We start from the raw sequence: 57,671 nt of genomic DNA on the forward strand, positions 1-57,671 counted from the left end.
TTTCTTTTGTCATTGGCATGACATTTCAGGTATCTGATGTGGTAGTAAGTTCCCGGGTTATCAGGAGGTTTGTTTTGATGCACAGTTTAATTTCTTTCGTTTTTAATACTATTATCGTTGCACTAACTATCAACACCATTGCGGGACTTAAACAATAGTTGCTATAAATTTATAATTAAAGTTAAAATTATGGACGGATTAAAATTAGACAAATGGCAGAAATCTTTTGAAGCAGAAGTCAAAAGTTTAAAGACTGAATATGATGCCTTTCTTTTACCCAAAAAATTTGAAGATACGTATCAATTAAAAACGGATGAAACAAACCAAACACTTTCTCTGTGGATAGATACGGAAAATCTACCAAAGGAAATTGAGAATAGGCTATCTGAATTGCTCATAAAAACCGAGCCTGAAGATTCGGTATAAAAAAATGGAAATGATAAAGAAATATTTTTATTGCTTGCAGGCCTTACTTACAATATGTGCAATTACAAATGGTTACTCATTTTTTTACAAGTCATTTTTCAGGTCACCATTTTCTATAGTAATAAATACGATAACACCTTTGGCAGTGCTAATCTATTTACTTTTAGTTATTAAGGACAAAAAGAAGTTAAAAAAGAAAGTTCATGACCAATATCAAAAGTTCTTCAGCAAAAATTAAAAAGTTTTTTAGGGCTTTGGGGCCAGGGCTTATCACAGGTGCAAGTGATGATGATCCTTCGGGCATAGCAACTTATTCCCAAGCTGGTGCAAAATTTGGTTTGGCAACATTATGGACGGCATTGATAACATTTCCTTTAATGGCTGCCATTCAAGAAATGTGTGCAAGGATTGGTATCGTAACTTCTGTAGGATTAACAACTACTTTAAAAAACCATTATTCAAAAACATTATTGTATTTAATGATGTTTTTTAGCGTCCCTGCTATTATCCTAAATATAGGTGCAGATATAGCAGGAATGGGTGCCGTTGCAAGCCTTATGTTCCCATCCATATCACCAATGATTTTTAGTGTTGCATTTACCATATTGCTTGTTATATTAATAATTTATTTGCCATATAATAAAATTGTTTCAGTATTAAAATATTTATGCCTGTCGCTGTTCCTTTATATAGCTGTTCCTTTTTTTACGCACCCAAACTGGGGCAATGTATTTCGTAGCACACTTATACCAACAATTAAATTCGACAAAGATTTTATTGAAATAGTAGTAGCCATTTTAGGTACTACTATTTCACCTTATTTGTTTTTTTGGCAGGTTACAATGGAAGCAGAAGATGTGAAATCTTCTAGGCAATTGATTTTAGCCCGTACTAAAATTGTAAAGAATGAAGAAGATGCTGCTACTACAGAAAAGAAGGAAAGTAATTTTATTTCTCTATTGATAAGAAAAATGCGTTTGGATGTCAACCTTGGTATGTTGTTATCCAATTTGGTAATGTTCTTTATCATTTTGGCAACTGGTACTGCATTGTTTGGGCATGGCATCAACCAAATTGATACAGTGGAACAGGCAGCAAAGGCTTTAGAACCAGTAGCTGGTAAAGCTTCTTATTTAATTTTTACTATTGGTGTAATTGGTACTGGTTTTCTGGCAATACCTGTTTTAAGCGGTTCATTATCTTACATTGTTTCTGAAACCTTTGGTTGGAAAGGCGACCTCAATAGTAAATTTTATCAAGCAAAGCCTTTTTATATCGTCATTACTGTTTCGCTACTGCTGGGGCTATTAATTAATTATTTAGGGCTAAGTCCAATAAAAGCATTGTTATATACTGCAATTTTATATGGCTTAACCTCACCTATCCTAATAGCAATTGTACTGCATATATCAAACAATAAAAAGATAATGAAAGAGAATACCAATAGCAAACTTTCAAACTTCTTAGGGTTTCTGACTTTGATAGTAATGACGGTAGCAGCCATTGCATTGATTTATTTACAATTTTAAAACTAGCTATCAAAACATTAACATCAAATAAAATTCATCACATGTACTTTTACAATATAAAAATTAATAAAAATGAACAGACTCAATTGTTGGAAATGTGTAGTTATATTGGCATCTATCATGGGAATGGCACATGCTTTTATAGCCTAAATAAAATTATTACTACACTATACAAAAGTTGCGGATAAATATTTCCGCAACTTTTTTGTTTTAGTCAACTAATCAAAAAACAAGTTTGATGTACAGCATCTTTATAGGTAGCCTTTTATTGAGTTTACTACATGCAGTGATACCCAGTCATTGGTTGCCCGTATTGGCTATTGGCAAGAAAGATAACTGGACTTTGCAAGAAGTAACAAGCGTAACATTTATATCGGGATTGGCACATGCTTTAAGTACCATTGCAATTGGCATAGTGTTGAGTATGTTGGGTATGCAACTGGCAAGCAAGGTTCAATATTTCACTCATTTTGTTACCCCCATTATCTTGCTATTGTTGGGGATATTTTTTATCTATCAGCATCATCGGCATAAACACTTTCATTTACATAAAACACCTAAGCCTACATTAGCAAAAACCAAAATCATATTTGCCTTAACTGTAGCCATGTTCTTATCACCATGTATGGAAATAGAAGCCTATTTTCTATTGGCAGGAACAAAAGGTATATGGGTAGTTGTTGGTATTTCGTTGATGTACCTAAGCATTACTGTTTCGGGTATGGTGCTATGGGTAAGGCTTGCCTACAAAGGGGTACTGAAATTAAACTGGCATACGCTTGAACATAAGTCAGGCATTATAACAGGATGGACTTTGGTAACCACAGGAATCCTATCATTTTTTATCTCATAAAACAATTTATATGTCACAAGAATGTTGCAATACTGACGAAAAGGATGTACAGAAAAAGAAACCTGTACATAAGTCTGAAAATAATAAAGAACACGTCCACAGTGAAGGTGATAGTCATGACCATGAAGACGGTGACGAACATGATGACCACGACCACGGTAGCGGTGAAGTAGAAGGTTGGAAAGCTCATTGGCAATTACTTTCTTCTTTAGCAATCCTACTGGTGATGCTGGTGCTTGAGTTTGGCTTTAAGTTCAAACCAGTATTTCCTATCGACCTTATCATTTATGCCATTGCTTATTTATTGGCTGGCTACAACGTGTTGAAACTCGCTTTTATAAAAGCCAAAAGGTTCGACTTCTTTAATGAATTCTTTTTAATGAGTGTGGCAACTGTTGGTGCATTCAGTATTGGCTCATATAGCGAAGGTGTGGCAGTGATGGTATTTTATTCCATTGGGGAATGGTTTCAGGATTCGGCAGTGAACAAGGCAAAACGTAGCATCAAAGCCTTATTGGATATTCGTCCAGATGAAGTAACGGTTTTGCGTAATGGTACGGCACAGGTTGTCCATCCAAATGAGATACAGGTAGATGAAATCATACAGGTGAAAGCTGGTGAAAAAGTAGCGTTGGATGGTGAACTGGATTCAGAAGCTGCAACATTTAACACGGCTGCACTCACGGGAGAAAGTAAACCTGACACAAAGCGTAAAGGGGAACAGGTGCTGGCTGGTATGATTAACCTTGATAAGGTTTCTGAAATAAAAGTAACATCTCTTTTTAAGGATAGCAAACTGAGCAAGATTCTGGAAATGGTGCAGGATGCCACAGCAAGGAAATCACAGACACAATTATTCATCAGCAAGTTTGCAAAAATCTATACACCTATCGTTTTTGCATTGGCATTGGGTGTTTGTTTAATCCCTTACTTTTTTGTTCATCCTTATGTTTTCAATGTGTGGTTTTATCGGGCATTGGTATTCTTGGTAATCAGTTGCCCATGTGCTTTGGTAGTATCAATTCCATTGGGATATTTTGGAGGAATAGGCTTGGCTTCTCGCAATGGGATATTATTCAAGGGTTCCAATTTCTTGGATGTTATCACGAAGGTTAATGTAGTTGTGATGGATAAAACTGGAACACTGACCAAAGGTGTTTTCAAGGTGCAGGATGTGGTAACAAAGGACATTGAAAGAGATGAACTGGTGAAACTAACAGCAACTCTGGAAAGCAATTCGACACACCCAATTGCAAAGGCAGTTGTTGCCTATGCAGGTGATATTATCAAAAATGCAAAGGCAGAAAATGTAGAGGAAATATCAGGACATGGCCTGAAAGGAACAGTTGATGGAAAGAGTGTTTTGGCAGGTAACGTAAAACTATTAAAGAAATTCAATATTGACTATCCAAAAGAAATAGAAACCCTTGTTGATACACTTGTAGTCATTGCGGTCAATGATAAATATTCAGGGCATATCACAATTGCAGACGAGATAAAAGAAGATGCAAAACAGGCTATTGATGAAATGCACAGTTTGAAAATTCAAACGGTCATGTTATCGGGCGACAAACAATCTGTTGTATCAAAAGTGGCACAGGCATTGGGCATTGAAAACGCCTATGGTGATTTGCTGCCAGAAGGCAAAGTGGAGAAGGTACAAGCATTGAAAAATGAAGGCAAGCATATTGCATTCGTGGGTGATGGTGTGAACGATGCACCTGTGGTGGCATTGGCTGATGCTGGCATTGCAATGGGTGGTTTGGGTAGTGATGCTACCATTGAAACTGCCGATGTCGTTATTCAAAATGACCAGCCATCAAAAATTGTAATGGCCATCAAAATTGGAAAGATTACAAGGCGAATTGTTTGGCAGAACATTACCATAGCAATGGTGATAAAGGTTGTTGTTTTAGTATTAGGTGCTGGCGGTATTGCGACTTTATGGGAAGCCGTTATCGCAGATGTAGGCGTAGCCTTATTGGCAATATTAAATGCGGTAAGGATTCAAAGGATGAAACTCTAATTTTGCAAAAATGAAACTCTATATAAAAAGCATGGTGTGCAGCCGATGCAAAATGGTGGTAAAATCAGTCCTTGAAAACCAAGGATTGGTTGCTACTTCTATTGAATTGGGCGAAGCTGTATTTCAACATCCTCTTACAAAAAGTGAGCTACTACAACTTGATATTGCTTTAAAACAAGTAGGCTTTGAAATAATTGACGACCACAAAAGCCAAATCATCGAAAGGATTAAAAACACGATTGTAACATTGGTTCACCACTCACCTGAAAACATTAAGACCAACCTTTCAGAATTTATTACCTCACAAATACACCATGATTACAGTTATTTAAGCAATCTGTTTTCAGAAGTAGAAGGAACAACAATTGAAAAATATTTTATTGCCCAAAGAATTGAAAGGGCAAAAGAATTGTTGGTTTACAACCAACTAACGTTGTCAGAAATTGCCGACCAATTAGGTTATAGCAGTGTTGCCTACTTATCCAACCAATTCAAAAAAGTAACAGGCTTTACACCGACTTATTTCAAGTCTATTAAAGAACATAAACGCAGGAATATTGAAGAGCTATAAATCTTACAAATCCTATCCATAATTCCATAACAACGCCTATATATGCCCAAAGTAATTTTGTGTCAAATTAAAAATAATGACACATACATATAGCATTACAGGCATGACATGCACAAGCTGCCAATCCAAAGTACAGGGCTTACTATCAAAAATTGAAGGCGTAACAAACGTATCCATCAACCTGCAAAAAGCAACAGCAGATATAGAAATGACAAAGCACATTTCCATAAACACTTTTAAAGCAGCTTTGCAGGATTATCCTAAATACCAAATTGAAGAAGCGGAAAACAAACCTGTTATTGTAGCCTTTGCAGAAGAAGAAACCAAAACTTGGTTGGCTACTTACAAACCCATTCTATTAATCTTCGCCTACATTACTACAATATCTTTCATAGCTTCTTTCCAGCACAGTACAATCAATTGGATGGACACCATGAGGATATTTATGGCAGGGTTCTTTCTCACATTCTCTTTCTTTAAAATGCTGGACTTAAAGGGCTTTGCAGAAAGCTATGCCATGTACGATGTGGTTGCAAAAAAGCTAAATAGTTGGGGCTTTATTTATGCTTTTATAGAATTGGCTTTGGGTATTGCCTATGCAATCAATTTTCAACTTTTTGCTACTAGCATTGTTACTATAGTTGTAATGACAGTTAGTATAATTGGGGTACTACAAAGCGTATTCAACAAGCGTAAAATAAAATGTGCCTGTTTGGGTGCTGTGTTCAATTTGCCCATGAGTACAGTTACCATAATTGAAGATGGCATGATGATTGGCATGAGTGTAGTAATGATAATATCAATTATATAATGACCCAAATACAATCAATAAAACAATTTCTCTGGAAAATATTCAAGGCTATTTTGTAAGGAAAAAGGATTGCTGCAAATAATGTAATTTGCTTTTTTTGAAAAAATATGATTAGTAACCTTTCCCCAATAATAATTCAGTATAAACAAGATACTCAATCAGTTTACAATACTTGGTTTATTAATAATGAAGACCGTCTAAAGGCTTTCCGTTCAATCCGCAGGGGCGTTATGCAGATTATTGATGATATAAAGAACAAGAAATTTCCAAATGACTTTAAAGGTTCTTCATTAGAGTTTGTGCTAAACTGTATCACAGAACAAAAGCAAGTATTCGAAGGTGCATCTCACCCGTTTTATTGGAAACCCAAACTTAGGATACCAGATATATACGAGAATGAGAACAACAAACAAGCTTTTGGACAATTCTTAGAAAATTGTCTTAATGCAAAATCAGAGGAACAGGTACTTAAAGAAATTATTAAGCTGGATGGATATAAAATTAAAGGGCTTGGTCCTGCAGTTGCCAGCATCCTTTATTTTCTTCACCCAACAATTATCCCCCCGTTTAATACAGCTATTATCAATGGTTTTAATTTTTTGTTCAAGGATAAAAAGAAGCTTGGCAGTTGGGCTGAATATTTGAAACTGCGGGAAGTATTGGTTGATACAAACAGCCAGCACCGTTCCATTTTATCATCCGACCTTGGGGCAATTGCTGGGCTATTATTTGAAATTGGCTCACAAAAATTAGTTTTAGGAAGCGATGAATATTTATCTGAAACCGAAAGAAAAAAACTAGAACGGCTAATAGAAAAGAGGCAGGAAAGTGTGCAGCAAGAAAAAGAAGAGGAAAATCTGCATACCGAAATGCAGTACCACCTATTAAAAATTGGTAAGGCTCTTGGGTATGATGTTATCGCTGCTTCCAATGACCGTTCAAGGTCGCATGGCGGGAATAGTTTTTCATTTTTAGGCCTGCAACAATTTCCTGAGATTGATTTGGATAAAGAAACACTAAATACTATCAAACTGATTGATGTTCTTTGGTTTCAGAAAAATACAAATAATGTTATTGCTGCTTTTGAAGTGGAAAAAAGCACAAGTATTTATTCTGGCATTTTACGCTTGGCTGATTTAAGTTATTCTATTGCAAATGGGGATGAGGTGTTTTACCTAATAGTGCCAGATAAAAGAGAGAAAGATGTTTGCCTTCAACTGTCCCGTCCTGCTATAAAACAGAACAATGTTGTTATCAAGTATATTCTTTTTTCAGAACTGCGTACACATTGCGATGCCTTATGCAAGTTTGGTGAGAATCACTCTATTTTAGGAAAAATAGCTAAATCTGTGTAATATTATTTATTTTTTATCATATAATTTTTTTATGAAGCAGATTACATCGACTTTTATAACAATTATTTCTTCCCTAGGTACTTTTGCTCAGCCTATTGATTCTTTGCCTGTCCGAATAAATACGCTAGAAGCCAAAAGTATAGTATATGGTATTAGGTTAGATTGGAGTGTAGTATGCTTTCTAGAATTTGCAAAATTTCAAATACAGAGGTCAAGTGATGGCATAAACTATACAACAATCAACGCCTTTGAGGCCGATAAGCTCAGATGCAAGCAACCTTTTGACTTCACTGATGCAAATATCGGGGGAACTCTTTTTTACAAAATCAATGTAGGCGATCGTGATGGCAGGTATTCTAGCTCTAAGGTCGTTACTGTAACATTAACGGAAAAAAAATTTGCAATCAACAGTATTGCACCCTCACTTGTAAATAGTGAAGTATTACTAAGTCTTTACTCACCTAATATAGATAAGGTAAGCCTTTTTATAATTAACTTTAATGGTGTTATTTTACGGCGACAATCGATTGATATTGTTAAAGGGGTTTCAGATATTAGAATTAATGTCGGAAATATGCCAAAAGGAAATTATATCCTCAAAGTTCAAAATGGGTTCTTAGAGGAAAGAATTACTCGTTTTACAAGACTATAACCAAGAAATTATAACAATTTCAAGGATTTTGCAACATTTTATGCTGAGAACAACTATAACTTTACTGAACGAAATATCATTTACTAAGTAATTATCTTACTTTTATAACTTTAATGAAAAAAATAACATCCATACAATTAAAAGCAATGTTCCTCTTTACCGTATTCGCATTGAATACGGTAGTAGGTTTTGCTTGTGCTATGGGTGTAGACATGGGCTTCAACAAGTCTCATCATCATGAGGACGAACAAGCTGCTGTAACACCATCTGTGCACACAGATGCTGATGGAAAAAAGCATGAACACCATCATAAATCAACGATACATCATCACGAGAATAATGAAGCCAATGGCAAAGGTGGTTGCTGTAACGATGCAGTTGTTAAGTTTCAAAATGTAGATAAAGCACTATCACAAAATGTAAAGGCTTCGCTTGATGCACCTGTTTTTGTGCCCATCATCAGTACATGCTTTGGTATTGATTTATTGAAAATGGCCAATTCATATCCTGAAAAATACCACACTAGATTTTTCTATCCCCCCCCACCTGATATACGCATAGCAATACAGAGTTTCCAAATTTAGTTACAGTAACTGTGTTTGATGGCATTTCGCCCATCGAACTAAACTTGTTTGCCACAAAGGCAATATGTTTTGTTTCAGTTATTGTAATTATTTTTTATGTTCAAACGTATTTTTATACCATTTGTTTCCCTCTTTTTGGTAATCAATAGTAATGGTCAAAAACCAATTTCCGAGGCGGACGCAGTAAATATGGCTTTAAAAAACAGCAGAAATATTTCAGCTGCTGCACTATCTGTTTTGCAACAAAAGCAATTGTTGAAAAGCACCATCAACCTACCAAATCCTGAGGTATTTATTGAAAGTCCTACGGGTAATTTTTATACTGGTAGTATTACACAATCCATCGAATTTCCAACGGTTTATGGCAAACAATACCAATTGCAAAAGCAAAAAATTGTATTGGCAGAAAAGGAAAAAGGTGTATCAGAAAATGACGTAAAGCTGCAGGTAAAGCAACTGTATTTGTTATTGCAATATGCAGTGGCGCTGCAACAACAATTGTTTGTACAAGATACCGTGTATCAACGTATTAGTACTGCAGGCGGCCGACAATTTGATGCTGGGCAAATTGATTACCTACAAAAAACAGTTGCAGAAAGCCAATATGGTGAAGTACATAACCAATATGTTCAAGCTCAAATTAGCATTACCAATTTACAAAGCCAGTTGCAATACCTTACTGGTTCGCAGGAAGTTTTTACGGTTTTTCCTTTGGATAATAATCAATTGACAAATAAGGTTGTACCAACAGATAGTACACTTTTTGATACCAATCCATCGTTGCAAATTGCCAATCAAAATACCATTATTTCGCAAAATAACATTGACTTACAAAAAGCAAAAGCATTGCCAGGCTTGGCTTTGGGCTATTTTAATCAAGGCGAAAGAAGCACCCCAATTGGCAATCGTTTTCGTTTTGGGTTTACTGTGCCGCTATGGTTTGGGCAATATAAAAGCAATATCGCTGCAGCAAAAACAGAGCTTGACATTAACAAACAAAAGGTAAACGGTTTACAGCAACAACTGTCTGTTCAATTGTTACAGGCACAAAATGAGTTGGCCGTTTATACACAATCGTTACAGTATTATCAAACCACAGGGCTAAAGAAAGCGAATGAAATTATCACTACTGCCAAACGATTATTTGACAATGGGCAGAACGATTATATCGGTTATTTACGGAACATTAATGATGCCTATTCAATCCAATTAAAATACTTAGAAGCCATAAAGAATTATAATCTAAGTGTACTATCTATAAAATATTTAACCGGAACATTATGATACAAAGACTTTTTGTTTTACTGCTACTTATTCCATCTTTCATTTTTGCCCATAATGGTGAAGACCATGGTGATGCCAAAAAAGAAGGCAGTAAACCTGCAACCTATTTTAGTAGCGAGGCCGCATCGGAAATATATGAGTTGCTAGTAAAATACCAACCCCTACAACCGGGTAAACCATCGGTACTAAAATTATTTATAAGCGACTTTACTACCAATAGCCCGTTAGATAGTGCTAACCTGCAAATCACCGTTTCAGACAACCCAAATATCAAGTTAAGTGTTCGTAAAATTGATAAAGATGTGTATGAAGTGAGTGGGATTTTTACAGAAAAAAAGTCGTACAATCTTACTGTAAATATCAACTCAAAGCTTGGTCCAGATTTACTGTTGATTAGCAATATAGAGGTGGGCAAAGAACTGGAAAAGCCTACTATCGTTGATGTTCATCCTATTTCACATTGGTACACTAGCAATTGGTTTTTTGGTATTATAGGGTTATTGTTGGGTTTGTTTTTAATGTTTTTTGTAATGAAGAAAACCAACCGGAAAGTTGCTGCAAGCATTATTATTTTACTATGTTTATTGCCCACTGCAACTTATAATACCGCATCAGCACACAACGGTGAGGAAGAAGGTGGTGGCAATAAATCAGGCGGCTCTTTATCTAATAATTTCATTGTAGAAAAAGAATCTCAATTTCTATTTGGGATACTTACTACAAAAATTCAAACGGGTAATCTTAGTCAATCAACGCAAGTGTTAGGTACGTTAATTCCATCGCCACAGGGCAGGGCTGTTGTACAATCGCCACAAACTGGTAAAATAGTTTCTTTAAAAGTGGCAGTTGGCCAAAGCGTAGCAGCTGGGCAGGTTTTGGCAGTAATAGAACAACAGGTAGATGCAGGTACACAGATAAATATTCTCTCACAAAAAAATACGCTAGATGCAGAATTTAATGCAGCAAAAGCACAATACGACAGGCTAAAAGCAATAGAAGATATTGCCGCAAAAAAAGACGTGACAGAGGCAAAAGCCAGATACGAAACAGCCTTAAAGAACAAGCAGTTGTTCAGTAGCAATACAGGCAGTAATATTGGCAATACAAAAACGATACTGCTTACATCGCCTATTACAGGGGTAGTTGGCACCTTTAATTATGCCATTGGTGCAGTTGTAAATACTGGCGAAACATTGTTTGATATTACCAACTTGGACAAGGTTTTGGTTGAAGCTCAAGTATTTGCCAATGATGCGTTGCAACTAAAAAATACAGAGAAGATTACCGTTAACTCAAATATCCAAAACGATACAACAACCTATCGATTAAAATTAGTTTCCACAGCCCAATCGGTTAATGGTAGCAATCAATCGCAAAAGGTAATTTTTGAAATCATCAACCCCAAAGCACAATTTAAAATTGGTGAGAATATTACCATCAATATTTTTTCTAAAAATGTGTCTACCCAAGTAATTGTACCAACAGATGCCATAGCAGAAATTAATGGCAAGCCAGCCGTTTTTGTAAAAGATAAGGCCGAACGGTACAGTATTAGTTACATCAATAAAGGTTCTTCTAATAGTAAATTCACTACCATTTTAAAAGGTGCTGAAGAAGGCGAAAGGGTTGTAACCATTGGGGCATATCAAATGAAAACAATTTATTTAAACCAATAATTTTTTATTCACTACAAAAACAAAAAACAATGAAACAGTTTAAAATGATCATCACAATGGCAATTGCAGTTTTCTGCTTTACTACCACAAATGCACAATCAAAAACAACTACTCAAATGGCCGATACAGCAGCCATGGTTTATAAATGCCCCATGAAATGTGAAGGCGATAAAACCTACGACAAACCCGGCAAATGCCCAAAGTGTGGTATGAATTTGAAAGCCAAATTAAAGCCTGTAACTACTGAAACGTACCAATGCCCTATGAAATGCGAAGGCGACAAAACCTACGACAAAGCTGGCAAATGCCCTAAATGCAACATGAACCTTGCTAAGTTAGAAGCTAAGAAGGAAGCAACACCGCATGAACACAATCACAATTAATCAATTAAATAAAATAGAATTACAATGAGCACAAACTTCAAAATTTCTCTAACAGTATTGGCATTTGGTGCTATTACTTTTTTTACTGCTTGCAACAGCAGCGAAACCAAAACGACAAGTACAGATACCACTAAAAAAGAAACAGCACACGAAGGTGGCGACCATATTTATGCCTGCCCAATGCACCCAGAAGTAACCGGTAAAGAAGGTGACAAATGCCCTAAATGCGGTATGGCACTTGAACATAACGACAATGCAGGTGGCCCAAGTAATGTAAGTATGCTTTTTACCGCTACACCAACATCAGCAAAAGCTAATGAAGAAGTTACTTTATCAATGGTACCAAAACTAAAAGACAAGCCAACCGAACAAGTACCATTAGATGTTGAGCATACCAAAAAAATACACCTGATTGTGGTAAGTGAAGACCTTAGCTGGTTCGATCATATTCATCCAGAACTCAATGCAGATGGGGCTTACATTGTAAAAGAGAAATTCCCTTTTGCAGGAAAATACAGCCTATTTGCAGATTATAAACCAAGTGGTGCAAACCATACTGTGGACAATTTGAATGTAACAATCAGCGGTACTGTACCGGCTGCTAAAAAATATGATACAGATAAATTGACAGGTTCAGGTGGTGATGGTTTTTCTGTTTCACTTTCGCCAGAGGGTGGTAAATTTTTAACCAATATGCCTATGCATATTAATGGTGTAATGATGCTCAATGGTAAAGAAGTGGATGTAAATACATTAGAGGATTATTTAGGTGCAAAAGCACACATGGTGGTAGTAAGCCTTGCTGATAAAAAATATTTGCACGTTCACCCAAGTGTTGAAGGTGGCAAATTTGACTTACATACCACTTTTGATAAACCTGGTATTTACCGTGGATGGATTCAGTACCAGAGCAAAGGCAAAGTACATACCAGTGATTTTGTGATGAATGTTGCTGAAGGAACATCTGCTAATATGAAAGATATGAAGCATGATACTATGGCGAATATGAAAGATATGAAACACTAATTTTTTAACTACTAAATTTTGGCAGAATGAAACTATTAAAAATTAAAACAGGCATAGCTATACTGGTAATACTTTTTTTAAGTATAGGCCATGGCTATGCACAACACCATGTAGGTGAAGTTGGTAAAGGCCCACATGGTGGTACCGTACAAGAAGCCGACCCAAACCATGCTGAGATATTGGTGAAAGAAGGCAAAGTGTACATCTATATTTTAAATGGCGATGCTAAAGCAATGAACAATACAGGGGTAACTGGCAAGGCACTATTTCAATTTGAGGATGGGACTACCATTAGTGAAACATTGGTTACAAATGGTACAGATGGTTTCGTTGTAGGCAATGCCAAAGCAACTGGTTATAAAAATTGTATAGTTACTGCTACGGTAAATGGCAAATCAATTTCATCAAAGTTCAAAAACTATATAACAGCAAAACCTTCTGTAGTTACGCATCATCATTAATTCAATCATCAATAAGCACACAGGTAAATTATTATCTGTGTGCTTATTACTCTAAAATGGTAGCATGAAAAATATATTTATTGCTTTACAATTATTAACGTTCATGGTGTCTTCATTCGCTCAAAGCAAGGAAGCTGGTACGGACAGGGAGGCAATAAAGCAATACGTTAATAACAAGGACACCATGCCTGCCTTCCCACAAAACAAGAACATTGAGGCTGTTAAGAATGTATTGAAACAGTATAATAGTGCCGTTGAAAAATTGGACGTTACTGGTACTGAAAAATGGTTTAGTGCCGATTCCAAAATGTATGAATCTGGTGGCAGCGAAGGAAGCTATGCACACTATTTGGAACACCACCTTGCACCCGAATTAAAGGAGTTCAAATCTTTTACTTACAGCAATTACAAGGTAGAAGTGCAAGTGGAAGGCAGTTATGCTTTTACAACTGAAACCTACAACTACAGTATTGTTCTTTTAAAAGACAATTCAGAAGTAAAACGGAAGGGCATCGCAACATCGGTATTGAAAAAAATAAAAGGCGAATGGAAAATTATGATTAGCCACAACTCTTCAAGAAAATAAAACGTTTTACCATGGAACATCAACACGAGGCAAATAAGGAAGACCATGAAGGGCATGACATGAGCAACATGCAACATGGTTCAAATCCTTCAATGGGTATGGCAGGGCATAACCACCATGCTATGATGATTACCGATTTTAAAAAGCGGTTTTATATAGTGCTTATTCTTACCATCCCCATCATGCTACTATCAGAAATGATACAGCATTTTATGGGCTTTAATTGGCAGTTTGTAGGTTCGCAATACATACTGTTTGCTTTATCAAGCATCGTATTCATATACGGCGGACTGCCTTTTTTCAAAGGGTTAGTAGATGAGGTAAAAGCAAAAAATATCGGGATGATGTTTTTAATTGCCTTCGCCATTACAGTTGCCTATATATATAGTGTAGCCATAGTTTTTGGCTTGCAGGGCATGGACTTCTTTTGGGAACTGGCAACACTAATTCTTATCATGTTATTAGGGCATTGGATAGAAATGAAATCCGTTGCAGGTGCTTCTAAAGAACTGGAACTATTGGTGCAGTTAATGCCTGCCGATGCTCACATGGTAATGCCCAATATGGTGCATGATGTAAAGACAGACACACTAAAAGAAAATGACATCATTCTTGTAAAGCCTGGGGAAAAAGTTGCAGCCGATGGCATCATCTTGGAAGGTGAAAGTTACCTCAATGAAAGTATGTTGACTGGTGAAAGCAAGCCAATACAAAAACTAAAAGGCGACAAAGTAATTGCTGGTGCAATCAATGGTAACGGCTCAATAAAAGTGACCGTTTCCCATGCTGCAAAAGATTCCTATTTATCGCAGGTTATCAAGTTGGTAGATGATGCACAAAAATCAAAATCACAAACACAGTTGCTGGCAGATACGGCAGCAAAATGGCTAACCATTATTGCATTGGTTGCTGGTATCACCACATTTTTTGTTTGGTATCTATCAGGGCAAACATTAGCCTTTGCAATGGAAAGAATGGTTACAGTAATTGTTATTTGTTGCCCTCATGCTTTGGGTTTGGCTGTGCCGTTGGTGGTTGCAAAGTCAACAGCTTTGTCCGCAAAAAATGGCTTGTTGATTAAGAACAGAACAGCCTTTGAAAATGCAAGGAAAATAACGACCATTGTTTTTGATAAAACAGGCACATTAACAGTTGGTAAATTTGAAGTTTCAAAAATTATATCTCTTCAAACAGCGTTTAACGAAAACGACATCATCCGCCTTGCATCAGCATTAGAACAACAATCAGAACATCCCATTGCAACGGGTATTTTACAAAAAGTAAAAGATTTGTCCATCACTATTCCATCTACAGAAAACTTTAATGCCATAACTGGTAAGGGTGTTGAAGCTACTGTAGAAAGTAAAAAAATATTGGTAGTTAGCCCAGGCTATTTAAAAGAAAATAATTTAACTATCCCCGAAGGATTTACTGCCAACGATACAGAAACGGTTGTGTTCTTAATCGTCAACAATCAACTGGCAGGATATATTGCTTTGTCTGATGAAATCCGTCCTGAATCAGCCGAAGCCATAAAAACCCTAAAAGAAAATAATATCAAATCCATATTGCTTACTGGCGATAATAGCAAAGTTGCAAAAAGCGTAAGCGATACTTTAGGCATGGATAGTTTTATTGCTGAAGTATTACCCCATCAAAAATTAGAGAAGATAAAAGACCTGCAAAGCAAAGGCGAGTTTGTAGCTATGACAGGCGATGGCGTGAATGATGCACCTGCTCTGGCCATTGCAGATATTGGCATTGCAGTTGGCAGTGGTAGCGACATAGCAGCAGAAACCGCTGGTATTATTTTGGTAAACAGTAACCCAAAAGATATTGTGAACTTAGTATTGTTTGGCAAAGCCACTTACCGTAAAATGATACAAAATTTAATTTGGGCAACTGGTTACAATGTGGTGGCATTACCATTGGCAGCAGGTGTTTTATACAAGCAGGGCATTTTATTAAGCCCAGCCGCAGGTGCTGTTTTAATGACGGTAAGCACTGTTGTTGTTGCTATTAATGCAAGTATGTTGAAAGTGAAAAAATGATCTTTAACAATTAAACTATAAAAAATGGAAATGCATGAAATGAAGTCAATGCCTGCGGGTGCAGACAAAACGCAGTACAGAAAATTAGCCCTTATGGTAATTATCTCTTTTATTGCCATGTTCATACTAATGTATTCTATGGTTGATAGGTTTGTAAATGTTATCCCAAATATTAATCAGTTTTATATGGCTGGCCTTATGACAGCCCCCATGATAATAATTGAAATGTTATTAATGGGCAGTATGTACATGAACAAAAAATTAAACCTCGTTATTATTTCTATCAGTGCGGTTGTATTGATAGCCTGTTTCTTCTTCATCAGGGTACAAACAGGTGTTGCTGACAGGCAATTTTTAAAATCAATGATACCGCATCATGCTGCTGCTATCCTGATGGTTGAAGGTGCTAAAATATCAGACCCCGAAGTAAGAAAATTAGCCGATGGTATTATAGCCGCACAACAAAAAGAAATAGACTTTATGAAAGCTAAAATAAAAGAGATGGACAATAAATAAATCTTTCAATAATTATTAATCATTTAAAAACTAAAAATCATGAAAATTTTAATTCCTGCGGCATTAGCCGTTATGTTCCTTTTACAAGCTTGTAACGGCGACAACAAATCAACAACAGATTCAAAAATGGGATCTGATACTGCTATGAAGATGACTGAGCACAATGATGCAGAAATGGATGGAGATGGTAAAATGAATATGAATAATGAACTGATGAAATCCATGATGAGTTCTATGGATAAAATGAAAGCTGTGAAAATGAATGGTGATTTTGATGCTGAATTTGCAGCAATGATGATTGAACACCATCAAGGAGCTATTGATATGGCGAACATTGAACTCAAATCAGGTTCAGATAATACTATGAAAGCTATGGCACAAAGTATTATCACAGCCCAAAAAGCAGAAATTGAAAAATTTAAAACCATATTAGCAAGCCATAAAGAAAATATCGTAAAAGGAGATCATCCTGAATTAATGGAAGCCATGAGTAGTATGGATACAAAGACAAAGGAAACCAAGATGACAGGCAATGTAGATAAGGATTTTGCAATGATGATGAAAGTACACCACAGCGGAGCAATTGAAATGAGTAAAGGTGAATTGGGTGATGGTAAAGTATATGAATTAAAGAAAATGGCACAGCAGATAATTGAAGAGCAAAATAAAGAAGTAAAGCAGTTTGATGAATGGTTAGCCACTCAGAAATAATATAATAAGGCCTAAAGATTTATGATAAAAAGTAAACATTATTACATCCGCAAAGCACACCGTTACTTGGGTGTATTATTGGGGTTGCAATTTTTATTATGGACGATAAGTGGCCTGTATTTTAGCTGGACAAATATTGATGAAATACATGGCGATTTGCAACATAAACATCCACCACAACTTTCAGCATTGTCCAGTTTTGTATCGCCAACTTTAGTGCTAAATGCACTGCCAGAAAAAGCAGATTCTATTCGTCAAATTACTGTTATAAATATTTTGCAACAACCATTTTATAGCATCCAATATTTTTCTGGTAATACAATAAAAATGGTGTTGGCAGATGCCCAAACTGGTAAAATAAGGCCCGCCATTAATAAAGAAGAGGCGGTTAAAATTGCCAATGAAAGTTTTGTTGGTTTACCATATGTAAAATCAGTTGCATATATAACTACAGTTGGCAAACACGATGAATATCGTGAAAAGCCTTTGCCAGCTTGGAAAATAATATTTAACCATGAGAGTAATACCAACGTGTATGTTGCTGCATTAACAGGTAAGGTTGAAACGTTTCGTAATAGCAAATGGCGAACCTTCGATTTATTGTGGATGTTTCACACCATGGATTATAATGGTCGGGATAATATTAATAACTGGATTTTACGAGCTTTCTCAGTATTTGGAATAATAACAGTTATAAGTGGGTTTGCACTTTTTTTTGTTAGCTCAAAACGGTTTAGGAAGAAAAAAACAATAGAGTAAATCAATTTCTATGCTTAATAAAATTATTCAGTTCTCGCTGCGTAACCGTTTGTTTGTAGTGGCTTTTGCAGCTCTGTTAATGGTTTATGGGGTTATCACATTGGTCAATTTGCCAGTAGATGTGTTGCCAGATTTGAATAGGCCACGGGTAACCATTTTTTTAGAAGCCAATGGAATGGCACCAGAAGAAATAGAGGCACAAATAAACTTGCCAGTTGAAACATCGTTAAATGGATCGCCAGGTGTAGAAGTAGTACGCTCAGTTGCTAGCCCGGGTTTAGGAATGGTATTTGTAGAGTTTGATTGGAATACTGATGTGTATAGGGCAAGGCAATTAACTGCAGAAAAACTACAATCTATACAATTGCCCAAAGGCATTACGCCACAACTTGGGCCAATTAGTTCTATCATGGGGCAAATAATGATGATAGCTGTAACAGGCGATACTACTTCACCAGCAGACTTACGAACCATATCAGACTTCACAATTCGCAGAAGATTGATGAGCATAAAAGGCGTAAGCCAAGTAATACCAATTGGGGGCGAACGGTTGCAGTATCAAGTTTTGGTATCATCAGAAAAATTAAGGCAATTCAATTTAAGTATTGATGAAGTAGACAATGCTTTACAGCTTACAAATCAAAATACAACAGGTGGTTTTTTTGATAATAAGGGCTCAGAGGTTTTAATACGCAACATCGCAAGGGCTAATACTTTAGACGATTTGGCCAACACGGTTGTTACCAATAAAAATAATGCACCAGTGCTACTAAAGCAAGTGGCAGATGTAAAATTTGGTGGTGCCGTAAAGCGTGGTGATGGATCGTTAAATGGAAGGCCGGCCGTTATTTTAAACATCGAAAAACAGCCTGGTGCTAATACGGTTGCATTAACCGATGAAGTATTAAAAGCCATTTCAGAATTACAAACATCCTTACCAAAAGATGTAAAAATTAAAACCGACGTATTTAGGCAAAAAGATTTTATCGTTAACTCACTCACCAATGTTGAAGATGCTTTACGAGACGGTTTTATTTTGATAGTAATTATTTTATTCCTGTTTTTGCTCAATTTTCGCACCACCATTATTACCCTTACAGCCATTCCTTTATCGTTGGTTATAACGGCTATTATTTTTAAATTGTTTGGTATTTCCATCAACACATTAACCTTGGGTGGCTTGGCCATAGCCATTGGCGAATTGGTAGATGATGCCATTGTAGATGTGGAAAATGTATTTAGACGATTGAAGGAAAACTGGTCTAGCCCTAACCCAAAACCCATTAATAAAATTATTTACGAAGCCAGTAGCGAAGTAAGAAATTCTATTGTTTACGCTACCATTATTGTAGTGTTAGTGTTTCTGCCATTGTTTTATTTACAAGGCATCGAGGGTAAATTATTTGCCCCATTAGGCATTGCCTACATCACGTCTATTATTGCCTCGTTGGTTGTGTCATTAACCGTTACACCTGCATTATGCAGTTATTTATTGGGTAAAGAAAGAAGCTTAAAACCCGTAAATCTATTATTTTGGAAAAAACGAAAAACAGTATCTGCACCAACCCAAAACCACAACGATGACAGCCCATTGGTAAGATGGCTAAAGCGGCAAGACACTAAATTATTGCACCATAGTTTAAAACATCCAAAGTTGATAATTGGGATGGCTATTGCATTGATAATTGCAGCAGCAGCAGTAGTGCCATTTTTTGGTACAGAATTTTTGCCGCCTTTTAATGAAGGTAGTTTTACCATTAATGTAATTGCACCAGCAGGTACATCGTTAGAAGAAAGTAATAAAATAGGTACTGTGGCCGAACAGCAAATTTTAAAAATACCCGATGTGCTGCTCACCTCTCGTAGAACTGGTAGGGCTGAATTGGATGAACATGCTGAGCCGCCAAGCTATACTGAAATTGATGTGGCTTTAAAAGATAAGCATCGCAAAATGAAAGAGGTATTGGCAGATATTCGTAAAAATCTCGACATTTTAAAAGGTAGCAACATTAATATTGGTCAGCCCATTTCTCATCGGTTAGATCATTTATTATCTGGTGTTAGGGCACAAGTAGCCATTAAATTATTTGGCAACGATTTGGCCGAATTACGTACCAATGCTGCTACCATTAAAGATATTTTAAGCAATGTGCCAGGCGTGGTTGATTTGCAAATAGAGAAGCAAGTATTGGTACCACAACTACAAATTAAAATTGATAGAAATGCTATAAAACGCTATGGTTTGCAAGCTGGTAAAATAGCCGAGAATTTAGAAGTATTTTATAATGGCAAAGTGAGTAGCCAAATATTAGATGGGCAAAAAACTTTCGATATTTTATTGCGTAGCAATGATGCAGATAGAAGCGATATTGACAATATACGCAACACGCAAATTGCTTTGCCAAATGGGTCGCTCATTCCATTGTCGCAAATAGCTACCATCGAAATTGAGAATGGCGTTAATTCTGTATCGCACGAAAATACACAACGCAGAATTGTGGTAAGTGCCAATGTGCAAGGCCGTGATTTGGGAACTACTGTGAAAGAAATGCAGCAAAAAGTAAATGCCCAATTAAAATTACCGCAAGGCTATTACTTGCAATGGGGTGGGCAATTTGAGAGCCAACAATCTGCATCAAAACTTATAGGGGTGTTAAGTATTTTCTCTTTGCTGGGCATCTTTTTAGTATTATACAGCCATTTTAAATCAGCACGTATTGTTTGGCAAATAATGCTAAACATACCATTGGCATTAATAGGCAGTGTGGTAGCTGTAATGCTTACTGGTGGCGTGTTTTCTATTGCAACAATGGTTGGTTTTATTACACTTACAGGTATTGCCAGCCGCAATGGTATTATGATGATTTCGCACTATATTCATTTAGTACAGCATGAAGGTGAAACTTTTGGCGATACAATGATTATCCGTGGATCGTTAGAAAGAATGGTGCCAGTTCTAATGACGGCCTTAGTAGCAGCGTTGGCTTTAATTCCATTAACGCTTGATGCCACTGCATCTGGTAAAGAAATTTTATACCCTGTGGCAACAGTTATTTTGGGTGGTTTGATCAGCTCTACTTTGTTGGATATGATTGTAACACCAGTTGTGTTTAAGCAATTTGGTCAGAAAGCTTTGAAAGTTTATTTAGAAGAACAGGACAAGAAAGAATTTGAATAAAGCAAGACGAAGTTTTGTAATAAATATACTTTCGTATGTCATCTATAAATCTTACAAATCATTGCCAAAATTCCACAACAGGCCGCTAAAACAAAGAATTTACTTTTGTGGTATCATTAACTGATAACAAACAAATCAACATGAAAAAATCAATCTTGGTACTTATGCTTGTCATGGCTTCTGCAACAACCATATTTGCTCAAACCAAAAAAGATAGCACGGCAAAGAAAACAGCCATGTCAGCAACAAAATACAGTTGCCCGATGCACCCTAAAGAAATGTCTGACAAGCCTGGCAAGTGTGCTATTTGCAAGATGGATATGGTAGCAGTCAAGAAAAAAGCACACAAAGACAGCACAGCCAAGAAGCCAATGATGGACATGAAAATGTAATCTTATAAAAGTTTGTAAGGTGCAGGATGTTTTAGCGTCTTGCATCTTATTAAATTGTTTCAAATTCATTTAACCGTACTTTTACACAGTGAAAAAATTATTGCTCATATTTGTTTTGGCAGCCTATTCAGTAGCTGCAATGGGCATTAACCTTAATTATTTCTACTGCTGTAAAAAACTTACAAGCATTACCTTCTCGCAACCACAAGAGGAAAAAGATTGCACCCATAAAACAAAAAAAGGCTGCTGCGATACCAAGACGGTAACCGTTAAGCTAAAAGCAGACCAAGTTAAAACCGAGGTTGCCCAAACAACGTTTGCCAATCACCAACTTTACCTTCTTCCAACACATAATTATACGGTTGATATTGCATTTGCACCTACATCGGTTAGCAAAGTATTATACCAAAAACCGCCACCTTCCTGCTTCCCCTCTATACAGGTTCTCTATTGCGTTTTCAGGATATGATTTGATTAAATGAAAATTATACATGCCTTTAAAAGGTATGGCTATGCTTTTATTTATTTCAATTACATATCAAATCTCAAAAAATGAAAACGTTTAAAATAATCCTTGCAACCTTGTTTGCAATAGTAATGTTACAATCTGTTAATGCACAAAGCGATAAATCACAAAGAGTAGAAAGTAAGAAAACTGATATAGAACAGGCTTTCGGTTACTCATGCCCCATGCACCCAGATGTAATGAGTGCCACACCGGGCAAATGCCCAAAATGTGGGTCAGCATTTGTTATCAATAGAAAGGGCAGCAAACAAGTAGAAACTACATCTTACTCATGCCCAATGCACCCCAATGTTGTAAGTCAAGTACAAGGTAAATGCACAAAATGCGGTTCTCAATTAGTAGCGGACAGAAGGGGCAGCAAGCAAGTAACAACTGTTTATACCTGTTCCATGCACCCAGAAGAAGTTAGTAACAAGACTGGTAAATGTTCCAAGTGCGGTATGGAGCTAACAGAAGTGAAAGCAAAGACCAAACCGACAAAAGGATAATCCACAAGTGCATTGGACTACAACAGCTTCTTAAACAAAATATTCATTAGGGTGGCAGTGCAGGCACTGCCGCTCTTTAAAAAACAATCATGAAAAATTTATTTTTCATCGCCGCTATTCTTTTATCAATGGCTTTTGGATTTACAGCTTGTTCAGGTAACGACAGCAAAGCAAAGACAGAACAATTAGCAAAAGACGAAATGTACACTTGTACTATGCACAACGAAGTAATGAGTGACCATGAAGGCGAATGCCCAAAGTGCGGAATGAAACTAGTAAAACAGAAGATGACAGCAGAGCAGGAAAAGATGATGAAGGAAGGTACGTATGTAAAGCCTAAACAATAGCAGTATGGTTGATAAACTCATAGAATTTTCCTTACGAAATAGGTTTATTGTATTGCTTATGGCAGCAGGATTGCTTGTGTGGGGGATTTTCTCTATTAACAAAAATCCCATTGATGCCATTCCTGATTTATCAGAAAACCAGGTAATTGTTTTTACTGAGTGGATGGGCAGAAGCCCACAGGTAATAGAAGACCAGGTTACATATCCTTTGGTAAGTAACATACAGGGCATTGCGAAGGTTAAGAACATACGGGGCACTTCAATGTTCGGGATGAGCTTTGTGTATATCATTTTTGAAGATGATGTAGATGTTTATTGGGCAAGAACAAGAGTGTTGGAAAGGTTGAACTATGCACAGCGATTGTTGCCTGAAGGGATAACCCCAACCCTTGGTCCTGATGGCACAGGTGTAGGTCATGTTTTTTGGTACACATTGGATGCAAAAGGCATGGACTTGGGAGAACAGAGAGCCTTGCAAGATTGGTACATAAAATTTGGTTTGCAAACCGTTGCTGGTGTTGCTGAAGTAGCATCATTTGGTGGTTTTGAAAAACAATACCAAATAGTAATTGACCCTATAAAACTTCAGTTCTACAATCTCTCCATGATGGATGTAATGAAGCAGGTGAAAGCAGGTAACAATGATGTAGGCGGAAGAAAGTTCGAAATGTCAAATATGGCTTACATCATCCGTGGTTTGGGCTATATTAAAAACAGGGAAGATGTAGAAAATATTTCAGTATCAAACAATAACGGAATACCTATAAGAATTAAAGACATTGGCAATGTGCAAATGGGTTCTGATTTACGGTTAGGCATCTTTGATGAAAACGGTGAAGGTGAAGCCGTGGGTGGTATCGTAGTAATGCGTTACGGTGAAAATGCAGATAAAGTAATCAAGGCAGTTAAAGAAAAGATGAAGGAAGTAGAGAAGGGTTTACCTGCCGGAGTAACATTTAAAATAGCTTATGACAGAAGCACGTTAATTGAAGCAGCCATTGAAACCATCAAAGAAAAGCTGATAGAAGAAATCATTATTGTATCTCTTATCGTTATGCTTTTTCTTTTGCATTGGCGAAGTGCATTAAGCATCATTATTCAAATTCCTATCACTATTGCTGTCAGCTTCATTCTTTTAAATGCCTTTGGTATTTCATCAAATATAATGTCATTAACAGGTATTGCATTAGCAATCGGGGTCATTGTAGATAATGGAATTATTATGAGTGAAAACGCATACAGGGGGCTTTCAGAATGGCAAAATAACCCTGCAAATAAAAAAGTATAACATGAAGTTTTTTAACTCAAAAAATAAAATATTTAAGAAAGAAGCCTACGCTAAAGTGCCTGAAGATATTCGCATGAATATCATTGAGAAAGCTAGTAAGCAAGTTTCAAGAGGCGTGTTCTTTTCAACCATTATTATTATTGCTTCCTTTCTTCCAGTTTTTTTACTTACAGGTCAGGAAGGCAAATTATTTGGTCCGCTTGCATACACTAAAACTTTTATCCTATTTGTTGATGCAATCCTGGTGTTAACATTAGCACCCGTTCTCATTTCATTCTTCATGAAAGGTAGGTTTAGAAGCGAGAACAAAAACCCTATTAACCACTTTTTAGAAAGAGTGTATGAACCTGTTATAAGAGCATGTATCAAATGGCGAAAAACGACAATAGCAGTTAACATCATTGCATTACTAATCAGCATTCCATTGGTAATGAGTTTAGGTAAAGAATTTATGCCGCCGTTAGATGAAGGTTCAATTCTTTTTATGCCTGTTACCCTTCCTGATGTATCTAATTCAGAGGTGAAGAGAATACTACAGGTGCAGGACAAGTTGATAAAATCAGTTCCTGAAGTAGCCCATGTTTTAGGTAAGGCAGGTCGGGCAAATACAGCTACCGACAATTCACCTATAAGCATGATAGAGACCATTGTTATTCTAAAGCCACGTAACGAGTGGAGAGCAGATATAACCAAAGAAGAAATTATAAATGAACTAAACAGCAAACTTCAAATACCAGGTGTTACCAATGGATGGACACAACCCATCATTAACCGTATCAATATGCTATCAACCGGCATCCGTACCGATGTCGGCGTAAAAGTATATGGGCAAAATTTGGATACGATAAATGCATTTGCTCAAAAAGTAAGAATTGCATTACAAGGTATAAACGGTGTGAAGGATTTATATGTTGAACCGATAACCGGAGGTAAATACATTGATATAACAATTAAGAGGGAAGAGATAGGTAGATACGGTTTAAGCATTGATGATGTGAATACACTTATTGAAAGTGCGTTAGGTGGTATGAAACTAACAACCACTGTAGAAGGTCGTCGACGGTTTTCTGTGAATGCAAGATTTGGTCAGGATTTCAGAAATAACCTTTCGGCAATAAAACAACTACAGGTACAAACAATGAGTTCCGGTCCTATTCCATTGGAAGCTGTGGCAGATATAAAAATTACAGAAGGTCCGCCGATGATTAGTTCTGAAAATGCTTTATTAAGAGGCACTGTTTTGTTCAATGTTAGAGAACGTGACCTTGGCGGTACAGTGGCAGAAGCAAAAGCAAATTTAGACAAGATGATTGGGCAAATGCCAAAAGGTTACTTTATAGAATGGAGCGGTCAGTATGAAAACCTCATAAGAAGTCAAAAAACTTTAAAGCTCATATTGCCGATTGTCCTGCTTATCATTTTCATGTGCATGTACTTCGCATTTCATTCAGTTAGGGAAGCATTCTTTAGCCTTATTTCAATTCCTTTTGCCCTCATTGGTGGTGCATTTATGATTTACTTCTGGGGAGTTAATTTATCCGTTGCAGTCGCAGTAGGCTTTATTGCATTGTTTGGTTTGGCAGTAGAAACAGGTATTGTTATGGTCATCTACCTCAATGATGCAATGCAACAATTAGTTACTTTAAAAGGCAATTCAAGAGAGACTATAACCAAAGAAGATATAAGAGAATATGTAATAGCAGGTGCAGCAAAAAGATTAAGACCTAAGATAATGACAGTGTCAGTTTCACTGTTTGCATTGATACCCATTCTATGGAGTTCAGGCGTAGGCAGCGATGTAATGAAGCCCATTGTATTGCCAATGGTCGGAGGCGTATTAACATCAGCTACACACATCCTGTTAGTAACACCCCTTATTTTTTTAATGACTAAAGAGTATGAGTTGAGAAAGTTCGGTAAGATAGATGTACTCGCTGCAAAACATTAATCATGAAAATAAAATCTATAATAGGGTTCCTAATACTGTTAACAAGCAGCATAGTTCAGGCACAAAAAACAATAGGATTAAACGACATTCTTCAAACAATCGACACTGCAAATCCAACAGCAAAGATGTATGCAGCACAGATTCGGTCACTGGATGAAGCAGCGAAAGGTGCAAGAAGCTGGATGCCTACAGACTTTGGATCTGGCTTATGGATGACCCCTTATAATCCTAAGCTATTGCAGAAAGGTGATAATGGAGCAACAGGCATGGGGCAATATATGCTGTCAGTTCAACAAATGTTTCCCAATAAAAAGAAGCAGGATGCAGAAGCAGCTTACATGCAAGGCATGTCAGCACCAGAAAAAGAAAGGCAGAAGTTTGAGCTTAACCAGTTGTATGCTGAAGCTAAGAAAAATTACTACCAATGGGCAATACTCAAAAAGAAAATGAATGTTCTTAACGAGAATGAAAAGCTGTTAAACTTCATGATTAAAGACGCTGAAATAAGATACAAGAACGGCATTGACAAATTAGGTGCATACTACAAAGCTAAGGCTGAATTAGGCAGAATTTTAAATACTAAAGTAGAGTTAGAAAATGAGATGGCTCAAAATCGCATCCGTTTAAATACCCTGATGAACAGGAATAAATTTGAACCTTTCGATATTGATACAACCTATACTATCAGGAATTTTACAACTACAACTTTCGATACAACTTCTTTAAGCAACAGGAGTGATATAAGGGCAATAGACAAGGATATACAACTAACCTACTTACAACAAAATGTAGAAAGAACGAAAGTGAAACCCGAGTTTGGAATTAGGTACGACCACATGTTTGGTTTCGGTGGTTTCCCAATGCAATATACTTTAATGGGCATGGCAAAAATATCACTTGGAAAAGCCAACAGAGCATCAAAAGCCAATGTAGAAAGTTTAAGATGGAAGTCAGAAGCATTGTTTCAGCAAAAACAAATACTATTAAATGAAGCAACAGGCATGGCAACCAGTATGATTGCAGACATTGAAACAAAGAAAAAACAGGTTAAACTCTTTGAAGAAAACATACTACCTGCTTTGCGTAAAAATTATCAGGTGATGCAGTTAGCTTATCAACAAAACACCGAACAACTTTTCACGCTTTTCGATGCATGGGATGCATTGAATAAAACACAAATTGAATATCTAAATCAGTTACAGCAGCTATTAACTATGCATGTTGAATTGGAAAGAATAATGGAGGTAAAATAAGAAAGCATTATGTCGTTATCAATAACATATAAAAAATACTTGTGGCTATGTCTCGTTACTATAACACTTGTAGTTACAGGCACTTCATGCAAGCAAAAAACGAATGAAACGCATATTCACAACGTTTTAGAAGGGATGCCATTATACACCTGTTCAATGCATCCTCAAATCATTAGAGACAAAACCGGTAAATGTCCCATCTGTAGTATGGACTTAATTAAGAAAGAGGAAAATGCACAAAAAATAACCGATATAGAATTAGAGGATTTATTAAAGCCAACCAATGAGTTTGTAATAACAACAGTTCCTGTAACAACTATAAAAAAGAGCAGTGAAGAAATATCTATTGAAGCATTAGGGAGCATACAGAATGATACCCGACAGGTTGGTTCAATATCATCAATTGTGGCAGGAAGAATTGAAAGGCTTTACGTTCGCTATCGCTACCAAATGATAATGCCAGGTGATAAGATTATGGACATATACAGTCCTGAAATTGCAACGGCTCAACGGAACCTTTTATTTCTTTTAAAAAGTGATGCTTCAAACGCTTCGCTTATCGAAGCTGCTAAACAAAGGCTTTTATTAATGGGTATGAGTAGTGGGCAAGTACAACAATTAATAAGGACAGGAAAAGCAACGCTAACCGTATCAGTTTATTCAAATGCAATGGGACATATTCATGAAGCAGGTCAGGAAACAATGGTAGCGACAGGACAAATGCAAAATTCTTCAACAACAACTGCACCCTTGGCAATACGTGAAGGAATGTATGTACAACAAGGGCAGAAAATATTTTCACTAACCAATCCTGCAAAAGGCTGGGCTGTTCTAAATATTTTTCCAGAGAACCAACACCTTGTTAAAGTAGGCAACCCCGTCAAAATTACACCGGAAGCAATGCCTCAAAAAGCATTCAGGGCTAAGATAAATTTCATAGAACCCTTCTACAGACCAAACAGCAAAACACTAACTGCAAGGGTTTATTTTGATAATGCTTCGTTACGTATTCCAATAGGAAGTCAGGTCCGTGCAAGCATTTTTGGAAGCAATGCAAGTGCAAATTGGTTACCACAGGAAGCAGTGCTTTCATTAGGCTTAAATGATATTGCTTTTGTAAAAACGAGTGGTGGTTTTATAGCAAAAAAAATTACAACGGGTATTAGGCAAAATAACTTAGTTCAAATAACAAATGGTTTAGCCATTACAGACACAGTAGCAGCAAATGCCCAATACCTAACCGACAGTGAGAGTTTCATAAAAATAAAACAGTAAGTATGTTTTTAAAGAACATCAATTTTCAATACAGCAACTTTTGGTCATCTAAACTTCTTTGGATGTTAATAGTTATAGCACCTGTTCTACTTTTTACTTCTTGTAAGAATGATAAAAAGGTAGCAGTAAATAAAGACGTTTATTATACCTGTTCTATGCATCCGCAAATAAACGAACCAAAGCCAGGCAAATGCCCGATTTGTGGAATGAATTTAATTCAGGTGCAAAAAAGTAAAGCACCAAAGTCGGATGAACTATTACTAAGTGAACAACAAATACAATTAGGGAATATTGTTGTTGATACAATAGGCAAAGGAGTTATCGGCAGCGAGACAGTCCTAACAGCCACATTAAATTACGACCAGCAAAAGTTGACATCAGTTAGTTCAAGAGTAATGGGTAGGGTGGACAAATTGTATCACAAAAATATTGGTGATTACATTAAAAAGGGTGAACCATTGATGGAGGTTTATAGTGAAGAATTGAACAATGCAAAGCAGGAATATCTTGCAGCATTGGAAAGCAGGAAAATACTTGATAATTCATTGATAGATTTTGACCAGGTTATTAAAAGTGCAAAAACAAAACTGTTGTTATGGGGAATGAGCGAAGCACAGATTAATGCACTTTCAACTTCTAGTAAAGCAAAACTTACTACAACTGTTTTTAGCAATCAAAGTGGTTACATAACAGAATTAAATGTTCAGGAAGGTGAATACGTTTCCGAAGGTGGATTGATAGTACAGTTAGCAGATTTATCTACACTTTGGGTAGAAGCCCAGGTTTATACAAGCCAGTATTCTCAGATTAATGGCAATGGTTCAGTAACAGTTCAGCTTCCAGACATAGGCAAAGAAATAAGCGGAAAACTCGAATTCGTAAATCCTGAAATAAGTCCTGATAAAAGATTAAACCTGATAAGAATTACTATACCAAATCAGGGCAATCAATTACGACCTGGCATGTCAGCTTATGTAGTATTAAAAGGTGGTCAGCGAAACGTTTTATCATTACCAATGGATGCAGTAATAAGAGATGCAAAAGGAGCAACGGTATGGGTACAAACAAGCAAGAACACTTTTAAAAATAAAATGGTAACCGTAGGCATGGAAAGCGGAGACAGGATAGAAATAACCTATGGTTTAACACAAGGCGAAGCTGTTGTCACAAGGGGTGCATACCTAATTAACAGCGAATATATTTTTAGAATAGGTTCATCGCCAATGGCAGGGATGAAAATGTAGAACCCTTACTTTGATGGCTCAATAACTTTGGGGCCAGTAAACGGCAGGATATTGTATTTGGGTGTACGGTTTAAGGTTTTGTAGAGTAGCTTACGAGTTTTAAAAACAGTATAGGAACAACATTTAAAAATCAATTATACCATAATGAAGTTGCAAAAGAATATTGATAAAATCGGCACCATTGGCATCTTTTTAACAGCCATATTCTCACCTTGCTGTTTTCCACTATTTGCCTTTGCGGCTTCTGCATTGGGGCTGGGCAGCTTTGAATTGTTTGGCGGTTGGACGATGTGGGTTTTTCAAGCGATGTCGGTAATATCCATTATCGGTTTGTATATATCTTATCGACAGCATCGTTGTATGTATCCATTGCTTATAGCCATTCCAAGTGTACTGCTCATATTGTACGGTTACCACATTAATGAGAGTGAACATTGGGTGTATTTTCTCTATGCTGGCATGTTAGGGCTTATGGTTGCAACAGGCGTTAATTATTACAGGAACAGACTTCATAGTTGCTGTAATAGCGGTATAGATGCTGATGGTCATGATGTTGAACTGGTATCTGAAATTACATGCCCCAATTGTGGCCACAAGAAAGAGGAAACAATGCCAACTGATGCTTGCCATTTTTTTTATGAATGCGAGCAATGCAGGACAAGATTAAAACCCAAACAAGGTGATTGCTGCGTGTATTGTAGTTACGGTACTGTAAAATGCCCACCTATGCAAACAGGAAATGTATGCTGTTAAGCGAATATATTAAAGCATATCATGCAACTATAAAATGTATTCCAATACTGATATGCTTTTCAGTTACAGCATACCCACTGCGGCCATATTATCCATGTAAAATGAAAAGGCCGCAGTCGGTATACTGCTAATGTTTGCGTCCACTCATACTACTGGGCTTTGTTCCATGCTTGCACTTGGCCCAGCAGTATGAGAGACCTTGGTGAAAGACGCTGCTATTGTTTGTTAGTGTATCAATATGCTTTTGTTACTGAAATTTTAGTCAGTTTTCTTTTCAATGTGCCATTGATTATCATACAATGAAAGATAGATGGTATGCTTCTTTGGCATCTTAAAATCCACATTGACCAGTCTGGCAAACGGGCTGATATTTTTGTAAGCAGTAGTAAATTCTACAATTGCAGTTTTGCCATCCTCACCATCTTTTGTGGTAATGATTTCTGCAACATCTACATCCGCAAGCTTTACTTTTTGAATTTCAATAGACTTATCTTTTTTAGAAGTTGCTAATAAGTATGGTTTTGCTTTTTCTGTGAAACTTATAAGCGGTTTGCCAACTTCAATCAATTTTTGTTTCTGTTGAATTACTACTAAACCATCCTTTCCCAATCCTGCATCTAACATTTTATAGGCATGTTTTGGGTCACTGCAGTAAATGTCGTAATCCAATATTTTAGGATAACCGAGTTCTTTTTTGATGATTTCTGCAACTGTCTTCTGGTCTAACTTTTTAGAGCTGCAACCTACTATTAATAAGCAAGGCAGTAATAAAATTGATGCTACTTTTTTCATGGTTGTAAATTTTTTAGTTAAGTAATAATGGTTGTTGAACTGTTAGTATTCCTGTATTTTATCAATCATTTGTTGCAATGTGTCAATGACAATTTCCTTATCCCTTGTTTCTGCTGAATAAGATTTGCTTCGCATACTGTCGTAGGAAAGATCTACTTGATGAGGGGTAGATAAATGTGGGACAATGGTTTTAAAAATAGCGTTCATGGAACGGGCTATCAGTATTTTTAAATCATCTGCCGAACGCAGTATCAAGGCCATTTGATCTACGGATAGCATACTTAATATTTTGTGCTTTTTAATGTCTTTGGTAGTTACAGGTACTGCATTTTCATCCATTGGCATAATGGCTAAATGCCGTTTCTTTTCCAAGTAGAACAGTTCATGCTTGAACCATTTGCCCAATGCCGTTTTTAAATCTGCATATTGTGGGTTTAAAACAATACCGGGCTTGCGGTGCAATTGATTGAAAACTTTATAATGTATCAATAGTTCATCCATTTTTTCTGTGATGGTTTCTTTGCTATTTGTTTTCTCTGCCAGTTTTTTGGTGAAATAATCCATGTAGGCTTTGCTATTGAAATTCAGGTAAATCAGCAGTTCGTTTAATGCCGTGTAAACACCAATTTCCTTTTCAGGATTTTCCAATAGTTCCAACTCTTTTAATAGTTCTTTTTGATACAAGAGCTCCTTAAAACTTACTTCAGGGTTTTCTTTCAGGTCGTTGATAAATGCGTATAATGGGTTTAAAACAATGTCTATAAACTGTTGGTCGTTTACCTTTTCTACTAATGTTTCTTTCAGCTTATTCAGCTTCTTTTGCAGCTCTTTTTTTGATACCAAAAGATAGGTAACAGGTACACGTTGTTCCAAACTCAAATATTGGTTGAACCTGACCTCAATAAAAGACAGCAATTCGTCAAGGCAACTAATCAACGCTTTGTTTAAATTTTTAAGGGCTTGGTTTTTTGCTGGGCAATTGTTTTGGTTTTCAAATGCCTGATCCAATAGCACAATTAAAGCAGAGTGGTACTGCTTTATCAATAACTCAATTTGCTTTTGTTTGGTAAGCCCAAACACTTGGTGCTTTAGTTGTGATTCCAATTTTTCTTTTTCGTCTGTAACCCTTGATAGGATGGCTTCTATCTGTGTATCTGTAATTTCAGATACATCCGTTTTCTTAGGATTTAGCGTTACTGTGATTACCAAGTCTATCCATTCTAACGTGTACTTATGTGGCATACCCTTACTAATTTGATTGTTAAAAATTTAAGGGGTTGGGCTACATTAATCAGGCTTAAAAAAGCAATACTTGTACTATTGTTTATGCAAGTCTTGATTTAATACTGTTAAATTAGAAGGGACATTGTTGAGGAAGAAAAATTTTATGTGAACGATGGAATGAGTAATGTGAAGAGGGATATTGAAGTGTCTTTTTATAATAAGGTTCAACTAAAAATCCCTAGCAAAGCCAGGGATTTTCTCTTTGAATACTAACAACTATACTTGGGGGTTATAGTAAATTGAAGTGCCGTATTTGTACTGCTAATTTATGCTTTTATCTTGTTCCTTTAACACAAACATTTCCAGTTCCCTTTCTGTTTCTACTAAATCAAAGCCATAGGTTTTTAGTGTTCGCTGCAATGTTTGTATATTCTTCATGTCACTATTGAATTCCATATCAACAGGTAGGTTATAATTGCTTTCATCCAGTACAGGAATTGATAGCAATTCATCCAAATAATCTGTAAGCATAGTTACTTTTTGATTGTGCATATAGGTTACAGTTTCTTTTCTGCCAAAGTTGTTACTAGACTTTCTTTCTGCAATAGCAACTGCATTTGTAGAGCCATTAAACCGCAGTACAAAACATTTTACTTTCCGCTTTTCAATGGCTGCTGTATAGCCAAAAAAATTGGACAGGTCATTACGCATCCTTGCATATACTTTATCCATAGACATAGCGGGTGTGATGATTTCATAACAGTAGGTATTTTCGTATTTCCAACTATCCCAATCACCATTATTCACCAGTTTGGCGGCATCTTTTACTTCCAACAATAACCTGCTTTTAATAACACTTTTTTGATAGGCTTTTTGGTACAAACGTACAATGGGGCTATTAATCATGGTAAACCTTGTTACCAATTTATCACTGGTTTCACTTTTGCTTGCAGTAACAGGTAGCCCGTCGGTATAGCCTGTTATCATGCTGCGGCACAGGATATTGCTGCCGTTGCCACCATTGCCATTTAAGAAGAGGGGCTCTTTGTTGTTGTAATCATAGTCATCAATTTTCATGCGGAATGCCACTGGCTGCCCTGCAAGAACTGCTTCAATATTTTTACTGGTTACTTGTTCGGATGAGGTAAAGGCTTTTATTTTTCCATTGAACAGCCATACATAATGTGGCAATGATTTGTGCCTGAAAAGCTTGTCTGCAATGGTGTCTTTAAGTGTTGATGGTAAGTTGTAGGGCTGCTTATTTTTTGGCTGTAGCCTGTTGAACAACCCTTTTATTTTTTGTTCATCATCGCCTGTACTTTTTGTGTTTACTAATAGCACTTGCAACTTATCGGTATATTGTTGTTGCAGGGAATCCATTTTAGGGAAACTGTGCAAACAGCCTGTACACCATGTAGCCCAAAAATCCAGTATCACCAGCTTGTTTGTAAAGTCGGATAGCTTGGCTGTTTTGGATGGATAGTTGACCATACTGAATTGTATGTCTGGTACTTTGTCACCTATGTTTAGGGGTTTAAGAGTTGTTGTTTTTTCTTGGCTATAAGCATAGAAGCTTAGTCCCAATGAGGCCAGTAGAATGAATGAAAATTTCATGTGGTTAATGATAAAAGGTGAAAAAATTAACCACTATTGCAACACAGGAAAGGAAGGAACTGCCTGAAAAACAAAGTTGTTTATCTTCGTGTTTATAAAAGGGAAAGCAAATGAATAATCAACCCTGCTTTTTGAATAATTAATTCAAACCAACTATGGCAACCAGTACATTAAAAATATTGCGTGAGGTAAATGACTATTCACAAGATTTTGTAGCAGAAGATATTTTGGGTATTAGCCAACCAACCTATGCAAGATTGGAACAAAATCCATCGAAAATAACAGCAGAACAGGCTCAGAAACTCTCTGATTTGTATAAGGTAAGTATTGCTAATTTATTATCTGAATCTACACCTGTTATTACGTTTAAGCAGGTTAATGAAAACAATAATAGCAATAATGGATATTTTGGCGAAAACACTTCCAACTATCATGGTGGTGAAGTGGCAGTCCTAAAAGAACAAAACGCAATTTTAATAAAACAGAACGCTGAATTGATGGAATTGGTAAAGGTATTGGGTGGTAAATTGGCAGGATAGACAACCTTTTTTTATTGGCTATTCCCAAGATTATCTTCTCAACCTATTGCTTCATGAAATACAATGATGCTTGACAATGTTTCTCTGAACATTTGTTAGTGATTATTTTTAAATAATCCTTTATTCTTCTTTAAGATTCCACCGACCTTTTCGCCGACCCATTCCCGACCTTTTCCCCGACCTTTACTTCATAGTTGAATTTTTGAGCATGATACAATCCTTATAATCCCAATTTAAACACTACTTCCTAATTTTAGTACAGCATTATTCCCTAATTTTAGTGCAACGCCATTCCCTAATTTTAGTACAACATTATTTCCTAATTTTGGTGCAAAGTAAAATTGTACCAATATGGCAACACCTGCAGAAAAATTAGCAGCAGCACTAGATGTGCTAAAGCAGTTACAGGATAAAGGTATAGTGGCTATTAAGGCCGCTGAACTGTCACGTACCATTAGGGAACGCCTTGTAGATAATGGGTTTATAAAAGAAGTATATAAAGGCTGGTATATGGCAGCCCCACCCAATGAGGCTAAAGGTGACAGCACTTCTTGGTACACATCCTACTGGGATTTCTGTGCCCAGCACCTAGAGGATAAATATGGGAAGGAATGGTGCATATCGCCAGAGCAGTCATTGCTTATACATGGTGGCAATTGGACGGTGCCACAACAATTGATTGTAAAATCGCCTGCGGCCACCAACTTTAAAACAGATCTTCCTTTTGGCACTTCCCTGTTTCATATAAAAGCATTGTTGCCTGCTGGTGCTGAAATGGTAGAAAGCAATGGTATAAGGATGCTTTCGCTTCCATCTGCCCTTATACAGGCTTCACCAAACACGTTTACACAGAACCCTATAGACACAAGAACTGCACTTTCTATGGTTAGGGATGCATCAGAAATACTTACCCCATTGCTGGATGGCGGACAGAGTGTTGTAGCTGGCCGTATGGCTGGTGCTTTCCGCAATATTGGCCAGAACCGTATTGCTGATACCATATTGAAGACAATGGAAAGAGCTGATTTTAAGGTACGTGAGATAGACCCATTTGACAGCAAACTGCCAGTGCCATTATCTGGCCGTGACCATTCGCCTTATGCCAACCGCATTAGGCTGATGTGGCAACAAATGCGTGATACAGTGATTGGCAATTTTCCAAAGGCACCAGGTATGCCAACGGATAAGGCAAGCTATATGAAACAGGTAGATGCAGTGTTCGTAACAGATGCCTACCATTCACTATCAATAGAAAAATACAAGGTAACGCCTGAATTGATAGAAAGGGTAAGGAACGGCACATGGAACCTGGCAGATAATGAGCAGGACAGGAAGCAGCGAGATGCCATGGCTGCCAAGGGATACTTGGAAGCATTTAAGGCAGTTGAAAAAAGTATTGAACGTATATTAGAAGGTGGGAATGCTGGTGATATAGTGGATGCAGACCATGAGGAATGGTATAGGGAAATGTTTGGGCCAAGTGTATCTGCCGGGCTTTTAAAGGCATCAGATTTGGCAGGTTACAGAAGCCATCAGGTATATATCAGCCAATCTAAACATGTACCCTTAAACAAAGAAGCGGTACGTGATGCCATGCCAGTATTATTTGAAATGATTAGGCAAGAACCTGAAGCTTCTGTACGAACCGTATTGGGGCATTTTATCTTTGTGTTCATCCATCCATATATGGATGGTAATGGCAGAATGGGACGCTTTTTAATGAATGCAATGTTGGCATCTGGTGGTTACCCTTGGACGGTGGTGCCTGTGGAACAAAGGGATGCATATATGGCCGCATTGGAAGCGGCAAGTGTAAACCAGAACATAGAGCCGTTTACTAACTTCTTGGGGCTTTTGGTAACCGAGAGTTTGAAGGGCAAGCCTGTAGCAAAAATATAAACTAAAGTAAGCCTAAACGTTTTTGCCCAGTAGCTCAATAAACTTATTGTTCTGTTGCTGCACAGTTTCAAGCTGTTGTTTCAAGGTCTTTATTTCGCTGTTTTTGGAAGCAATGATTTCATCAATACCACGGTCATTATATTGATGGTTGATATAACCGTTACTTCCACCACCGCTAAAACTGCAATTGGTGTACATCACATCAGCCTGATAATAATTGGGTGTATCATCAATCATAAAAAACTCAATAGGTACACGGTATAAATCTGAGAGCTGCTGGGCAACAATACCGTTTAGTTTTGTCTTTCCTTTTTCCAGTTTATTGTAATCATCAATCGGCATTAACAATTCATTCGCAACATCTTCTGGTGTCCAAATACGGTATTCTCGGAATAATGATAATTTTAAAGGAAGATTCATATTAGTTGTATGATTATCATTGTTTCTTCTTAGAAGGTATGCGTTTAGTTTGCTTTTTAGCAGCAAGCATTGTTTTATGAACAAACCCCATCATTATGTCAAAATCTACTTTAAATAATTCACTCATGAATTCAATCTCATTCAATGTGAACTTTCCTGGGTCTTCAATTTTTTTCAAGAATGAATAAAAGGAAATTCCTAAAAGGATTTGAAGATTACTTTTTGCGAAAGTTGCAAATATTTGAGGAAAACTTTCAACCGTATTATTGGCTAAACCTGTTCTAATAGTATTGATTTTATGAAGCCCTTCCTCGGTTTCATAAAATTCAAGTAATACCTCACTTTTCGTCTTTTTTGCCATTTTAGAGTAATTAAACGACAAAAATTAGCAGCATGTTTAGTAATATAAATCAAATACTACGATTAGTTATTTATATACTTTTATTTAGTAGTTATAAACTTTGATTTGAAAGTTTTATCTTAGTGGCCACAATTAGCAGATTTACATGATTAAAAGAAGCGTTGATATTGGAAAATTATCGAAAGAGGAACTTAACGAGGTTTCACTTAAATCGGTGTTTTATCAATACCATGCTGCCCTATGCTTTTTTGCTGAAAAATTGGTGCAAGACAGAACTGAGGCAGAAGATATTGTTGAGGATGTGTTTATTAAACTATGGGAAAAAGAACCTGATTTTAGTAAGCATAAAAACATTAAAGCCATACTGTATATAGCTGTTAAAAATGCCTGTTTTAATTTTATTGCACAACGGCGTAGGAACAACAGCAAACTAAATGGGTTTGCCTACACCATACAACAAGAAACAGAAAGCTATGCCCTTTTGGAAATCGTTCATGCAGAGGTATTGCGTGCTTTATATCATGAACTTGAGAACCTGCCAACAGAATGCCGCAACGTGATGCAGCTTGTTTTTATAGAGGGCTGGGAACATAAAAAAATTGCCGAGCATTTGGATATTTCTATCAGCACTGTTAAGACACATAAGGCAAGGGGCATCCACGCCCTTCGCAAAAAAATGAGCGTTTCTACATTATTGTTATTCCTCTATATTATCTTTTCATAAAAAAAGTTGCTTGCTTTGTAGTCTCAAAGCACATTCATTTGTTTCCACATTGTAATTTAAAACCCTATTGCAACTAGGGAAGGAAAGAACATTTATAAACCACTACATGGAACAAAAACAAACACGCCAAGCATTACGTGCTTCGGAACTTATTGTAAAATACCTGCGTGGCAATATTACGCCCCAAGAACAAGCGGAACTGGAAAAATGGGTGGCAGAAACAGAAGGCAGTAGCAAGTTGATGCAAGAGATAACCGATGCTGAAATGCTGCAACAAGGCACGGCTGCATTTGGGCAGGTAAACACGGACGAGAAGTGGGAACAATTGCTGGACAAAGTGATTGCGAAGGAAACAACCAGCAGCAAAAAACTGAACAAGACAACATGGTTTAGTGCCGCAGCCGTTTTCTTGATTGCGGTAGCTTGTTGGATGGTGGTATCAACCACCCAAAAGCAGGGACAATCCGTTGTGTCAACCATTACAGATAGTGCAACTAAGAATTATGGTGATGACGCATTGCCAGGCTCTTTTAAAGCAGAATTGGTTTCTGGTAATGGCATGGTCACGCATCTTGTGAGGGACAAGGACAGTACGTTTAATGAAGGTGGTGAAAACATTTATACCACAGCGAATATGCTGGTGTATGAAAGTAAAAATGGCGGCAATGCCAAAACAGAATGGAACACTTTGCGTACACCGAATGGTGGCGAATATGCAGTAACCTTGGCAGATGGTACAAAGGTTTGGTTGAACGCAGCATCCTCATTGCATTACCCCATGCAGTTCACAGGTAATGAAAGAAGGGTGAAACTAACTGGTGAAGCCTATTTTGAAATAGCGAAGAACAAAGACAAACCATTTATTGTTGCTGCTAACAAAATGGATGTACAGGCAGTTGGTACGGTTTTCAATGTGAACAGTTATGCCAATGCCGATAGTGCTACTATTACTACATTGGAAGAGGGCAGTATAAAAGTAACAACCAAACACAGCACGGTAATGGTGAAGCCAGGGCAACAGGTAAAAACCGACCTTAAAACCACTGCCATCAGTAATGCTGATGTAGGTTTGGCAACTGCATGGAAGAACGGGCTTTTCCAGTTCAACAATGCACCATTAGCAGAAGTGGTGCAGCAACTGTCACGTTGGTACGATGTGCAAGTGGTGTATGACGGGGATTTTAAACAGCCAAAATTTTTTACGGGTGAAATAAAACGTAATGTGCCTTTGAGCAAGCTGTTGCAGATGCTGGAACTGACTGGTATTGCAACCTTTAAAATTAACAAGAACACTTTGACCATCCTGCCTTTAAAAGGTAAATAATAGGGGAAAACTACTTTACTTAAACTAAAAACCTCACTCTTATGAACATGCGAAAATCGCCTGTAAAACAGGCCTTGGCAATGTATTGCCATGTACGGAAGAAAAAAAATTGCTTGCTGTTGGTACTGGTGATGGCATGTTGCTGTACTCGTTCATTTGCTTCACAGGTTGACAGCACATTGGTGACCATTGACTTGAATAATGCGTCATTGGAAAAAGCATTTACTGCCATTAAGCAGCAAACGGCTTACAGGGTTATTTATGACAATGGTCTTTTGAAAGGGGCAAAGCCCGTAACACTTCATGCCAGTAAAGCAAAGCTTTCTTTGGTGCTACAAAAATTGTTTGAACAGCAGCCTTTTGGTTATAAAATTATCGAACAGACCATTATCGTCACCCCAAAAGTAGCAACCTATGATAACGACCATACCATCCAATATCCTGTAAAAGACACGGTTATCAGTGGGCTTGTGCTAACGGATTCTACTAACCAGCCACTGGCAGGTGCATTGGTAAACCTAAAAGGTACAAACACCAATACCATTACTGGTGATGATGGCCATTTTAAAATCAAGCTTCCTTCTACTGGTGGGGTACTTGTTGTTAGCTATGTGGGCTACCGTGATAGGGTTGTTTTTGTGAACCCACAAAATTCGGCACAGCTTGCCATAGCTATGAAGGTTGCTGTTACTGAAATGCAGGATGTGAACGTAGTAAGCACTGGCTATCAGAACATCCCTAAAGAAAGGGCAACAGGCTCATTTACACAAGTGAACAATAAACGTTTTAATGAACAGGTAAGCACCAGCATATTAGGGCGTTTAGAAGCTGTATCCAACAGCTTATTGGTGGATAGAAAAACGACAGGTGGCGGCGGCATCCGTATTAGAGGGCTTAGCTCTATTGAAGGCCCAAAAGACCCATTGATTGTCTTGGACAATTTTCCTTATGATGGTGACATCAACAATATCAACCCAAATGATATAGAAAGTATATCCATTCTTAAGGATGCGGCAGCAGCATCTATTTGGGGCACAAAAGCTGGTAATGGTGTGATTGTCATAACCACAAAAAAAGGGAAGTTGAACCAGCCAATTCAGGTTGAGTTCAATTCTAATATCCTGATTGGTAACAAGCCCGACCTGTATTACCAGAAGCAGATGTCAACAACGGATTTTATTGATGTGGAACAGTTCCTGTTTGGTAAAGGGTTTAAATTTTCAGATACGGCAAATAGCGGTAGGCCATCCTTTTCGCCAGTGTATGAGATATTGTTTAAACAACGCAACGGGCAATTGACAACTGCACAGACCAACAGCCAAATTGATGCTTTACGGAATGTGGATTTGCGTGGCCAGTTTGACAAGTATTTGTACAAGCAGTCTTTGAACCAGCAATATGCTGTTAACCTGCGTGGTGGCAACACCAATATGTCCTACCTGTTTTCCGCAGGTTATGATAAGAACAGTAGCGAACTGGATGCAGGTTATAGCAGGTTTAACCTACGGTTACAGAACACGTACCAACCCATAAAAAACCTGCAATTTTCAACGGGTGTTTACTACACACAAAGCAAGAGCACCAGTGGACGGCCAGCATACGGAAGCATTACCACTTCCAACGGTAATTTGCCACCTTATACTTTATTGGCAGATGATAATGGCAATGCCCTACCAGTTACAAGAGGGTTCAGGAAAAGCTATACGGATACTGCTGGTGGTGGCAAATTATTGAACTGGGACTATTACCCTTTGGAAGATTATAAACATACTATCGCAACAACCACTACCAATGATATTATCCTGAACCTTGGTATCAATTATGCAGTATCAAAAAGTTTCAGCGTTGACCTTAAGTACCAATATGAAAAACAACAGGTAACATTAGAAAACCTAAACGACGTGCAGAGTTATTTTACCCGCAACCTCATTAACCAATATAGCCAATTAAACAGAACAACAGGTGTTGTGACCTATAAAATACCTGTTGGTGGCATATTGGACATATCAAGAAACACATTGTCATCGCACAATGCAAGGGGGCAATTGAATTTCAATAAGCAATGGCAAAAACATGCTGTAACTGCCATTGCAGGTGCTGAAATAAGGGAATCGAATACCATCAGCAATGCTTACAGGACTTATGGATATGACCCAGATATATTGACTTCTTCGAGTGTCGATTTTGCCAATACCTATCCAAGTTTTGTTACGGGCAGCAACAGCTTCATCCCCAACAATTCAGGCTTCTCAAACACTTTGAACCGCTTCGTATCTATATATAGCAATGCAGCTTATACTTATGCCCAGAAATACACACTATCACTCAGTGGCAGAAGGGATGCTTCTAATTTATTTGGTGTAAATACCAATGAAAAATGGAACCCGTTATGGTCGGTTGGTGGCGGATGGCTATTATCCAAAGAACCTTTTTATAAGGTATCGGCATTGCCTTATTTAAAGTTAAGAGCTACTTATGGTGTGAGTGGTAATGTTGACCAGAGCAAAAGTGCCGTTACCACCATTACCTATTCTTCCAACTCACCTTATACATTGTCGCCCTATGCCATTATTTCTAGGAATGCCAACCCCGAACTGAAATGGGAAAAAGTAAAGTTGATGAACTTCGGTTTGGATTTCAGGACTAAAAATGAAAGGATAAGCGGCAGCATTGAATATTACATAAAGAATGCTAGGGATCTTTTTGGCCCTTCACCCATTGACATTACAACTGGTATATCATCTGGTATAATTACAAAAAATGTTGCCTCCATGAAAGGCAATGGAATTGATGTTGAGTTAAATACTTTGAACACGACTGGTATTATCAAATGGCAGTCCAATATCAATTTTACTTGGTACAAAGACCAGATAACGGACTATTACAATCCATCATTACAAGGCAGCAGTTTTATCAGTGGTACAGTACCAAATTCATTGGGCACCGTGGGCAAGCCGGTCTATTCCATATTTTCTTACCAGTGGGCAGGGCTTGACCCAGCTACAGGCGACCCAATGGGTTATATCAATGGGAAAGTGAGCAAAAACTACGCTTCCATTATTGCCGATTCTACGCAATTAAAAGACCTTGTGTACGGTGGTTCTGTAATGCCAACAATTTTTGGCTCAATAGGTAATACCGTTAGCTTTAAGAATGTATCCCTAACAATCAGGCTAATATACAAGTTTGGGTACTTTTTCAGGAACGCATCTATTGATTATACCAACCTTTTCAACACCCGTGTCGGTCATCCCGATTATGCCAACAGGTGGCAAAAGCCAGGCGATGAACTGCATACCAACGTGCCTTCTATGGTGTATCCATCTATCAGTGCAAGAGATGCATTTTATGACAACTCTGAAGTGTTAGTAGAGAAGGGTGATAATATCCGTATCCAATATATTACCCTTGCTTATGACATACCAAAAACCAGTAATAAAAATCTGCCATTCCGTAATATTCAGCTTTATGCAAACATTAATAACGTAGGTATTATTTGGAAGGCAAATAAGAAAGGCATTGACCCGGATTACCCATTGTCATCGGTCTTGCCTGCAAGGAATATTGCCATAGGGCTGAAAGCGGCCTTTTAAAAACCATTGTTCATCTTTTAAACCATTCACTATGTTGGGTTCAAAAAAAATCAATATTGTTTCTTCTCTTTTACTGGTAACACTTGCTGCCATAATGGGCGGTTGTAGCAAATATTTGGATGCCGCCCCTAATAAGTCCTACGTCATCCCTTCAACACTCAAAGACTTTCAGGCACTACTGGACAACTATAACATCCTTAACAACGTGGATATGTCCGTTGGTGAAATAAGTGCAGATAATTATTATCTGAATTATGCTGACTGGGCGGCTCTTTCAGATGAAGGTCAAAGAAGGATGTACACATGGGAAAAGGATTATTTTTTCCAGTTCAATGCTGGGGATTGGCGAAGGCCATATGCTGCTGTTTACTATGCCAATACCGTCTTGGACAACATTGACAATGTGGACAGGAATGCAGCAAATGCTATGCAGTGGGACAATGTATTGGGACAGGCATTATTTGTAAGGGCAAAAACATACTGCCAGTTAACGGCAGCATTTACAAAAGCCTATAACCCAGTAACTGCACCTACTGATATGGGCATTCCTCTAAGGACAAATTCAGACTTCAATATTGTTGCGGTTCGTTCCTCATTGGCAGAAACCTACAACACTATCATCGCCGACCTTAAAACAAGTGCCGCCTTGCTGCCTGTAACACCTGTACATGTGATGCGTCCTTGCAAGACTGCAGCGTATGCACTATTGGCCAGGACTTATTTGAATATTGGCAATTATGACAGTAGTTTAAGGTATGCTGACCTTTGCCTACAGTTGAAGAGTAACCTGTTGGATTTTAATACGCTGACAGCTTCTGCAACCTATCCTATCCCTCAGTTCAATGCCGAAGTGATTTACGAGAGTTTCATGCCTACACCTGCACCCTTGAACAATAGCAGGGCAAAAATTGATTCAGCACTATATCAATCCTTTGCAAGCAATGACCTTAGAAAAACAGTTTTCTTTAAGGATAATGGTAATGGATCTGTTGGTTTTAAAGGTAGCTATGAGGGTGGTACAGCTCCTTTTTCAGGGATTGCGGTAGATGAAGTGCTTTTAATTAGGGCAGAATCCTCTGCAAGGAAAAATGATAAAACAAACGCTTTGAATGATTTGAACACATTGCTTATAAAGCGTTACAAAACAGGGTTGTTTGCACCTGTAACAGCCATTGATGCAAATGATGCACTGGATAAAATATTAGTGGAAAGAAGAAAGGAATTGTTGATGCGTGGGCTGAGATGGCCAGATTTAAAACGGTTGAATTTTGAAGGAAGGAATATTACAATTAAGCGGGTATTGAACCAAGTAACCTATACACTTCCACCAAATGACCTGCGTTACGCATTACCAATTCCTGAAGATGTCATCAAGCTATCTAACATACAACAGAACCCTAGATAAAAAATAAGGGCATAGGGGACAAATGCCCTTATGCCCTCTTTTAGTTTACTCTGGCTTGTTGATGACATGTGCTGCATCATCTCTTACTTGTGCATCGGTTTTACCGCTTAAGTAAGCATTAATGTCGCTGAACTCCGTGGTCTCAAATGACAACCTGCATGGTATATCATCACCAGTACAACTTGGCGGGTTTTCTACTTCTCCTTCTGGCAACCAATTGCCAGAATTATTAGACCCTAGAAGCGTTGATTGTTGATAGTAGTACACCATTGTTGACAAGCTTTTTTTAACGGGCTTGGTTTTCAATGTTGTGAATGCACTTGCACCAAGGGCAAGGATAACAGCCAAAGAACCGAAAAGATACTTTTTCATAAATGTGACTTTTAAAAATGATTAAAAAATAGAATGAAAGATGGCCGTTGCACCATTTTTGCAACGATTGGTGATGTGATGATGCTTACTCTTTTTTCAGGTTTTCAGCTTACTTCCTGTTGTATGTACCCGGTAATACAATGACATTATTGTGTTTGGTGTTTTGCCAAATTTTTATTGCGGAACATTATTATACCTGCAAAAGCAACCAAAATGAAGAAGGCATTAAATACCAAATGCTGCTTCCACGACAATTGTTTGATAACACCGCCACAAGAACATGGAAGGTGCGGTGTAAACATGACCATATAAGCGATATAGGCAGTAAACAAAACCATTAACCCAAACGATAAGTAAAGCCCTACTTCTTTTGTAGAAGGCAAGAACAACAGTATTGAAACAAATAGTTCTACCGTTGGTAGCAACCACCCAATAACACCTGCCTTGCCTTGCATTAATGGCGATTGATCCAACACGGCTACAAAGGATGTGTATGCCAATAGTTTGCTTACAGCAGTGTAAACAAATAATAGTATAAGCAGTCCGCAGATAATTTCGATGTTGGTACTTTTCTTCATACACAGTTTTTGAGCATTTAGGCAGCCGATGATACAACTGCTGCTAAACGGGTGTGAAACTAAAAACTGGTATGCCCTGTATGAAATCTGTTATGTGAAAAGTGGCTTGCTATATGTGAATAGTGGGATGGTCGGGGTCAGATATAGGCAAGCATATAAATTTAAGGATGTAACAAGGTATTGCAAGGTCTATTTTGGTAATTGCACGATGTATTGTTGCAACCTTTTAAACCTTGTTTTACCAAGAATATGTACCACTACATCTTCAGGTAAGGCTTCTTCTTTAGGAATGACGATTTTTAATTTTTTTATAGCCTTGGTATAAACATGTCCTTTATCCGTTGATGGGTTGAGGATAAACATCAATTCATTCCTAAGAAACAAATCAATTTGGCATGTTCGGATTTTTGCTTTCATACAAAGGTTATATTGACGAAAATAAGGAATCACTGCTGTTTACATGCCTATTAATTAAGCTAAAATACTGGCCTTCGCCTTTCTTTTTAAACTAGAATCACAAGAACAGTTTCCCTTTCATTTTTTCCATAAAAGCCTCTTTGTAATTGTTGCCCAATGGTATCCTTGTGGACTTTCCTTTGAGTAAAAGGCTACCGTTCTCAAATGCAGTAATCCTGTTAAGGGCAACGATATAGGATTTATGTACACGGGTAAACTGTGAAGGCGGTAACCGTAGTTCCAAATCCTTCATGGTAAGGTATGCCAGTGTAACATCATTACCTCTGTGGAATGCCACATAATTACTACGGCTTTCGATATAGTCAATATCGTCAATATCTATTTTTATCATCTTGCCCTTATGCTCAGCCTTTACATAAAAATAATCGTGTGGGATAACCTCGAATGCAGAAATACCCGGCAATAGCTTATCGGACAGTTTCTGTACTGCCTTTACAAAACGGCCGAATGCGATAGGCTTGATAAGGTAATCCACCGCATCAAGTTCATAACTGGTCACAGCGAATTCAGAATAGGCCGTGCAGTAAACAACCTTGACGCTTGGATCCATTACCTGCTTTACTTCAATACCGTTCATTTCGTCCATCTGTATGTCGAGGAAAACGACCTCAGCCTTTGTGCTACGCACCAGTTCGATTCCTTCGATTGGGTTTATGGCTGTACCTACCAATTGCAGACCTGGTATTTTTTGGATATAGCCTTTCAGTACATTGATGGAAGGCTGTTCGTCATCTATGATTACGCACTTGATCATACTATCAATTTTTTATGGTGAGTTCAAAAGTGTAAAAATCGTCCTCGTTCGTAGCCTTCATCTCATACATGTCCTTAAAAGCAACATCCAACCTTTTACTAAGGTTAGTAATGCCAATATTGAGTGATGAAAGCTGGATATTGTTCTTCCTTTTTTTGTTCCTGCAATAGAAATATATCTCTTGTGGCAGTAGCCTTACTTTTATCAACAAAGGGTTGGAAGGGTCTTTAAGGTCGCCATATTTGAAGGCGTTCTCAACAATGGTGATAATGGAAAGTGGTGGCAATATTTGCCCTTGCACTTCGCCTTCGGTGCTGTACTCAATAATTTTTGTATCACCGAAACGAAGGTTGTGAATGTCTAGCAATGTTTGCAGGTGTTCCAATTCTTTTTCAATGGGGACTTTCCCACTTTCAAATTCTACGCTCTCAAGTGAATAACGCATCATGCCCGAAAGTTTCAGGATATTATCGGCCAGTTCTTGGGAAAATTCCAATGCCTGCGAAAACAGCACATTTAGCGTATTGTGCAGGAAGTGCGGATTGATCTGTGAACGCAGGAAAGCATACTCGTACTGCAACTTGTCCTGCTGGGATTTTAGTTCCTGTTGTTTCAAAATGGCGTTCTCTAGTTCACGCTGCATCTTTTGCTTTTCCAGTTGTAATTTTTCTTCCTGTAACCATCGTAGTTTTTGTTCAGTCCGTACTGTTTCCCTCACATAAAAATAGAGCATGGCATAAGCCGAGTATTGCACATAGCCCAAGATGGCACTTTCCAAAAAAAGCCTGTAATTGTTGGACGTGTATAGCTTCATGCCAGCCAACGGCAGCAACAGATAGATATAGCAATAACCAAGAGCAGACATAACGATAAAGACAATTATAAAAGTTAGGATACCCCATAAAACCCCTCTTTTCTTGTACAATCCCAAAGAATATAGGCTCACATAAAAAGTGGTACAGAAAGGCAGCAGGAAAAACGCCACTTCAATAACAGTGATATTCGGCTTTGACAAGCGGTTGGCTATATAGATAAAGCTGCTGTAAACGACCCATGCACAAATATGCACCAACCAAACAGGCGTTTTTTTATTTTTTTCTTGTACCATGACATCGGATCTTTTAAGTTTTTTTACATAATACTTTTGTTTTAAGCAGCTTTCAATACATGGTTGTTATACAGTTGTTGCAACAAGGCAATATCAAAACCTTCCAGCCTTGCACTTTGTAAACTGCACCCTGATAAGAAAACATACACACTACTATCAATGGGGTATGATAGATAGGTGTTTTTGTTGAACAGAAAGGCTTTACCAGCTATGCTAAAAACACTGTACAACGATGTGTTCAATAACAGCTTACTATCCCTATCAAATGGCAATTGTTCCGTCCTCTGAAACCCATTGATGATATGTGCCGACTTGTGCAGGTACAGCCATGCTTCCCATTGTTCGGGGTACAGTTTTATAATCGGTGAAATGAGGTTGTAAATAGCTTGTGTTGACCGTGCCGCAAATACTTCCCTTGCCTCATTTGTATTTGGATAAATAGGTTCAAAAAAGCGTAACCTTATATCTTCCAAGGACTTTCGGTAACAGGCAACAGGAAGGATCGGCACTTGTGCTGCATGTGCCAAAAAGCCGATACCTTTTCTTGCAAAAAGGGCTTGGTTAAGGAAGTTGATTTTGCAATGATTGTCATTTTTTATTGTACCACTACCTGCACCAGTATTACCATCCATGTACAATAAAAGGCTTCTTCCTTTTTTTAGATTTTTTAACATTTGAAGTCCCGAAGAAGGATGTTCCGCATTGATAATTTCAAAGCCATTTTTCCCCGAACTATTCATAATGTCTTTATACAGTTCATTGAATAAATCGCCTTGTGTTTCGATGACATTGTTGGCGATTACCAATGAGTAAGGTATTTTATTTTTTACCAAGAAAAGATTTATCAATCTATACGAACCTGTATGAAAAGTGCAGATAATGGAAGGCTTCTGCTTCAATGTCCCCCAGATATTATCGCTTAGGTTTTCGTATGACATGTATTGCAGTACATCATAAGATGCCTGTTCCAAGTGGCTCAACTGCTGGTTCAATAGGATATTCCTAAAAATAGTTTCATGGTTCTTGCAATCAATTTCTGGCAAATAATTGGATAGACTGGCACTTACAATATGGTACTTCGCTGTAAGCATCTCGTCTTTTTTAATGTCCATGGACATTGAAAAAACATTTACCAAATCATCCCTTTTTTGTTTATAGTCAATTGGATTCATGTTGCTTTGTTTTAGTGATAGACCATATTAATTTGAGTGGTATAAAAAATAATACCAAAAATGAAACAGATGAAAGGCCAATAGCGGAAATCGTGTTTTCACCATTGCTTTGTGTAGCGATAAGGTGTTGGATTTTCCGTATTGAATTAATGAAAAACAGTATGCAATAGTAATAGGCAATCACCCAAAATATTGCTTTTAAAAAGCTGTACAGTACCAGTGGTAGAGTGGTGTTTTTTAAAAATGGTTTGCCTTTTAAAAGGCTTGTATAAATGCCCCAAGATTTGGCATGAAGGTTTGGAATATTGAAAATATCGCTGAATAGCCAATATCCATCATAACGTAAAAATGGGTTGAGGGCAGAGAGTAAACCAATGGTGTTAGCGGTAATCAAAACAAAACATATAGGGTTGCAACTACACGTATAAAACAGTAGCAACAAAGGCAGGTTTGCTATCAGTTGGAAATAGATACCAGCAAGATTGACAACAATCCTTTCCCTCACTGGCAAGGCCCAAATGCCCGTAACATTGGTATAGAAAACAGGAAAAATAAAATACAACCCAAGGCCAATTTCTTGCGGCTCTATACCGAACCGATATGCAGCAGTGGCATGTCCCAATTCATGCACTAGGATTATCCCTAAAAAGCAGCCATACAGCATTATTGCTTTACTAAAACCGAACGTTGTAATGGTGTGATGATACGCCCCTGAAAAAGCACTTACACCATCGGTACAGAAAAAATAAATTGTTGCAAAAGCGGACACAAAAATGAGTGAAGCAGATATATTCCTTTGGAACAATCCAGATAATAACCGATAAGCTGTTGACCCTTTTCCAGCAGCGATGATTGTTCGTTTCATGAAGATATAAGGCTGCTCATTTACTTGTAACAAACAGTTCTGGCCACTCACGTTCTCTAAGGTATTTTGAATAGTGTGCTGTATAAAAATCCCTGTGAAACTGTTGGTTTCAAAAAGCAGGTTCATCTCTTTGGCTATGTCATTGTCACCTATATTTTGCTGCTTTTTAAAAAGGATATGGTAGAGCATTTTGCTAATGCTGTATGTGCTACCACTAGCGTTTACTAATAGGTATCTATTGCTGTTTTTTTCCTGCACATATTTCAATGAAATGCCTGTCATATAATAAAAGTGTTAGGTGAATAAAAGGGAACCCGAAGCAGGTTCCCTTTGAAAAAAGAACAGTTTAAACAGTGCCGGGCAATGTTGGTGTACTGGTGATACACGAACTGTCTGAAATAAAAGAAAACATGCCTGTACCTGACATTTCAAGACGGGCTTCCAGTTCTTCGATGCTGATCGCATCTTGGAAAATGTTGTTGCTCGATTCCATGCTTTTGTTGTTTGATTTGTTGGAAATATTGTTGACAGGTCAAACGTATTTACACAAGGAAAAGCGTGGAAATCAGTTATGTGAAAATGGGGTTGGGATATGTATAAAGCAGTATTGTAATGGTCTGAAAACTTGCTGGCTAAGTTTTCAGGTTATTTAGGCAGATAAGTAATTAGAGCAACTTGAAATCGTTGGTCTGTTGGCACTTTTTTCAGGGTATTATTTCCTATGAGGCAAGGTGAAAAATTTTAGTTGAATAACCTGTTGCAAGGAAATAGAATCCTATGAATGACTGAATAAATATCCCCTTGCAACAGGTTATAGCTTTGTTACTTCTGGCTTAATGCTTTGAGTTTTTCATTTAGCTCATTTAGCCCTGCTTTTGTTAAACAGTCATCTGCAAAAGCATCCAGTTCCTGTAGGGTTTCTTTTGGTATGCCCTCTAACAGGTTAGCAGATTTGTCATCATCTTTTGCTGTCAGCCCACGCTTGATAACACTGTTCAGCAGCAGTACATTTTTTCGTGAAATCCGCATGTCGATCTTCACTGTTTCATTCATGCCAGGGATACTCATTATGGTATCGTACACTTTGGCCACATCGGTTGTTGTTAGCATAACATCACGTTTTTAATTGTTCATTTTTAAGGCACAAATTTATTTTCGGGCAGCTAGATTATCCCCGTTAAAATATGATGGGGATAGGTGGTACAGATGCTGCTTGTTTAACTTCGTCCCCGTGATACCTGAAAGGTGAAAAATGAAAATGTGCAGTTATGGATTTAGGTAAAAAATCCTACTCAATAGAGCAGGTCAAAGAAATGGATTTAGTCGGCTACCTCTCAAAATTGGGGTTCAGCCCAGCTAAAATCAGGAACGTAGATTATTGGTATTTATCCCCGTTGAGAGATGAGCGTACACCCTCTTTTAAGGTCAATACAAGATTGAACCGTTGGTACGATCATGGGCTTGGGAAAGGTGGGAATTTTATTGATTTCGGCATCCTTTACCACAACTGCACCGTTGGGGAATTCCTTCAGAAAATAGACGCTTATTTTTCTTTTCACAAGCCCGTATTGCAACACACAAAACAAGTAATTGCAGAACCAAAAATTACTATTCTTCAAGACTGTATTATCAGTTCTTTCGCTTTGATAAAATACCTCGAACAAAGGAAAATCCCCGTTGCAATTGCATGGCAATATTGTAGGGAAGTAAGGTATGGATTGAACGACAAAATCTACTATGGTATCGGCTTCAAAAATGATGCTGGTGGTTATGAAATCCGTAACCAATATTTCAAGACAAGCAGTTCCCCAAAAGGCATTACCACGTTTAACAATGGGGCTAAAAATGTATCCGTTTTTGAAGGCTTTACAGACTTCCTTTCTTTCCTTGTCATGCACCAAAATCAATCAAAAAAAGATACCGATTTTCTCATTTTAAATTCAGTTTCCTTCTTTGAAAAAGCACGTACTTTTTTGGAAGCACACGAAGTGATAAAACTCTATTTGGATAGGGATGCCACAGGACAAAATTACAGTCGCTACGCCTTGTCTTTAAGCGAAAAATACAAGGATGAAAGCAATCTTTATAAAGGACATAAAGACCTTAACGAGTGGTTAGTAAACATTGGCAATAATAGCAAAAAACAGCTCAAGCAAAAGTTATGATAGCAATATTGGTTATAAAGTATTCATTGGATACCGTTAACATGATCGCAACATTAAAATGTCTAAAGTGAATATAGAAAATCTTCAAAGACTTATGAAGGGCTATAAGATTGCCTTTTCCGCAATCGGCCAGATGTCCGGTTGTTAAACAACCGACTCTGGCCGCCCTTACTCGGAACTCGTGGTCGGGGGATGCTGGAATGTTTTGAAGAATTTGATAACGTGAAAATGATAAGTGATGGAACAGGAAAAAACAAACAGGACCCGCATCATCGGGTTGCGGCTAACGCCAAAAGAATACGAGAAAATAGAGCAAAAATGGAAAGCCAGTACCTGCCGCAAATTGAGTGATTATGTTCGCCGGATCATATTCGGGAAGCCCATTGTTGCCACCTATCGCAACCAGACTTTGGATGACTACATGGCAGAAAGTATCAAGCTAAGGAACGAGTTGAACGGCATCGGGAACAACTTTAATCAAGCGGTAAAGAAGCTGCACACGCTGCACCAAATTTCAGAATTCAGGGACTGGTTGGTGACTTATGAATTGGAGAAAAAAATCTTGTTGAACAAGGTGGATGAGGTCAAAAACCATATCCAAAAAATTGGTGAAAAATGGTTGCAGTAATCAAAACGGGGCATTCCATTCACCGTATTTTAAACTATAATGAAAACAAGGTGAAAGAGGGCGTTGCTGAAATTATTTCAGCAACAAATTATCCTATGGATGTTGAACAATTATCGTTTACAAATAAGCTCAATCGGCTAAAAAATCAGGCAGCTTTAAACGAAAATGTCAGCCGTAACAGCGTCCACATTTCGCTGAATTTTGACCCCTCTGAAAAGCTTTCTAAAGAGCAGTTGCAGGATATTTCTGATACCTATATGCAGCAAATAGGTTTTGGCGAACAGCCCTATTTGGTCTATCAACATTTTGATGCTGGGCATCCACATATCCATATCGTAACGGTAAAAGTTCGGGCAGATGGACGCCGCATTGACATGCAGAATATTGGTCGTAACCAATCCGAAAAAGCAAGGAAGGAAATTGAACAAATATTTGGGCTAAAACGTGCCGAGGACAGTAAAAAGCAACAGCAGTTGTACAGTCTTAAACCAGTCAATTTACAAAAGGTGCAGTATGGCAAATTAGACACAAAAAGGGCTATCACTAATGTGTTGGATAATGTTCTTAAAGACTATAAATACACCAGCTTGCCAGAGTTGAATGCGGTACTAAAACAATACAATGTTATGGCCGACCGTGGCAGCGAAGGGTCAAGGATATTCGAGAACCGTGGGTTGGTGTACAGGATAGTGGATGAACAAGGCAATAAGGTGGGTGTACCCATTAAGGCCAGCGACTTTTACAGTAAACCAACCCTTGCTTTTGTGGAAGAAAAATTTGCACCGAATGAGACTGCCCGGCTGCCCCATAAAGCAAGGTTAAAGAATGCTATTGACTTGGCCCTTTTAAAACAACCGAACCAACAATTACATGAATTGGTAAAGGCCTTGGATAAAGAGGGCATCAACACTGTTTTAAGGCAAAATGAGGATGGGATTATTTATGGGATTACCTACGTTGACCACCGCACCAAATGCGTTTTTAATGGTAGCGTATTGGGTAAAGCATATAGTGCGAAAGGCATATTGGAAAGATGTGGCATCTCACAACAACAAGCTGTTAAAGGGCAGGAATTTGTTGGACAACATAACCCGAAAACACAACCAGTGCAGCCACAATCTGCATTCAATCCCAGTACCAAAAACAAGGAAGGTATCGACTTACTGGAAACATTGTTGCAGCCCGAAAACGTATCAGGTTTTGTGCCTTACCAGTTGACGAAAAAAGGCAGAAAGAAAAAGAAAAAAAGGATTTCAAAAGATTTATAATTTTAAAATTAAGGTTATGCAAACAGGTGAAAACGAACAGGCACTGAGGAAAATACTGGATATGACCAGATTGATAAGTATTGCTATTTTGGTGCTGCACTTCTATTATTATTGCTATGCAGCTTTTGAGCAATGGCATCTTACCGTAACGCTTACGGACAGGTTGATGGGCAATATCCGTAACACAGGATTGTTCAACAAATTCCATACATCCAAATTGATTGCGTTGGGCTTTTTGACCATCTCGTTAATGGGTGCAAGGGGCAGGAAGGATGAAAAGTTAAGCTACAAAACAGCTTTTGCTTACATCATTACAGGGCTGCTGATTTACTTTCTAAGCTACCTTTCATTGTTTCCGAAAATAGCACTTGCCACGGCTGCAATATTGTACATAAGCATAACAGCTATTGGGTTCATGTTAGTGCTTTCTGGTGGTACATTATTGTCCCGTGTGATACAGCAACAATTGAACAGTAAGGATATTTTCAACAAGGAAAATGAGACCTTTCCGCAAGAGGAAAGGCTGCTTGAAAATGAATTTTCCATTAACCTTCCTGCACAGTATAACCTGAAAGGGAAAACACGCAAAAGCTGGATAAATATCATCAATCCGTTCCGTGGTTTGATGGTGCTTGGCTCGCCAGGATCCGGCAAATCCTATTTTGTGATACGGCATGTCATTACGCAGCATATCAAGAAAGGGTTTACCATGTTCGTGTACGATTTTAAGTTCGATGACCTTACCAAAATTGTGTACAATACTTGGCTGCAGTACAAGATAAAATACCCCGTTGAGCCTGTGTTTTATGTCATCAATTTTGATGACCTTACTCGTACCCATCGCTGCAACCCATTAGACCATGAAAGCATGACTGATATAACAGATGCGGCAGAATCTGCACGGACTATTTTAATGGGTTTGAACAGGGAATGGATCAAACGGCAGGGCGACTTCTTTGTTGAATCACCCATCAATTTCCTAACGGCGATTATCTGGTATTTGCGTAAATATAAGGATGGTGAATTTTGCACCTTGCCACATGTCATTGAACTGATGCAAGTGGACTATGATAGCTTGTTCACTGCTCTTCGTACGGAAAAGGAAATAGAAGTATTGATTAACCCTTTTGTGAACGCTTACCTGAACGATGTGATGGAACAATTGGAAGGGCAAATTGCCGCAGCATTGCGATGGCAAGATTGTCTTCGCCACAATTATACTATGTACTATCGGGTAATGACTTTACACTTGACATCAATAATCCCGACCGACCGAAGATTGTTTGCATGGGGAACAACCCACAGAAAATACAGATTTATGGTGCGGTGTTATCCCTTTATGTAACACGGTTGGTAAAGTTGGTAAACAAAAAAGGCAAGCAGAAAAGCAGCTTGATATTTGATGAATTTCCGACCATTTATTTGAACAATATGGATAGCTTGATAGCTACTGCAAGAAGTAACAAAGTCGCCACTTGTCTGGGCATACAGGACTTTAGCCAACTTAGAAAAGATTATGGCAAGGAACAGGCAGATGTTATTATGAATATCACTGGGAATATTGTAAGTGGGCAGGTAACTGGTGATACTGCCAAGCAGTTGAGTGAGCGTTTCGGGAAGATTATGCAGGATAGGGAAAGCCTTTCCATTAATAGTCAGGACACTTCCATTAGCCGTTCAAAGCAATTGGAAGCTGCTATCCCACCTTCTAAAATTTCTGCACTTTCTTCAGGTGATTTTGTGGGTATGGTAGCCGATGACCCTGATTGTAAAATAGACCTGAAAGCTTTCCATTGTTCTATATTGAACGACCACGATGCGTTGAAAAAAGAGCAGGATAATTTTAAAGAAATACCTACCATCCGTAAGCTGGATAATGCGATGATTCAGCGGAATTATTTGCAAATAAAACAAGATGTGCAGGATATTATACAATCTGAAATGGAACGTGTTTTAAGTGACCCTGGGTTGCAGCATTTGGTGATAAAGAAGGGCTAAGTATAGTTCTTGTAACAAATAATTGTAGCCAATTTTTCAGGAAAATTATTTTAAGGAATAAACTAAAATATCAAACGCATTGCAAATCATGGCATAGCTATAAAACAACTGTGGTTTCTACTGCTATTGTCTAAACATTTACAGTTTTATTTTTCTTTCAAACACTTCTGATGGCTTATATTATCTTTAACACAAAGTTCATAACATCATCTTTATGAGTGTATTTCTAAGTTAATATAGTATGGAAGAAAATACAGTGTCAAACGCATTTAATTCAGTTAATAGGGGCAGCTATAATTTTTCATTCTTTAAAATGAATGTAAACGTATTTGATGAACTAACTAATCCTGAAAAACTTGAACCATTACCACTGTCAACTTTTTTTCATGAATACATTCATTTTCTACAGGATATTACAACCACTTTTGGCTTGGTTAATAGTTGCATAGTAGTGGATAAAATGAAGTTTGGCAACCATTACATTTTGAACTCAAAGGACGATACCTTTAATGTTCCCATTTCTTTTGTAGCCGACCCGAAAATTGAGTTAAATAATCAGCTTCAGGAACTCTACATGGGTTTTCCTTCGCCAGATATTTACCGATTAGAAATTAGCAGCATTGAAAGATTTGAAAGTATGATTTACATACCCGACCCTTTCAATAAATATGCTCAAGTTGTAAAAGTTAATTATAAGGTCGGCGAGAAGGTATATACTTTTAATCTTGGTGGCTTGCATTTATCTGAAACAATGTGCCACATCGCTCAAAATATTTTTAACCCCGGTATAATACATAATGATGTTCCATATCGGACAGCCGAATTGGTTGCAATATTCATTTATGATGTAATCGGTAATAATCCTCTTTTTGTATTTTCTTTATGCGAGGCATGTTTAATGCACTTTCATCCTGGTGATGCTTTTTATATGATGTTACAATTAATGAAAGAAAGAGAGTTTGTTCCTAAAAATGAACTGGACATTTATTTATTCGTCTATGAAAATATCAATGATGCCGATGGCTCAGATTTGATGTTCATTTATGAAAGGCAAGTTGTACACGCTATCTATCAATTAACAGGATACTTCACGACCGAGAACTATGACAATGAAAAAACATGGATATTTCATGTTCTTGAAGAAGGCAGAAAGATGCGTAAAGAAACCCCTTTTCTGCTTCTGTCATTATTAAAAGAACCTACTCTTTATTCTATTAGCTTAAAAAGAATAATGCTGAATGTAGGAACCCCTTTAATGCAGAATTTAGATGGGGACTGTTGGTTTCTTAAACCTTACGGTTTAAGCCATCTTAATATTCAACCAGACCGTCTTGCAGCATTATTGGAAATTCATGATTCGTGGATTTTGGGTAAAAGGGAATGCGGCTTAAAAAGGTTTTGTACAAAAAATCTTATCGGCGGCACTACCGATGAAAGGT

Annotated in this window: 56 protein-coding genes and 2 pseudogenes (2 of these 58 running past the window's edge); 44 read left to right on the forward strand and 14 right to left on the reverse strand. The window is 37.6% G+C overall.

Going from position 1 to position 57,671, the window contains the following annotated elements; genetic code table 11:
- The 32 genes and pseudogenes from ACFOW1_RS15570 to ACFOW1_RS15725 form a co-directional block, all read left to right on the forward strand.
- On the forward strand, positions 1–158 hold the end of the coding sequence (locus tag ACFOW1_RS15570) for a DUF1345 domain-containing protein (RefSeq protein ID WP_379015548.1). 511 nt of this gene lie to the left of the window's left edge; only the last 158 of its 669 coding nucleotides appear in the window; its start codon lies beyond the left edge, outside the window; the stop codon is at positions 156–158.
- Between the two features lie 31 nt (positions 159–189).
- On the forward strand, positions 190–426 hold the full coding sequence (locus ACFOW1_RS15575) for a hypothetical protein (RefSeq protein ID WP_379015549.1): 237 nt from the start codon (positions 190–192) through the stop codon (positions 424–426).
- Between the two features lie 203 nt (positions 427–629).
- Positions 630–1,955: an Nramp family divalent metal transporter gene (locus ACFOW1_RS15580; RefSeq protein ID WP_379015550.1), complete on the forward strand. Its 1,326-nt coding sequence runs from the start codon at positions 630–632 to the stop codon at positions 1,953–1,955.
- Between the two features lie 238 nt (positions 1,956–2,193).
- Positions 2,194–2,808 carry a hypothetical protein gene (locus ACFOW1_RS15585; protein ID WP_379015551.1) on the forward strand — a complete coding sequence of 205 codons (615 nt, stop codon included), beginning with the start codon at positions 2,194–2,196 and terminating at the stop codon, positions 2,806–2,808.
- 10 nt (positions 2,809–2,818) lie between these two features.
- The gene (locus ACFOW1_RS15590) at positions 2,819–4,834 is read left to right on the forward strand and encodes a heavy metal translocating P-type ATPase (RefSeq protein WP_379015552.1); all 2,016 of its coding nucleotides are present in this window, start codon (positions 2,819–2,821) and stop codon (positions 4,832–4,834) included.
- Positions 4,835–4,844: 10 nt separating this feature from the next.
- Positions 4,845–5,405 carry a helix-turn-helix domain-containing protein gene (locus ACFOW1_RS15595; protein WP_379015553.1) on the forward strand — a complete coding sequence of 187 codons (561 nt, stop codon included), beginning with the start codon at positions 4,845–4,847 and terminating at the stop codon, positions 5,403–5,405.
- A gap of 76 nt (positions 5,406–5,481) precedes the next feature.
- Positions 5,482–6,216: a heavy-metal-associated domain-containing protein gene (locus ACFOW1_RS15600; protein WP_379015555.1), complete on the forward strand. Its 735-nt coding sequence runs from the start codon at positions 5,482–5,484 to the stop codon at positions 6,214–6,216.
- A 107-nt stretch (positions 6,217–6,323) separates the two neighbouring features.
- On the forward strand, positions 6,324–7,571 hold the full coding sequence (locus ACFOW1_RS15605) for a hypothetical protein (RefSeq protein WP_379015557.1): 1,248 nt from the start codon (positions 6,324–6,326) through the stop codon (positions 7,569–7,571).
- A 31-nt stretch (positions 7,572–7,602) separates the two neighbouring features.
- The gene (locus ACFOW1_RS15610) at positions 7,603–8,223 is read left to right on the forward strand and encodes a hypothetical protein (protein ID WP_379015559.1); all 621 of its coding nucleotides are present in this window, start codon (positions 7,603–7,605) and stop codon (positions 8,221–8,223) included.
- A 113-nt stretch (positions 8,224–8,336) separates the two neighbouring features.
- Complete coding sequence (locus ACFOW1_RS15615; protein WP_379015561.1) at positions 8,337–8,807, forward strand: hypothetical protein; 471 nt, start codon at positions 8,337–8,339, stop codon at positions 8,805–8,807.
- A 96-nt stretch (positions 8,808–8,903) separates the two neighbouring features.
- Complete coding sequence (locus ACFOW1_RS15620) at positions 8,904–10,091, forward strand: TolC family protein (RefSeq protein ID WP_379015563.1); 1,188 nt, start codon at positions 8,904–8,906, stop codon at positions 10,089–10,091.
- The gene (locus ACFOW1_RS15625) at positions 10,088–11,767 is read left to right on the forward strand and encodes an efflux RND transporter periplasmic adaptor subunit (protein ID WP_379015564.1); all 1,680 of its coding nucleotides are present in this window, start codon (positions 10,088–10,090) and stop codon (positions 11,765–11,767) included. The genes ACFOW1_RS15620 and ACFOW1_RS15625 overlap by 4 nt, the downstream gene beginning before the upstream one ends.
- Positions 11,768–11,796: 29 nt before the next feature.
- Entirely contained in the window at positions 11,797–12,150 is a 354-nt protein-coding gene (locus ACFOW1_RS15630) for a heavy metal-binding domain-containing protein (RefSeq protein WP_379015566.1), read from the forward strand.
- 24 nt (positions 12,151–12,174) lie between these two features.
- Positions 12,175–13,176: a heavy metal-binding domain-containing protein gene (locus tag ACFOW1_RS15635; RefSeq protein ID WP_379015567.1), complete on the forward strand. Its 1,002-nt coding sequence runs from the start codon at positions 12,175–12,177 to the stop codon at positions 13,174–13,176.
- Positions 13,177–13,202: 26 nt separating this feature from the next.
- Positions 13,203–13,637, forward strand: coding sequence for a hypothetical protein (locus tag ACFOW1_RS15640; protein WP_379015569.1), 435 nt, complete (start codon positions 13,203–13,205; stop codon positions 13,635–13,637).
- A 64-nt stretch (positions 13,638–13,701) separates the two neighbouring features.
- Complete coding sequence (locus ACFOW1_RS15645) at positions 13,702–14,223, forward strand: nuclear transport factor 2 family protein (protein WP_379015570.1); 522 nt, start codon at positions 13,702–13,704, stop codon at positions 14,221–14,223.
- A gap of 11 nt (positions 14,224–14,234) precedes the next feature.
- Positions 14,235–16,274, forward strand: a complete 2,040-nt coding sequence (locus ACFOW1_RS15650; RefSeq protein ID WP_379015571.1) for a copper-translocating P-type ATPase — start codon at positions 14,235–14,237, stop codon at positions 16,272–16,274.
- 24 nt (positions 16,275–16,298) lie between these two features.
- Positions 16,299–16,790, forward strand: a complete 492-nt coding sequence (locus ACFOW1_RS15655) for a DUF305 domain-containing protein (RefSeq protein WP_379015572.1) — start codon at positions 16,299–16,301, stop codon at positions 16,788–16,790.
- A gap of 39 nt (positions 16,791–16,829) precedes the next feature.
- Positions 16,830–17,501: a DUF305 domain-containing protein gene (locus ACFOW1_RS15660; RefSeq protein WP_379015573.1), complete on the forward strand. Its 672-nt coding sequence runs from the start codon at positions 16,830–16,832 to the stop codon at positions 17,499–17,501.
- A 21-nt stretch (positions 17,502–17,522) separates the two neighbouring features.
- On the forward strand, positions 17,523–18,260 hold the full coding sequence (locus ACFOW1_RS15665) for a PepSY domain-containing protein (RefSeq protein WP_379015574.1): 738 nt from the start codon (positions 17,523–17,525) through the stop codon (positions 18,258–18,260).
- A 10-nt stretch (positions 18,261–18,270) separates the two neighbouring features.
- Positions 18,271–21,438 (forward strand): efflux RND transporter permease subunit, encoded by a 3,168-nt coding sequence (locus tag ACFOW1_RS15670; protein WP_379015576.1) that lies wholly within the window; start codon positions 18,271–18,273, stop codon positions 21,436–21,438.
- A 140-nt stretch (positions 21,439–21,578) separates the two neighbouring features.
- A complete protein-coding gene (locus ACFOW1_RS15675) occupies positions 21,579–21,830 on the forward strand; it encodes a heavy metal-binding domain-containing protein (protein ID WP_379015578.1) in 252 nt (83 codons plus the stop codon).
- 88 nt (positions 21,831–21,918) lie between these two features.
- Positions 21,919–22,299: an HYC_CC_PP family protein gene (locus tag ACFOW1_RS15680; RefSeq protein WP_379015579.1), complete on the forward strand. Its 381-nt coding sequence runs from the start codon at positions 21,919–21,921 to the stop codon at positions 22,297–22,299.
- An 83-nt stretch (positions 22,300–22,382) separates the two neighbouring features.
- Positions 22,383–22,844, forward strand: a complete 462-nt coding sequence (locus ACFOW1_RS15685) for a heavy metal-binding domain-containing protein (RefSeq protein WP_379015581.1) — start codon at positions 22,383–22,385, stop codon at positions 22,842–22,844.
- 89 nt (positions 22,845–22,933) lie between these two features.
- The gene (locus ACFOW1_RS15690; protein ID WP_379015582.1) at positions 22,934–23,191 is read left to right on the forward strand and encodes a heavy metal-binding domain-containing protein; all 258 of its coding nucleotides are present in this window, start codon (positions 22,934–22,936) and stop codon (positions 23,189–23,191) included.
- 4 nt (positions 23,192–23,195) lie between these two features.
- Positions 23,196–24,479, forward strand: coding sequence for an efflux RND transporter permease subunit (locus ACFOW1_RS15695; RefSeq protein WP_379015584.1), 1,284 nt, complete (start codon positions 23,196–23,198; stop codon positions 24,477–24,479).
- Between the two features lies 1 nt (position 24,480).
- A complete protein-coding gene (locus ACFOW1_RS15700) occupies positions 24,481–26,427 on the forward strand; it encodes an efflux RND transporter permease subunit (RefSeq protein ID WP_379015585.1) in 1,947 nt (648 codons plus the stop codon).
- A 2-nt stretch (positions 26,428–26,429) separates the two neighbouring features.
- Positions 26,430–27,680, forward strand: a complete 1,251-nt coding sequence (locus tag ACFOW1_RS15705) for a TolC family protein (RefSeq protein ID WP_379015587.1) — start codon at positions 26,430–26,432, stop codon at positions 27,678–27,680.
- Between the two features lie 9 nt (positions 27,681–27,689).
- Positions 27,690–28,955: an efflux RND transporter periplasmic adaptor subunit gene (locus ACFOW1_RS15710; RefSeq protein ID WP_379015588.1), complete on the forward strand. Its 1,266-nt coding sequence runs from the start codon at positions 27,690–27,692 to the stop codon at positions 28,953–28,955.
- 62 nt (positions 28,956–29,017) lie between these two features.
- On the forward strand, positions 29,018–30,199 hold the full coding sequence (locus tag ACFOW1_RS15715) for an efflux RND transporter periplasmic adaptor subunit (RefSeq protein WP_379015589.1): 1,182 nt from the start codon (positions 29,018–29,020) through the stop codon (positions 30,197–30,199).
- Between the two features lie 144 nt (positions 30,200–30,343).
- Positions 30,344–30,682: pseudogene (locus tag ACFOW1_RS15720) on the forward strand (MerC domain-containing protein); the annotation flags it as partial.
- A gap of 48 nt (positions 30,683–30,730) precedes the next feature.
- Positions 30,731–30,952 (forward strand): GDCCVxC domain-containing (seleno)protein, encoded by a 222-nt coding sequence (locus tag ACFOW1_RS15725; RefSeq protein ID WP_379015765.1) that lies wholly within the window; start codon positions 30,731–30,733, stop codon positions 30,950–30,952.
- A gap of 258 nt (positions 30,953–31,210) precedes the next feature.
- Here the strand turns inward: ACFOW1_RS15725 and ACFOW1_RS15730 are convergent, their stop codons facing one another.
- From ACFOW1_RS15730 to ACFOW1_RS15740, 3 genes are all read right to left on the reverse strand, one after another.
- Complete coding sequence (locus ACFOW1_RS15730; protein WP_379015591.1) at positions 31,211–31,744, reverse strand: hypothetical protein; 534 nt, start codon at positions 31,742–31,744, stop codon at positions 31,211–31,213.
- A gap of 42 nt (positions 31,745–31,786) precedes the next feature.
- On the reverse strand, positions 31,787–32,986 hold the full coding sequence (locus ACFOW1_RS15735; protein ID WP_379015593.1) for a hypothetical protein: 1,200 nt from the start codon (positions 32,984–32,986) through the stop codon (positions 31,787–31,789).
- Between the two features lie 303 nt (positions 32,987–33,289).
- Positions 33,290–34,582: a TlpA family protein disulfide reductase gene (locus ACFOW1_RS15740; protein WP_379015595.1), complete on the reverse strand. Its 1,293-nt coding sequence runs from the start codon at positions 34,580–34,582 to the stop codon at positions 33,290–33,292.
- Between the two features lie 155 nt (positions 34,583–34,737).
- Between ACFOW1_RS15740 and ACFOW1_RS15745 the strand changes: the two genes are divergently transcribed.
- Both ACFOW1_RS15745 and ACFOW1_RS15750 read left to right on the forward strand, forming a co-directional pair.
- A complete protein-coding gene (locus tag ACFOW1_RS15745; RefSeq protein WP_379015596.1) occupies positions 34,738–35,121 on the forward strand; it encodes a helix-turn-helix domain-containing protein in 384 nt (127 codons plus the stop codon).
- Positions 35,122–35,472: 351 nt separating this feature from the next.
- The gene (locus ACFOW1_RS15750) at positions 35,473–37,020 is read left to right on the forward strand and encodes a Fic family protein (protein WP_379015597.1); all 1,548 of its coding nucleotides are present in this window, start codon (positions 35,473–35,475) and stop codon (positions 37,018–37,020) included.
- 12 nt (positions 37,021–37,032) lie between these two features.
- Here ACFOW1_RS15750 and ACFOW1_RS15755 read toward each other — a convergent pair whose 3' ends face one another.
- Together ACFOW1_RS15755 and ACFOW1_RS15760 are read right to left on the reverse strand one after the other, a co-directional pair.
- A complete protein-coding gene (locus ACFOW1_RS15755; RefSeq protein ID WP_379015598.1) occupies positions 37,033–37,440 on the reverse strand; it encodes a helix-turn-helix domain-containing protein in 408 nt (135 codons plus the stop codon).
- A gap of 16 nt (positions 37,441–37,456) precedes the next feature.
- The gene (locus tag ACFOW1_RS15760) at positions 37,457–37,801 is read right to left on the reverse strand and encodes a hypothetical protein (protein ID WP_379015600.1); all 345 of its coding nucleotides are present in this window, start codon (positions 37,799–37,801) and stop codon (positions 37,457–37,459) included.
- 145 nt (positions 37,802–37,946) lie between these two features.
- Between ACFOW1_RS15760 and ACFOW1_RS15765 the strand changes: the two genes are divergently transcribed.
- The 4 genes from ACFOW1_RS15765 (at position 37,947) to ACFOW1_RS15780 (ending at position 44,847) form a co-directional block, all read left to right on the forward strand.
- A complete protein-coding gene (locus ACFOW1_RS15765; protein WP_379015602.1) occupies positions 37,947–38,525 on the forward strand; it encodes an RNA polymerase sigma factor in 579 nt (192 codons plus the stop codon).
- Positions 38,526–38,631: 106 nt separating this feature from the next.
- On the forward strand, positions 38,632–39,849 hold the full coding sequence (locus ACFOW1_RS15770; RefSeq protein WP_379015604.1) for a FecR family protein: 1,218 nt from the start codon (positions 38,632–38,634) through the stop codon (positions 39,847–39,849).
- A 41-nt stretch (positions 39,850–39,890) separates the two neighbouring features.
- Positions 39,891–43,442: a SusC/RagA family TonB-linked outer membrane protein gene (locus ACFOW1_RS15775; RefSeq protein ID WP_379015605.1), complete on the forward strand. Its 3,552-nt coding sequence runs from the start codon at positions 39,891–39,893 to the stop codon at positions 43,440–43,442.
- A gap of 31 nt (positions 43,443–43,473) precedes the next feature.
- Positions 43,474–44,847, forward strand: a complete 1,374-nt coding sequence (locus ACFOW1_RS15780; RefSeq protein ID WP_379015607.1) for a RagB/SusD family nutrient uptake outer membrane protein — start codon at positions 43,474–43,476, stop codon at positions 44,845–44,847.
- 45 nt (positions 44,848–44,892) lie between these two features.
- Here the strand turns inward: ACFOW1_RS15780 and ACFOW1_RS15785 are convergent, their stop codons facing one another.
- The 9 genes from ACFOW1_RS15785 to ACFOW1_RS15825 all read right to left on the reverse strand — a co-directional run bounded on the left by ACFOW1_RS15785 (position 44,893) and on the right by ACFOW1_RS15825 (position 51,283).
- Positions 44,893–45,219, reverse strand: a complete 327-nt coding sequence (locus ACFOW1_RS15785) for a hypothetical protein (protein ID WP_379015608.1) — start codon at positions 45,217–45,219, stop codon at positions 44,893–44,895.
- 146 nt (positions 45,220–45,365) lie between these two features.
- On the reverse strand, positions 45,366–45,797 hold the full coding sequence (locus tag ACFOW1_RS15790) for a MauE/DoxX family redox-associated membrane protein (RefSeq protein ID WP_379015609.1): 432 nt from the start codon (positions 45,795–45,797) through the stop codon (positions 45,366–45,368).
- Positions 45,798–45,986: 189 nt separating this feature from the next.
- Positions 45,987–46,214, reverse strand: coding sequence for a hypothetical protein (locus ACFOW1_RS15795; RefSeq protein ID WP_379015611.1), 228 nt, complete (start codon positions 46,212–46,214; stop codon positions 45,987–45,989).
- A 97-nt stretch (positions 46,215–46,311) separates the two neighbouring features.
- Positions 46,312–47,028: a LytR/AlgR family response regulator transcription factor gene (locus ACFOW1_RS15800; protein ID WP_379015612.1), complete on the reverse strand. Its 717-nt coding sequence runs from the start codon at positions 47,026–47,028 to the stop codon at positions 46,312–46,314.
- Between the two features lie 4 nt (positions 47,029–47,032).
- The gene (locus ACFOW1_RS15805) at positions 47,033–48,136 is read right to left on the reverse strand and encodes a sensor histidine kinase (RefSeq protein WP_379015614.1); all 1,104 of its coding nucleotides are present in this window, start codon (positions 48,134–48,136) and stop codon (positions 47,033–47,035) included.
- Positions 48,137–48,177: 41 nt separating this feature from the next.
- Complete coding sequence (locus tag ACFOW1_RS15810) at positions 48,178–49,308, reverse strand: hypothetical protein (protein WP_379015616.1); 1,131 nt, start codon at positions 49,306–49,308, stop codon at positions 48,178–48,180.
- Positions 49,295–50,455, reverse strand: coding sequence for a site-2 protease family protein (locus tag ACFOW1_RS15815; RefSeq protein WP_379015617.1), 1,161 nt, complete (start codon positions 50,453–50,455; stop codon positions 49,295–49,297). The genes ACFOW1_RS15810 and ACFOW1_RS15815 overlap by 14 nt, the downstream gene beginning before the upstream one ends.
- A 64-nt stretch (positions 50,456–50,519) precedes the next feature.
- Positions 50,520–50,666: a hypothetical protein gene (locus ACFOW1_RS15820; protein ID WP_379015618.1), complete on the reverse strand. Its 147-nt coding sequence runs from the start codon at positions 50,664–50,666 to the stop codon at positions 50,520–50,522.
- Between the two features lie 329 nt (positions 50,667–50,995).
- Positions 50,996–51,283, reverse strand: coding sequence for a hypothetical protein (locus ACFOW1_RS15825; protein ID WP_379015620.1), 288 nt, complete (start codon positions 51,281–51,283; stop codon positions 50,996–50,998).
- A gap of 158 nt (positions 51,284–51,441) precedes the next feature.
- On the opposite strand from ACFOW1_RS15825, the gene ACFOW1_RS15830 reads away from it, so the two are divergent.
- From ACFOW1_RS15830 to ACFOW1_RS15855, 6 genes and pseudogenes are all read left to right on the forward strand, one after another.
- The gene (locus ACFOW1_RS15830) at positions 51,442–52,338 is read left to right on the forward strand and encodes a toprim domain-containing protein (RefSeq protein ID WP_379015621.1); all 897 of its coding nucleotides are present in this window, start codon (positions 51,442–51,444) and stop codon (positions 52,336–52,338) included.
- Between the two features lie 238 nt (positions 52,339–52,576).
- On the forward strand, positions 52,577–52,966 hold the full coding sequence (locus ACFOW1_RS15835; RefSeq protein WP_379015623.1) for a plasmid mobilization protein: 390 nt from the start codon (positions 52,577–52,579) through the stop codon (positions 52,964–52,966).
- The gene (locus ACFOW1_RS15840) at positions 52,954–54,234 is read left to right on the forward strand and encodes a relaxase/mobilization nuclease domain-containing protein (RefSeq protein ID WP_379015625.1); all 1,281 of its coding nucleotides are present in this window, start codon (positions 52,954–52,956) and stop codon (positions 54,232–54,234) included. Before ACFOW1_RS15835 ends, ACFOW1_RS15840 begins: the two co-directional genes overlap by 13 nt.
- 61 nt (positions 54,235–54,295) lie before the next feature.
- Positions 54,296–54,634: pseudogene (locus tag ACFOW1_RS15845) on the forward strand (YWFCY domain-containing protein); the annotation flags it as partial.
- 791 nt (positions 54,635–55,425) lie between these two features.
- Positions 55,426–56,232: a TraM recognition domain-containing protein gene (locus ACFOW1_RS15850; protein WP_379015627.1), complete on the forward strand. Its 807-nt coding sequence runs from the start codon at positions 55,426–55,428 to the stop codon at positions 56,230–56,232.
- A gap of 241 nt (positions 56,233–56,473) precedes the next feature.
- Positions 56,474–57,671 carry the 5' portion of a hypothetical protein gene (locus ACFOW1_RS15855; RefSeq protein ID WP_379015629.1) on the forward strand. 104 nt of this gene lie beyond the right edge of the window, so 1,198 of the gene's 1,302 nt are visible here — the first part of the coding sequence; it begins with the start codon at positions 56,474–56,476; its stop codon lies beyond the right edge, outside the window.

The organism is Parasediminibacterium paludis, from assembly GCF_042651445.1.
Taxonomy (GTDB): Bacteria; Bacteroidota; Bacteroidia; order Chitinophagales; family Chitinophagaceae; genus Parasediminibacterium; species Parasediminibacterium paludis.

Bases quoted from the DNA above. Each gene is read 5' to 3' on its own strand.
- ACFOW1_RS15585 (WP_379015551.1), top strand. From the start codon at position 2,194: ATGTACAGCATCTTTATAGGTAGCCTTTTATTGAGTTTACTACATGCA.
- ACFOW1_RS15840 (WP_379015625.1), top strand. From the start codon at position 52,954: ATGGTTGCAGTAATCAAAACGGGGCATTCCATTCACCGTATTTTAAAC.
- ACFOW1_RS15615 (WP_379015561.1), top strand. From the start codon at position 8,337: ATGAAAAAAATAACATCCATACAATTAAAAGCAATGTTCCTCTTTACC.
- ACFOW1_RS15740 (WP_379015595.1), bottom strand. From the start codon at position 34,582: ATGAAATTTTCATTCATTCTACTGGCCTCATTGGGACTAAGCTTCTAT.
- ACFOW1_RS15790 (WP_379015609.1), bottom strand. From the start codon at position 45,797: ATGAAGAAAAGTACCAACATCGAAATTATCTGCGGACTGCTTATACTA.
- ACFOW1_RS15595 (WP_379015553.1), top strand. From the start codon at position 4,845: ATGAAACTCTATATAAAAAGCATGGTGTGCAGCCGATGCAAAATGGTG.
- ACFOW1_RS15820 (WP_379015618.1), bottom strand. From the start codon at position 50,666: ATGGAATCGAGCAACAACATTTTCCAAGATGCGATCAGCATCGAAGAA.
- ACFOW1_RS15765 (WP_379015602.1), top strand. From the start codon at position 37,947: ATGATTAAAAGAAGCGTTGATATTGGAAAATTATCGAAAGAGGAACTT.
- ACFOW1_RS15580 (WP_379015550.1), top strand. From the start codon at position 630: ATGACCAATATCAAAAGTTCTTCAGCAAAAATTAAAAAGTTTTTTAGG.
- ACFOW1_RS15600 (WP_379015555.1), top strand. From the start codon at position 5,482: ATGACACATACATATAGCATTACAGGCATGACATGCACAAGCTGCCAA.
- ACFOW1_RS15610 (WP_379015559.1), top strand. From the start codon at position 7,603: ATGAAGCAGATTACATCGACTTTTATAACAATTATTTCTTCCCTAGGT.
- ACFOW1_RS15810 (WP_379015616.1), bottom strand. From the start codon at position 49,308: ATGAATCCAATTGACTATAAACAAAAAAGGGATGATTTGGTAAATGTT.
- ACFOW1_RS15645 (WP_379015570.1), top strand. From the start codon at position 13,702: ATGAAAAATATATTTATTGCTTTACAATTATTAACGTTCATGGTGTCT.
- ACFOW1_RS15650 (WP_379015571.1), top strand. From the start codon at position 14,235: ATGGAACATCAACACGAGGCAAATAAGGAAGACCATGAAGGGCATGAC.
- ACFOW1_RS15815 (WP_379015617.1), bottom strand. From the start codon at position 50,455: ATGACAGGCATTTCATTGAAATATGTGCAGGAAAAAAACAGCAATAGA.
- ACFOW1_RS15795 (WP_379015611.1), bottom strand. From the start codon at position 46,214: ATGAAAGCAAAAATCCGAACATGCCAAATTGATTTGTTTCTTAGGAAT.
- ACFOW1_RS15685 (WP_379015581.1), top strand. From the start codon at position 22,383: ATGAAAACGTTTAAAATAATCCTTGCAACCTTGTTTGCAATAGTAATG.
- ACFOW1_RS15590 (WP_379015552.1), top strand. From the start codon at position 2,819: ATGTCACAAGAATGTTGCAATACTGACGAAAAGGATGTACAGAAAAAG.
- ACFOW1_RS15710 (WP_379015588.1), top strand. From the start codon at position 27,690: ATGTCGTTATCAATAACATATAAAAAATACTTGTGGCTATGTCTCGTT.
- ACFOW1_RS15655 (WP_379015572.1), top strand. From the start codon at position 16,299: ATGGAAATGCATGAAATGAAGTCAATGCCTGCGGGTGCAGACAAAACG.
- ACFOW1_RS15700 (WP_379015585.1), top strand. From the start codon at position 24,481: ATGAAGTTTTTTAACTCAAAAAATAAAATATTTAAGAAAGAAGCCTAC.
- ACFOW1_RS15630 (WP_379015566.1), top strand. From the start codon at position 11,797: ATGAAACAGTTTAAAATGATCATCACAATGGCAATTGCAGTTTTCTGC.
- ACFOW1_RS15675 (WP_379015578.1), top strand. From the start codon at position 21,579: ATGAAAAAATCAATCTTGGTACTTATGCTTGTCATGGCTTCTGCAACA.
- ACFOW1_RS15715 (WP_379015589.1), top strand. From the start codon at position 29,018: ATGTTAATAGTTATAGCACCTGTTCTACTTTTTACTTCTTGTAAGAAT.
- ACFOW1_RS15755 (WP_379015598.1), bottom strand. From the start codon at position 37,440: ATGAATCTTCCTTTAAAATTATCATTATTCCGAGAATACCGTATTTGG.
- ACFOW1_RS15620 (WP_379015563.1), top strand. From the start codon at position 8,904: ATGTTCAAACGTATTTTTATACCATTTGTTTCCCTCTTTTTGGTAATC.
- ACFOW1_RS15775 (WP_379015605.1), top strand. From the start codon at position 39,891: ATGAACATGCGAAAATCGCCTGTAAAACAGGCCTTGGCAATGTATTGC.
- ACFOW1_RS15785 (WP_379015608.1), bottom strand. From the start codon at position 45,219: ATGAAAAAGTATCTTTTCGGTTCTTTGGCTGTTATCCTTGCCCTTGGT.
- ACFOW1_RS15735 (WP_379015593.1), bottom strand. From the start codon at position 32,986: ATGCCACATAAGTACACGTTAGAATGGATAGACTTGGTAATCACAGTA.
- ACFOW1_RS15625 (WP_379015564.1), top strand. From the start codon at position 10,088: ATGATACAAAGACTTTTTGTTTTACTGCTACTTATTCCATCTTTCATT.
- ACFOW1_RS15800 (WP_379015612.1), bottom strand. From the start codon at position 47,028: ATGATCAAGTGCGTAATCATAGATGACGAACAGCCTTCCATCAATGTA.
- ACFOW1_RS15670 (WP_379015576.1), top strand. From the start codon at position 18,271: ATGCTTAATAAAATTATTCAGTTCTCGCTGCGTAACCGTTTGTTTGTA.
- ACFOW1_RS15750 (WP_379015597.1), top strand. From the start codon at position 35,473: ATGGCAACACCTGCAGAAAAATTAGCAGCAGCACTAGATGTGCTAAAG.
- ACFOW1_RS15665 (WP_379015574.1), top strand. From the start codon at position 17,523: ATGATAAAAAGTAAACATTATTACATCCGCAAAGCACACCGTTACTTG.
- ACFOW1_RS15575 (WP_379015549.1), top strand. From the start codon at position 190: ATGGACGGATTAAAATTAGACAAATGGCAGAAATCTTTTGAAGCAGAA.
- ACFOW1_RS15850 (WP_379015627.1), top strand. From the start codon at position 55,426: ATGGCAAGATTGTCTTCGCCACAATTATACTATGTACTATCGGGTAAT.
- ACFOW1_RS15745 (WP_379015596.1), top strand. From the start codon at position 34,738: ATGGCAACCAGTACATTAAAAATATTGCGTGAGGTAAATGACTATTCA.
- ACFOW1_RS15835 (WP_379015623.1), top strand. From the start codon at position 52,577: ATGGAACAGGAAAAAACAAACAGGACCCGCATCATCGGGTTGCGGCTA.
- ACFOW1_RS15780 (WP_379015607.1), top strand. From the start codon at position 43,474: ATGTTGGGTTCAAAAAAAATCAATATTGTTTCTTCTCTTTTACTGGTA.
- ACFOW1_RS15690 (WP_379015582.1), top strand. From the start codon at position 22,934: ATGAAAAATTTATTTTTCATCGCCGCTATTCTTTTATCAATGGCTTTT.
- ACFOW1_RS15730 (WP_379015591.1), bottom strand. From the start codon at position 31,744: ATGAAAAAAGTAGCATCAATTTTATTACTGCCTTGCTTATTAATAGTA.
- ACFOW1_RS15830 (WP_379015621.1), top strand. From the start codon at position 51,442: ATGGATTTAGGTAAAAAATCCTACTCAATAGAGCAGGTCAAAGAAATG.
- ACFOW1_RS15770 (WP_379015604.1), top strand. From the start codon at position 38,632: ATGGAACAAAAACAAACACGCCAAGCATTACGTGCTTCGGAACTTATT.
- ACFOW1_RS15605 (WP_379015557.1), top strand. From the start codon at position 6,324: ATGATTAGTAACCTTTCCCCAATAATAATTCAGTATAAACAAGATACT.
- ACFOW1_RS15640 (WP_379015569.1), top strand. From the start codon at position 13,203: ATGAAACTATTAAAAATTAAAACAGGCATAGCTATACTGGTAATACTT.
- ACFOW1_RS15805 (WP_379015614.1), bottom strand. From the start codon at position 48,136: ATGGTACAAGAAAAAAATAAAAAAACGCCTGTTTGGTTGGTGCATATT.
- ACFOW1_RS15825 (WP_379015620.1), bottom strand. From the start codon at position 51,283: ATGCTAACAACAACCGATGTGGCCAAAGTGTACGATACCATAATGAGT.
- ACFOW1_RS15760 (WP_379015600.1), bottom strand. From the start codon at position 37,801: ATGGCAAAAAAGACGAAAAGTGAGGTATTACTTGAATTTTATGAAACC.
- ACFOW1_RS15705 (WP_379015587.1), top strand. From the start codon at position 26,430: ATGAAAATAAAATCTATAATAGGGTTCCTAATACTGTTAACAAGCAGC.
- ACFOW1_RS15660 (WP_379015573.1), top strand. From the start codon at position 16,830: ATGAAAATTTTAATTCCTGCGGCATTAGCCGTTATGTTCCTTTTACAA.
- ACFOW1_RS15635 (WP_379015567.1), top strand. From the start codon at position 12,175: ATGAGCACAAACTTCAAAATTTCTCTAACAGTATTGGCATTTGGTGCT.
- ACFOW1_RS15695 (WP_379015584.1), top strand. From the start codon at position 23,196: ATGGTTGATAAACTCATAGAATTTTCCTTACGAAATAGGTTTATTGTA.